The organism is Enterobacter cloacae complex sp. HYC033_NIDB, assembly GCF_056673335.1.
This window is the reverse complement of record NZ_CP115123.1, coordinates 2414215-2471885: the sequence shown is the minus strand read 5'-3', so window position 1 is coordinate 2471885 and position 57671 is coordinate 2414215. Positions and strand designations below refer to the sequence as shown.

Annotated in this window: 45 protein-coding genes and 3 CRISPR repeat arrays (2 of these 48 only partly in view); of the genes, 23 read left to right on the top strand and 22 right to left on the bottom strand. The window is 54.7% G+C overall.

Going from position 1 to position 57671, the window contains the following annotated elements:
* Nucleotides 1-2131: the 3' portion of a formate C-acetyltransferase gene (gene pflB, locus O1721_RS11740; protein WP_015570975.1), read on the top strand. 152 nt of this gene lie to the left of the window's left edge; the window shows 2131 of its 2283 coding nt (coding positions 153-2283); its start codon lies beyond the left edge, outside the window; its stop codon occupies nucleotides 2129-2131.
* A gap of 203 nt (nucleotides 2132-2334) precedes the next feature.
* Nucleotides 2335-3075, top strand: a complete 741-nt coding sequence (gene pflA / locus O1721_RS11735; protein ID WP_003858250.1) for a pyruvate formate lyase 1-activating protein — start codon at nucleotides 2335-2337, stop codon at nucleotides 3073-3075.
* A gap of 36 nt (nucleotides 3076-3111) precedes the next feature.
* On the opposite strand, the gene O1721_RS11730 is transcribed toward pflA, so the two are convergent.
* The 10 genes from O1721_RS11730 to lrp form a co-directional block, all read right to left on the bottom strand.
* A complete protein-coding gene (locus O1721_RS11730; protein ID WP_032647890.1) occupies nucleotides 3112-3633 on the bottom strand; it encodes an anti-virulence regulator CigR family protein in 522 nt (173 codons plus the stop codon).
* Between the two features lie 122 nt (nucleotides 3634-3755).
* A complete protein-coding gene (locus tag O1721_RS11725; protein WP_032647889.1) occupies nucleotides 3756-4904 on the bottom strand; it encodes an MFS transporter in 1149 nt (382 codons plus the stop codon).
* A 274-nt stretch (nucleotides 4905-5178) separates the two neighbouring features.
* A complete protein-coding gene (locus O1721_RS11720) occupies nucleotides 5179-6042 on the bottom strand; it encodes a dimethyl sulfoxide reductase anchor subunit family protein (protein WP_032647888.1) in 864 nt (287 codons plus the stop codon).
* Nucleotide 6043: 1 nt separating this feature from the next.
* Complete coding sequence (locus O1721_RS11715) at nucleotides 6044-6661, bottom strand: DMSO/selenate family reductase complex B subunit (RefSeq protein WP_017384835.1); 618 nt, start codon at nucleotides 6659-6661, stop codon at nucleotides 6044-6046.
* A gap of 10 nt (nucleotides 6662-6671) precedes the next feature.
* Complete coding sequence (gene dmsA / locus O1721_RS11710) at nucleotides 6672-9116, bottom strand: dimethylsulfoxide reductase subunit A (protein WP_032647887.1); 2445 nt, start codon at nucleotides 9114-9116, stop codon at nucleotides 6672-6674.
* A gap of 211 nt (nucleotides 9117-9327) precedes the next feature.
* Nucleotides 9328-10620, bottom strand: coding sequence for a serine--tRNA ligase (serS, locus tag O1721_RS11705; RefSeq protein WP_003858266.1), 1293 nt, complete (start codon nucleotides 10618-10620; stop codon nucleotides 9328-9330).
* 92 nt (nucleotides 10621-10712) lie between these two features.
* Nucleotides 10713-12056: a replication-associated recombination protein RarA gene (gene rarA, locus O1721_RS11700; protein ID WP_023296220.1), complete on the bottom strand. Its 1344-nt coding sequence runs from the start codon at nucleotides 12054-12056 to the stop codon at nucleotides 10713-10715.
* Between the two features lie 9 nt (nucleotides 12057-12065).
* Entirely contained in the window at nucleotides 12066-12680 is a 615-nt protein-coding gene (lolA, locus tag O1721_RS11695) for an outer membrane lipoprotein periplasmic chaperone LolA (protein WP_017384837.1), read from the bottom strand.
* A gap of 127 nt (nucleotides 12681-12807) precedes the next feature.
* The gene (locus tag O1721_RS11690; RefSeq protein WP_032647886.1) at nucleotides 12808-16476 is read right to left on the bottom strand and encodes a DNA translocase FtsK 4TM domain-containing protein; all 3669 of its coding nucleotides are present in this window, start codon (nucleotides 16474-16476) and stop codon (nucleotides 12808-12810) included.
* 135 nt (nucleotides 16477-16611) lie between these two features.
* A complete protein-coding gene (gene lrp, locus O1721_RS11685; protein WP_000228469.1) occupies nucleotides 16612-17106 on the bottom strand; it encodes a leucine-responsive transcriptional regulator Lrp in 495 nt (164 codons plus the stop codon).
* Nucleotides 17107-17649: 543 nt separating this feature from the next.
* Between lrp and trxB the strand changes: the two genes are divergently transcribed.
* From trxB to O1721_RS11650, 7 genes are all read left to right on the top strand, one after another.
* On the top strand, nucleotides 17650-18618 hold the full coding sequence (gene trxB / locus O1721_RS11680; RefSeq protein WP_003858303.1) for a thioredoxin-disulfide reductase: 969 nt from the start codon (nucleotides 17650-17652) through the stop codon (nucleotides 18616-18618).
* Between the two features lie 114 nt (nucleotides 18619-18732).
* Entirely contained in the window at nucleotides 18733-20499 is a 1767-nt protein-coding gene (cydD, locus tag O1721_RS11675; RefSeq protein WP_015570980.1) for a heme ABC transporter permease/ATP-binding protein CydD, read from the top strand.
* On the top strand, nucleotides 20499-22220 hold the full coding sequence (gene cydC / locus O1721_RS11670; RefSeq protein ID WP_032647885.1) for a heme ABC transporter ATP-binding protein/permease CydC: 1722 nt from the start codon (nucleotides 20499-20501) through the stop codon (nucleotides 22218-22220). The genes cydD and cydC overlap by 1 nt, the downstream gene beginning before the upstream one ends.
* Nucleotides 22221-22265: 45 nt before the next feature.
* Complete coding sequence (gene aat, locus O1721_RS11665; RefSeq protein ID WP_032647884.1) at nucleotides 22266-22970, top strand: leucyl/phenylalanyl-tRNA--protein transferase; 705 nt, start codon at nucleotides 22266-22268, stop codon at nucleotides 22968-22970.
* Between the two features lie 284 nt (nucleotides 22971-23254).
* Nucleotides 23255-23473 (top strand): translation initiation factor IF-1, encoded by a 219-nt coding sequence (gene infA, locus O1721_RS11660; RefSeq protein WP_002211347.1) that lies wholly within the window; start codon nucleotides 23255-23257, stop codon nucleotides 23471-23473.
* Between the two features lie 347 nt (nucleotides 23474-23820).
* A CRISPR array of direct repeats spans nucleotides 23821-24331; the repeat unit is 28 nt; unit sequence TTTCTAAGCTGCCTGTACGGCAGTGCAC.
* Nucleotides 24332-24570: 239 nt separating this feature from the next.
* A complete protein-coding gene (gene parS / locus O1721_RS11655) occupies nucleotides 24571-25014 on the top strand; it encodes a type II RES/Xre toxin-antitoxin system antitoxin (protein WP_023296216.1) in 444 nt (147 codons plus the stop codon).
* Entirely contained in the window at nucleotides 25011-25484 is a 474-nt protein-coding gene (locus O1721_RS11650; RefSeq protein ID WP_032647883.1) for an RES family NAD+ phosphorylase, read from the top strand. Before parS ends, O1721_RS11650 begins: the two co-directional genes overlap by 4 nt.
* Nucleotides 25485-25506: 22 nt before the next feature.
* Here O1721_RS11650 and cas6f read toward each other — a convergent pair whose 3' ends face one another.
* The 7 genes from cas6f to O1721_RS11615 all read right to left on the bottom strand — a co-directional run bounded on the left by cas6f (nucleotide 25507) and on the right by O1721_RS11615 (nucleotide 35299).
* On the bottom strand, nucleotides 25507-26061 hold the full coding sequence (gene cas6f / locus O1721_RS11645; RefSeq protein WP_032647882.1) for a type I-F CRISPR-associated endoribonuclease Cas6/Csy4: 555 nt from the start codon (nucleotides 26059-26061) through the stop codon (nucleotides 25507-25509).
* A gap of 9 nt (nucleotides 26062-26070) precedes the next feature.
* Entirely contained in the window at nucleotides 26071-27069 is a 999-nt protein-coding gene (gene csy3 / locus O1721_RS11640; RefSeq protein WP_032647881.1) for a type I-F CRISPR-associated protein Csy3, read from the bottom strand.
* A gap of 13 nt (nucleotides 27070-27082) precedes the next feature.
* Complete coding sequence (gene csy2, locus O1721_RS11635) at nucleotides 27083-28018, bottom strand: type I-F CRISPR-associated protein Csy2 (protein ID WP_032647880.1); 936 nt, start codon at nucleotides 28016-28018, stop codon at nucleotides 27083-27085.
* Nucleotides 28015-29325: a type I-F CRISPR-associated protein Csy1 gene (gene csy1 / locus O1721_RS11630; protein ID WP_032647879.1), complete on the bottom strand. Its 1311-nt coding sequence runs from the start codon at nucleotides 29323-29325 to the stop codon at nucleotides 28015-28017. Before csy1 ends, csy2 begins: the two co-directional genes overlap by 4 nt.
* Nucleotides 29326-29340: 15 nt before the next feature.
* On the bottom strand, nucleotides 29341-32565 hold the full coding sequence (gene cas3f, locus O1721_RS11625; protein ID WP_032647878.1) for a type I-F CRISPR-associated helicase Cas3f: 3225 nt from the start codon (nucleotides 32563-32565) through the stop codon (nucleotides 29341-29343).
* A complete protein-coding gene (cas1f, locus tag O1721_RS11620) occupies nucleotides 32562-33545 on the bottom strand; it encodes a type I-F CRISPR-associated endonuclease Cas1f (protein ID WP_032647877.1) in 984 nt (327 codons plus the stop codon). Before cas1f ends, cas3f begins: the two co-directional genes overlap by 4 nt.
* Before the next feature lie 323 nt (nucleotides 33546-33868).
* Nucleotides 33869-34678: direct repeats of the CRISPR family, unit length 28 nt; unit sequence TTTCTAAGCTGCCTGCACGGCAGTGAAC.
* A 177-nt stretch (nucleotides 34679-34855) separates the two neighbouring features.
* A complete protein-coding gene (locus tag O1721_RS11615) occupies nucleotides 34856-35299 on the bottom strand; it encodes a hypothetical protein (protein ID WP_032647876.1) in 444 nt (147 codons plus the stop codon).
* 818 nt (nucleotides 35300-36117) lie between these two features.
* Between O1721_RS11615 and O1721_RS11610 the strand changes: the two genes are divergently transcribed.
* The 3 genes from O1721_RS11610 to O1721_RS11600 are packed head-to-tail and all read left to right on the top strand — an operon-like array spanning nucleotide 36118 to nucleotide 37523.
* Nucleotides 36118-36819, top strand: coding sequence for a hypothetical protein (locus O1721_RS11610; protein ID WP_032647875.1), 702 nt, complete (start codon nucleotides 36118-36120; stop codon nucleotides 36817-36819).
* 2 nt (nucleotides 36820-36821) lie between these two features.
* The gene (locus O1721_RS11605) at nucleotides 36822-37040 is read left to right on the top strand and encodes a hypothetical protein (protein ID WP_032647873.1); all 219 of its coding nucleotides are present in this window, start codon (nucleotides 36822-36824) and stop codon (nucleotides 37038-37040) included.
* Nucleotides 37041-37043: 3 nt separating this feature from the next.
* Entirely contained in the window at nucleotides 37044-37523 is a 480-nt protein-coding gene (locus O1721_RS11600; protein ID WP_072026006.1) for an Hcp family type VI secretion system effector, read from the top strand.
* 105 nt (nucleotides 37524-37628) lie between these two features.
* On the opposite strand, the gene clpA is transcribed toward O1721_RS11600, so the two are convergent.
* A complete protein-coding gene (gene clpA / locus O1721_RS11595) occupies nucleotides 37629-39908 on the bottom strand; it encodes an ATP-dependent Clp protease ATP-binding subunit ClpA (protein ID WP_006809407.1) in 2280 nt (759 codons plus the stop codon).
* A 27-nt stretch (nucleotides 39909-39935) separates the two neighbouring features.
* On the bottom strand, nucleotides 39936-40256 hold the full coding sequence (gene clpS / locus O1721_RS11590; protein ID WP_006174393.1) for an ATP-dependent Clp protease adapter ClpS: 321 nt from the start codon (nucleotides 40254-40256) through the stop codon (nucleotides 39936-39938).
* Nucleotides 40257-40523: 267 nt separating this feature from the next.
* Here clpS and cspD point away from each other — a divergent pair, with 267 nt between their 5' ends.
* Complete coding sequence (cspD, locus tag O1721_RS11585) at nucleotides 40524-40745, top strand: cold shock-like protein CspD (protein WP_006809408.1); 222 nt, start codon at nucleotides 40524-40526, stop codon at nucleotides 40743-40745.
* 70 nt (nucleotides 40746-40815) lie between these two features.
* On the opposite strand, the gene macB is transcribed toward cspD, so the two are convergent.
* A complete protein-coding gene (gene macB, locus O1721_RS11580) occupies nucleotides 40816-42756 on the bottom strand; it encodes a macrolide ABC transporter ATP-binding protein/permease MacB (RefSeq protein ID WP_032647870.1) in 1941 nt (646 codons plus the stop codon).
* Nucleotides 42753-43868 (bottom strand): macrolide transporter subunit MacA, encoded by a 1116-nt coding sequence (gene macA / locus O1721_RS11575; protein WP_017384842.1) that lies wholly within the window; start codon nucleotides 43866-43868, stop codon nucleotides 42753-42755. Before macA ends, macB begins: the two co-directional genes overlap by 4 nt.
* 159 nt (nucleotides 43869-44027) lie before the next feature.
* On the opposite strand from macA, the gene O1721_RS11570 reads away from it, so the two are divergent.
* Nucleotides 44028-44984: a VirK/YbjX family protein gene (locus tag O1721_RS11570; RefSeq protein WP_017693707.1), complete on the top strand. Its 957-nt coding sequence runs from the start codon at nucleotides 44028-44030 to the stop codon at nucleotides 44982-44984.
* Here O1721_RS11570 and O1721_RS11565 read toward each other — a convergent pair.
* Nucleotides 44981-46639, bottom strand: coding sequence for an ATP-dependent endonuclease (locus tag O1721_RS11565; protein WP_017693708.1), 1659 nt, complete (start codon nucleotides 46637-46639; stop codon nucleotides 44981-44983). The genes O1721_RS11570 and O1721_RS11565 overlap by 4 nt on opposite strands.
* 291 nt (nucleotides 46640-46930) lie before the next feature.
* On the opposite strand from O1721_RS11565, the gene aqpZ reads away from it, so the two are divergent.
* The 9 genes from aqpZ to O1721_RS11520 form a co-directional block, all read left to right on the top strand.
* Complete coding sequence (aqpZ, locus tag O1721_RS11560) at nucleotides 46931-47626, top strand: aquaporin Z (RefSeq protein ID WP_026080729.1); 696 nt, start codon at nucleotides 46931-46933, stop codon at nucleotides 47624-47626.
* A 176-nt stretch (nucleotides 47627-47802) separates the two neighbouring features.
* On the top strand, nucleotides 47803-48702 hold the full coding sequence (locus O1721_RS11555; RefSeq protein WP_015570988.1) for a LysO family transporter: 900 nt from the start codon (nucleotides 47803-47805) through the stop codon (nucleotides 48700-48702).
* Nucleotides 48703-48846: 144 nt separating this feature from the next.
* Complete coding sequence (hcp, locus tag O1721_RS11550; protein ID WP_017384847.1) at nucleotides 48847-50499, top strand: hydroxylamine reductase; 1653 nt, start codon at nucleotides 48847-48849, stop codon at nucleotides 50497-50499.
* 10 nt (nucleotides 50500-50509) lie between these two features.
* The gene (gene hcr, locus O1721_RS11545) at nucleotides 50510-51478 is read left to right on the top strand and encodes an NADH oxidoreductase (protein ID WP_017384848.1); all 969 of its coding nucleotides are present in this window, start codon (nucleotides 50510-50512) and stop codon (nucleotides 51476-51478) included.
* Between the two features lie 348 nt (nucleotides 51479-51826).
* A complete protein-coding gene (locus O1721_RS11540; RefSeq protein WP_154232877.1) occupies nucleotides 51827-51964 on the top strand; it encodes a hypothetical protein in 138 nt (45 codons plus the stop codon).
* 23 nt (nucleotides 51965-51987) lie between these two features.
* Nucleotides 51988-52315: direct repeats of the CRISPR family, unit length 28 nt; unit sequence TTTCTAAGCTGCCTGCCCGGCAGTGAAC.
* A gap of 279 nt (nucleotides 52316-52594) precedes the next feature.
* A complete protein-coding gene (gene poxB, locus O1721_RS11535; protein WP_032647865.1) occupies nucleotides 52595-54313 on the top strand; it encodes a ubiquinone-dependent pyruvate dehydrogenase in 1719 nt (572 codons plus the stop codon).
* Nucleotides 54314-54351: 38 nt separating this feature from the next.
* The gene (ltaE, locus tag O1721_RS11530) at nucleotides 54352-55353 is read left to right on the top strand and encodes a low-specificity L-threonine aldolase (RefSeq protein ID WP_032647863.1); all 1002 of its coding nucleotides are present in this window, start codon (nucleotides 54352-54354) and stop codon (nucleotides 55351-55353) included.
* Nucleotides 55354-55363: 10 nt separating this feature from the next.
* Nucleotides 55364-56800 carry an SDR family oxidoreductase gene (locus O1721_RS11525; RefSeq protein ID WP_032647861.1) on the top strand — a complete coding sequence of 479 codons (1437 nt, stop codon included), beginning with the start codon at nucleotides 55364-55366 and terminating at the stop codon, nucleotides 56798-56800.
* 92 nt (nucleotides 56801-56892) lie between these two features.
* A protein-coding gene (locus O1721_RS11520; protein ID WP_017384852.1) for an NAD-dependent epimerase/dehydratase family protein crosses the window boundary here: on the top strand, nucleotides 56893-57671 show its 5' portion. Its footprint extends 235 nt past the window's final position; the window shows 779 of its 1014 coding nt (coding positions 1-779); it begins with the start codon at nucleotides 56893-56895; its stop codon lies beyond the right edge, outside the window.

The following is a 57671-nucleotide window of genomic DNA, read 5'->3' as shown; positions in this document are numbered from 1 at the left end:
CACCAAGCTGTGGGACAGCGTAATGGAAGGCGTTAAACTGGAAAACCGCACTCACGCGCCAGTTGATTTTGACACCTCCGTTGCTTCTACCATCACTTCTCACGATGCTGGCTACATCAACAAAGCCCTTGAGAAAATCGTTGGTCTGCAAACTGAAGCACCACTGAAACGCGCAATCATCCCGTTCGGTGGTATCAAAATGGTTGAAGGTTCCTGCAAAGCGTATAACCGCGAGCTGGACCCAATGCTGAAAAAAATCTTCACCGAATACCGTAAAACCCATAACCAGGGCGTATTCGATGTTTACACCAAAGACATTCTGAACTGCCGTAAATCTGGCGTTCTGACCGGTCTGCCAGATGCCTATGGCCGTGGCCGTATCATCGGTGACTACCGTCGCGTTGCGCTGTACGGTATCGACTTCCTGATGAAAGACAAATACGCACAGTTCGTCTCTCTCCAGTCTGACCTGGAAAACGGCGTAAACCTGGAAGCGACTATCCGTCTGCGTGAAGAGATCGCTGAACAGCACCGTGCGCTGGGTCAGATCAAAGAGATGGCGGCTAAATACGGCTGCGATATCTCTGGTCCTGCAACCAACGCTCAGGAAGCTATCCAGTGGACCTACTTCGGCTACCTGGCCGCTGTTAAGTCTCAGAACGGTGCAGCAATGTCCTTCGGCCGCGTATCCACCTTCCTGGATGCGTACATCGAACGTGACCTGAAAGCAGGCAAAATCACCGAACAAGACGCTCAGGAAATGATTGACCACCTGGTCATGAAACTGCGTATGGTTCGCTTCCTGCGTACCCCAGAATATGATGAGCTGTTCTCTGGTGACCCAATCTGGGCAACCGAATCTATCGGCGGTATGGGCGTAGACGGCCGTACTCTGGTAACCAAAAACAGCTTCCGCTTCCTGAACACCCTGTACACCATGGGTCCTTCTCCGGAGCCGAACATCACCGTTCTGTGGTCTGAAAAACTGCCTCTGAACTTCAAGAAATTCGCCGCTAAAGTGTCCATCGACACCTCTTCTCTGCAATACGAGAACGATGACCTGATGCGTCCTGACTTCAACAACGATGACTACGCTATCGCTTGCTGCGTAAGTCCAATGGTTGTTGGTAAGCAAATGCAGTTCTTCGGTGCGCGTGCAAACCTGGCGAAAACCATGCTGTACGCAATCAACGGCGGCGTTGATGAAAAACTGAAAATGCAGGTTGGTCCTAAGTCTGAACCGATCAAAGGCGACGTGCTGAACTATGACGAAGTCATGGAGCGCATGGACCACTTCATGGACTGGCTGGCTAAACAGTACGTGACCGCGCTGAACGTTATCCACTACATGCACGACAAGTACAGCTACGAAGCCTCTCTGATGGCGCTGCACGACCGTGACGTCGTTCGCACCATGGCGTGTGGTATCGCAGGTCTGTCCGTTGCTGCTGACTCCCTGTCTGCAATCAAATATGCGAAAGTTAAACCAATTCGTGACGAAGATGGTCTGGCTATCGACTTCGAAATCGAAGGCGAATATCCGCAGTTTGGTAACAACGACGCTCGCGTTGATGACATGGCGGTTGACCTGGTAGAACGTTTCATGAAGAAAATTCAGAAACTCACTACCTATCGTAACGCTATCCCGACTCAGTCTGTTCTGACCATCACCTCTAACGTTGTGTATGGTAAGAAAACCGGTAACACCCCAGACGGTCGTCGTGCTGGCGCGCCATTCGGCCCAGGTGCTAACCCAATGCACGGTCGTGACCAGAAAGGTGCGGTTGCCTCTCTGACCTCCGTTGCTAAACTGCCGTTTGCTTACGCGAAAGATGGTATCTCTTACACCTTCTCTATCGTGCCAAACGCGCTGGGTAAAGACGACGAAGTGCGTAAAACTAACCTCGCGGGTCTGATGGATGGTTACTTCCACCACGAAGCGTCCATCGAAGGTGGTCAGCACCTGAACGTGAACGTGATGAACCGTGAAATGCTGCTCGACGCGATGGAACATCCTGAGAAGTATCCTCAGCTGACCATCCGCGTATCTGGCTACGCAGTACGTTTTAACTCCCTGACGAAAGAACAGCAGCAGGACGTTATTACCCGTACTTTCACTCAGTCCATGTAAGTGGAATTGACTGAAATCACGCGTTAAAAAGCGTACAATAAAGGCTCCACGCAAGTGGGGCCTTTTTAACACCCTCGCTTCATCAGTCTCTTTTGTCCGCTATCTATACTTAATGGATAACAGCCAAAACAGACTCGACATAGCCTTTGAGCTGTGCATCTACATAGGCCCCCGGATGGGCCAAATTCGGAGATATCACCGCAATGTCAATTATTGGTCGCATTCACTCCTTTGAATCCTGTGGCACCGTCGATGGCCCGGGGATCCGCTTTATCACTTTCTTCCAGGGCTGCCTGATGCGCTGCCTGTACTGCCATAACCGTGACACCTGGGACACCCATGGCGGTAAAGAAGTCACCGTTGAAGATCTGATGAAAGAGGTGGTGACCTATCGCCACTTCATGAACGCGTCCGGCGGTGGCGTGACGGCATCCGGCGGTGAAGCCATTCTTCAGGCTGAGTTTGTGCGCGACTGGTTCCGCGCCTGCCACAAAGAAGGCATTCATACCTGCCTCGACACCAACGGCTTTGTGCGCCGTTACGATCCGGTTATTGATGAACTGCTTGAAGTGACCGATCTGGTGATGCTCGATCTCAAGCAGATGAACGATGAGATCCACCAGAATCTGGTTGGCGTTTCAAACCACCGTACGCTGGAATTTGCCAAATACATTGCCAATAAAGGCGTCAAGACCTGGATCCGCTACGTGGTGGTGCCGGGCTGGTCAGATGATGATGACTCTGCACATCGTCTGGGTGAATTTACCCGGGATATGGGTAACGTGGAGAAAATTGAACTCCTGCCCTATCATGAGCTGGGTAAACATAAATGGGTGGCGATGGGTGAAGAGTACAAACTCGATGGCGTGAAGCCGCCGAAAAAAGAGACGATGGAGCGCGTCAAAGGTATTCTTGAGCAGTATGGCCACAAGGTCATGTATTAACGAAAAGGCCCGGTGAAAACCGGGCCTTTTTATATTCTATTTAAAGACGCCGTTAATAACGGAAGTCACAATCGCCGTACTTAGCGCAATTAAGACCAGGTCGTCACCTACCACGCGCCATTCATAGCCCGGATAGGAAGGAAGCTGACCCAGCATATCGGCTGGCACGGTTTTCTTCGCAATGCCCGGAGGCAGTGGCTTACCGCGCGCCAGGTTTTTCGCAATTCCCGGAGGCAGAGAGTCGTAGCCTGTTAAGCCGTAATTCAGTGCCAGATGGCGGGCATGATCGAAGCTCACGCGAGCATCCACATCATTACCGACATCTTTGCTGTTTTTAAAGCTCTTATCCGATTTCCAAGGGTTATCCTGACCGTTATTGTGTTTATTACCATGGTTACCAGCGTTCCCGTTACCATGATTGCCGCTATTACCTTGTCCGCCACCGTTTCCGTGACCACCGCCATTCCCGTTTCCTGGATTAGCCATGGCCGGAGCCGTTGCAAACGTTAAAGCCAACACTACGGCAAGTGCGGTAGTGGAAAAACGACGAGTAGACATGATTGCTGCCTTTTAGTGGTAAACTCATTTGAATTATCGCCAGGCAGTAAAAACTCACAATAAGTAAAAGTCTTATATGTGACAGGGACAAAAAAGCCTGTCATCGACAGGCTTTTAATAAGTCATGCATGGGCCACTGGCGTTGGATGTTCGCCCACTTTGCGCAGCAGCATTAACAGATAAATAAACGACACGCTGGCGATCATAATAAACAGCAGATTGTCAGAATAATTTTGCATGAGCATAGCGGTAAAAGTCGGCCCCAGTAAACTGCCGATGGTGTAACTCAGCAACAAAGCCTGGTTCATTGCAACCAGCTGGTGATGCTCAACTTTCTCACAGGCCCAGGCCATCGCGACCGGATAGAGCGTAAAGCCCGCAGCTCCCAAAATGAACAGCGCAGGCGCCATTGCGGCGTTGCTGAGCATGGCGAGACAGCCCATGATGACCACGAAAACCTGGACGCGCAGCACCAGCAGACGACCAAAGCGGTCCGCCAGGCGGCCAATCGGCCACTGCCCGACAATCCCCGCGCTGACCATCACCGCCATCCAGAAACCGATCCCGGAATCACTGACGCCCTGATGGTTAAGATAGAGCGGCATCAGGCCATAGAGCGAGCCCAGCACAATCCCGGAAATAATGCAGCCGTTAACCCCCAGACGCGCCTGGCGCAGTCTCAGCATCGGCCAGACGTGGGTAGCTTCCTGATGCTCGCTGTTTTGATTCACAATGCGGGTAAAGAGCAGCGGCAGGATCGCCGCCAGAACCATGCCCGTCACCCACGGCAGCACGCTCATCATGTCGGTTGGCAGTTTGCTGACCATCAGCTGTCCCAGAACGGTACCGACGTAGTAAACCATCATATAGGCCGCCAGCAGACGCCCTCGATTACGGGACGTTCCGCTGCACATTAGCGCACTTTCAACCACCACCCAGATCATGGCGCAGCCGACGCCCGCAATAAAGCGCCAGACCATCCAGCTCCAGAAGCCGACCATGAGGCCTAAACCGGCGCAGCCGACGGCAAAGATCAGCGACGCCAGATAATAACTGCGGTTAAAACCAAAGCGCTTAATAAGGCTGCCCGTTAATAAGGTGCCCAGCAGATTGCCCGTAAAAAAGGACGAGCTAACCATACCGACCTGCCAGGTCGGTAAGTTTTCATGGGCGAGCCATAGCGGGACGAGTGTGTTTAACACCGCGATCGCCAGGGTCAGCAAAAGCAGGCCACAGAGCAACAAAAGCACCGGGCGGGTATAGGTGGTCATGGATTAAAAACCGTGAGGAAGTTCAGATTTCGTGCGCATCATGCCACTGGCAAAAACAAAGTCAATCCACCGATTCAGGCGTCACGCACGTTATGCGCCTTGTCGATTTAAAAAACTCATCCTGCTAATGCAAAGCCTGCTACTGATATTAATTATCTATTTGTTTTTATTTATTTCCGGGAATTTTTACAACGAAACATCAGTCGAAAAATTTCATGAATGAAAAAAGAAAAGCCGGGCGCTATGTCCCGGCTTTTTATAACAAAATCTAAAATTAGCTGGCGATAGCCATACCGACCGTCATATGCAGACCGTAAAATACGCCGCGACCAATTAACTCCCCTGCCAGCACCAGCACAAAGGCCAGGGACAGTAACGGCAGCGCAGGCGAGTAACCTTTAAGCTGAGGGGCAATCCAGCACACCAGCGCCGCCGTCAGCAGCACCACACGCCAGGCCATCAGCGAACCGTAATCCGGCACCAGCGCCGAAGCCTGCTGGATAGAGCTGTGAATGGTCGCCAGCTCCGCTCCCTGCATGAGCGCGACAACGGTACTGATTACCAGCGCCAGCAGCGAGACCGCGGGCAGCAGGCGCATCGCCCAACCATTAATGCCAGCCACACGCAGCAGCAGATAACCCAGCAGCGGCCCGCCAATAAACATGGTCAGGAAGAAGCTCATCGGCGTCCAGACGCTGTACCAGGTCGGAACGGTATCGATGGTGTTGTACACCCGGACCATCATCCAGACGAAGACAACGCCCAGTACCATGGTGACGATGAGCCACAACGCGCGTAACCCTGACGGCAGCTTTTTCACCGCTGCCAGTAACCACCCCAGCCCGCCAACGGCAAAGAAGATTGCCCCGCTGGCAATCTCGTTACTCAGCGAAGAGGCACCTACGCGGTTCAGGGAGTTGAACGCGCGCATCGGTGAGCCCAGGTGCAGCGTAGAGGCGATAAACCCAATGCCCATCAACACCCACAGGCCAAACATGCTTAACACCAAACGCTGCTGCTGTTCAGCATTGAGGTTCCCTTTTAACAGCGCCAGCGCAAGGACGATAAACCCGCCCGCCACGCACTGCCCAAAGACCGTGAAGATCATCAGCGGCCATTCATGCCATCCATTTCCCATCTCACACCTCCTTCGGGTTTGCCAGGTAGCCGGTGGTGTCACCCGTCGGACGGCTGTTGGCGTTAGGTTTAATCACAATACTCGGCTTCGTGAAGTGCGCAGACGGCAGCGGCGCGACGGCAGCAAGCTGACCGTGTTTTTTGCGCAGCTCTTCAATCGGGCCAAAGTCCAGCGCGCGCAGCGGGCAGGACTCGACGCAGATGGGCTTTTTGCCGTCCGCCACGCGGCTGTGGCAGCCGTCGCACTTGGTCATGTGGCCTTTGGCGGCATTGTACTGCGGCGCGCCGTACGGGCAGGCCATGTGGCAGTAGCGACAGCCGATGCAGACATCCTCGTCCACCACCACAAAACCGTCGTCGCGCTTGTGCATTGCCCCGCTCGGGCAGACCTTGGTGCAGGCCGGATCTTCGCAGTGGTTGCAGGCAATCGACAGGTAATAGGCGAAGACATCCTGATGCCAGACGCCGTTGTCCTCCTGCCAGTCGCCGCCCGCGTATTCATAAATACGACGGAAGCTAACGTCCGGGGTCAGATCTTTGTAATCCTTGCAGGCCAGCTCGCAGGTTTTGCACCCGGTGCAGCGGCTGGAATCAATAAAAAATCCATACTGGGTTGTCATCGGTTACTCCTTACGCCTTTTCAACCTGAACGAGGTTTGTGTGGGATGGGTTGCCCTTCGCCAGCGGCGACGGACGCTGCGTAGTGAGAACGTTGATGCAGCCCGCCTGATCGATACGGTTCGCATCCGGGTTATACCAGGCCCCTTCCCCCAGCGCGACAACGCCAGGCATCATACGCGGAGTCACTTTAGCTTCGATATGCACTTCGCCACGTCCGTTGAAGATACGTACGCGATCGCCATTACTGATGCCGCGCGCTTTCGCATCCATCGGGTTGATCCACATCTCCTGTCGGCAGGCCGCTTTCAGTACGTCAACGTTGCCGTAGGTGGAGTGAACACGCGCTTTGTAGTGGAAACCGGTCAACTGAAGCGGGAATTTCGCCGTCAGCGGATCGTTGTAGTTTTCGAAGCCTGGCGTATAAATCGGCAGCGGATCGATTACGTCCCCTTCCGGCAATTCCCACGTTGCGGCAATTTTTGCCAGCTCTTCGGAGTAGATCTCGATTTTGCCCGACGGCGTGGTCAGCGGATTGGCCTGCGGATCGTCGCGGAAGGCTTTATACGCCACGTGATGCCCTTCGGGATCGCGCTGCTTGTACATGCCCTGCTTGCGGAAGGTATCGAAGTCCGGCAGGTCAGGAATGGCTTTGCGTGAGAGCGCGTGCAGATGGCGCATCCACCCTTCCTGAGTACGTCCTTCAGTGAACTGCTGCTCAACGCCAAGACGTTTCGCCAGCTCGGAAGTCATCTCATAGATGGTTTTGCACTCGAAGCGCGGTTTGATGGCCTGGTCAGTGAAGATCACATAGGACATGTTGCCGCAGGAGGCGTCCAGCGCGAAATCCATCTGCTCAGACGCAGTGCAGTCTGGAAGCAGAATATCGGCATACTTCGCCGATGAGGTCATGTGGCAGTCGATCACCACAATCATTTCGCACTTCTTGTCGTCCTGCAAAATTTCATGGGTGCGGTTGATTTCAGAGTGCTGGTTGATCAGGCAGTTACCGGCGTAGTTCCAGATCATTTTGATCGGCACGTCCAGCTTATCTTTGCCCCGAACACCGTCACGCAGCGCGGTCATTTCCGGGCCGCGCTCGATCGCGTCCGTCCACATAAACATGGAGATGCTGGTCTGAACCGGATTATCCAGCGTTGGCATACGTTCAAACGGGACTTCATACGAGCCTTCACGCGCCCCGCTATTACCGCCGTGAATACCAACGTTGCCAGTCAGAATCGAGAGCATAGAAATAGCGCGGGTGGCAATTTCGCCGTTCGCGTGGCGCTGTGGTCCCCATCCCTGGCTGATATAAGCCGGTTTGGCTGAACCAATTTCACGGGCCAGCTGAACAATACGCTCGACTGGAATGCCGGTAATGGTGGATGCCCACTCAGGGGTTTTCGCTACCCCGTCGCTGCCCTGACCAAGAATGTACGCTTTGTAATGCCCGTTAGCCGGTGCGCTGGCTGGCAGGGTCTTCTCGTCATAACCAACGCAGTATTTATCAAGGAACGGCTGATCGACGAGGTTTTCAGTGATCATCACATACGCCAGCGCATTGACCAGCGCCGCATCGGTACCAGGGCGAATAGGGATCCACTCGTCTTCACGTCCCGCGCCGGTATCGGTATAGCGCGGATCGACGATGATCATACGTGCGTTGGATTTGGCGCGCGCCTGCTCAAGATAATAGGTTACCCCACCGCCGCTCATGCGCGTTTCGCCTGGGTTGTTGCCGAACAACACCACCAGTTTACTGTTTTCGATATCCGACGGGCTATTACCGTCTGCCCAGCCGCCGTAGGTGTAGTTCAGCCCCGCAGCAATCTGTGCGGAAGAGTAGTCACCGTAATGATTGAGATAGCCGCCGCAGCAGTTCATCAGGCGCGCCACCAGCGTTTTACCCGGCGGCCAGGAGCGGGTCATGGTACCGCCCAGCGTCCCGGTGCCGTAGTTGAGGTAGATGGATTCGTTGCCGTACTCTTTGATCAGGCGCTGCATATTTGTCGCGATAATATCGTAGGCTTCGTCCCAGCTGATGCGCTCGAACTTCCCTTCCCCACGCTTACCGACGCGCTTCATTGGGTATTTCAGACGATCCGGGTTATAAACGCGACGGCGCATTGAACGGCCACGCAGACAGGCACGAACCTGATGTAACCCTTCGTAGTTATCATCGCCGGTATTGTCTGTTTCGACATATTTGATTTCACCGTCCACCACGTGCATACGCAGGGGACAACGGCTACCACAGTTAACGGTACAGGCACTCCACACCACTTTTTCCGGGGCTGAAGCGGGAGACAGAGCCTCCGCCGCCGACGCCAGACGGGTAAAAGGGAGCGTAAAGGCGCTGCTGGCAACCGCCAGACCGCCTATTGCCGTGGTTTTCATCAACCCACGGCGAGTGACCTCGGCAGCCATTAACGCTTCAGGCGCTTTGATTTTCATAAAGACTCACTTTGGTTGCTCACAAAGAAATAAAGGGCGGCATACACCGCTATATAGTTTTATGTATAACGATATTTTTGGTTATCAGTGTTTTATGCTGACTTTCGTTCGGAGGAGTATTACTACTTTAGAGGGAGGGGTTATTGCTTCGTATCAAATCAGAGGCATAAAAAAAGCGCCCTGAGGCGCTTTTTTGTCTTAGAGCAAATAATTAGCCGATGAACTGCTGGCCTTTCATGTAAGGGCGCAGCACTTCAGGGATCTCAATGCGTCCGTCAGCCTGCTGGTAGTTTTCCAGCACAGCAACCAGCGTACGGCCTACTGCCAGACCAGAACCGTTCAGGGTATGAACCAGACGGGTTTTCTTGTCAGATTTGCTGCGGCAACGCGCCTGCATACGACGCGCCTGGAAATCCCAGACGTTGGAGCAGGAGGAGATTTCACGGTAGGTGTTCTGCGCAGGCACCCAGACTTCAAGGTCGAAGGTTTTGCAGGCACCGAAGCCCATGTCGCCGGTGCACAGCGCCATACGGCGGTACGGCAGGCCCAGCAGCTCCAGCACTTTCTCAGCATGACCGGTCATCTCTTCCAGCGCGTCCATAGACTCTTCCGGACGAACGATCTGCACCATCTCAACTTTATCGAACTGGTGCATACGGATCAGACCGCGCGTATCGCGACCGTAAGAACCGGCTTCAGAACGGAAACATGGAGAGTGCGCGGTCAGTTTGATTGGCAGATCGTCTTCGTCGATGATCTCATCACGCACGAGGTTGGTCAGCGGCACTTCCGCGGTTGGGATCAGCGCGTAGTTGCTGCTGTCTGCTTCCTCGTCCAGCGGACGGGTGTGGAACAGATCGCCGGCAAATTTCGGCAACTGGCCGGTACCGTACAGCGTATCGTGGTTAACCAGATACGGAACGTAGGTTTCGCTGTAGCCGTGCTGCTCGGTGTGCAGATCCAGCATGAACTGCGCCAGAGCGCGGTGCAGATGGGCAATTTGACCTTTCATGACCACAAAGCGAGAACCCGTCAGCTTAACCGCAGCCGCAAAGTCCAGGCCCGCATGCATTTCGCCCAGCGTCACGTGATCGCGCACCTCGAAGTCAAACTCGCGAGGCGTGCCCCAGCGTTTCACTTCAACGTTGTCGTTTTCGTCTTTGCCGACAGGCACGCTGTCGTCAGGAATGTTCGGGATCGCCAGAGCGATATCACGAATTTCAGCCTGAAGAACATCCAGTTCAGCTTTCGCCTGATCCAGCTCTTCACCCAGTTTGTTCACTTCCAGGCGTAATGGCTCAATATCTTCCCCGCGCGCTTTCGCCTGGCCAATGGATTTCGATCGAGAATTACGCTCTGCTTGCAGATTTTCAGTTTGTACCTGCAAAACTTTACGACGCTCTTCAAGAGCGCGCAGCTTATCTACATCCAGCTTAAAGCCCCGGCGTGCCAGTTTTTCAGCGACTGCGTCTGGCTCATTACGCAGCAGATTGGGATCGAGCATGCTTATCCTGTGCTTATCGAATTAAAAAAGGAAAAAGTGACCACAGCCTGCGGCCACAGAGATATATTGCCAACATTACCGCAACGATTGAACTAACGGTAGCGTTTTATAGGGCTATTTTGATCCTGTCCGGCAAGCCAGGCGAGCTTTTCGCCAATCTTACCCTCAAGACCTCTGTTTGTGGGATGATAATAGCGGGTTTGTGCCATCTCCTGCGGGAAATACTCTTCCCCGGCGGCGTAGGCGTTGGGTTCATCATGGGCGTAGCGATACTCCTGCCCATACCCCATCTCTTTCATCAATTTGGTTGGCGCATTGCGCAGATGAACCGGCACATCGTAGTCCGGACGTTCACGCGCATCCGACATCGCCGCTTTGAAGGCGGTATACACCGCGTTACTTTTCGGCGCGCAGGCCAGATAGACAATTGCCTGCGCAATGGCACGCTCACCTTCCGCGGGTCCGACGCGGGTAAAGCAGTCCCAGGCGGAAATAGCGACCTGCATGGCGCGTGGATCGGCATTACCGACATCTTCTGACGCGATGGCAAGACAGCGACGCGCGACATATAACGGATCGCCACCGGCGGTAATGATACGCGCGTACCAGTAGAGCGCCGCATCCGGGGCGCTGCCGCGCACGGACTTATGTAACGCAGAGATCAGGTCGTAAAAACGATCGCCTTTATTATCGAAGCGCGCGCTGCGTTCACCGGCTATTTCGGTGAGCAATTCAGGTTTCAGTACGCGCTTGCCGGCATCATCCACTTCGGCCATATCGGCCATCATTTCCAGCGTATTCAGTGCACGACGCGCATCGCCGTTGACCAGTTCAGCGATCGCACGACGCGTATCGTCCGGCAGAACGATATCCTGTCCGCCGTAACCCCGCGCTTTGTCCTCCATCGCCTGGGTCAGAACCTTTTCGATATCCTCTGTAGTCAGGGATTTAAGCAGGTAAACGCGGGCGCGGGAAAGGAGCGCAGAGTTCAGCTCAAACGACGGGTTTTCCGTGGTTGCGCCGATGAAGAAAATCGTGCCGTCTTCAATGTGCGGCAGAAACGCATCCTGTTGGCTCTTGTTGAAGCGGTGGACTTCATCGACAAACAGAATGGTGCGGCGCCCGGCATTACGGTTTTGCCGCGCGCGCTCGATCGCCTCACGAATCTCCTTCACGCCGGAGGTAACCGCCGAGATGCGCTCAACGTCCGCGTTAGCATAGCGGGCGATCACTTCAGCGAGGGTTGTTTTGCCGGTGCCGGGTGGCCCCCAGAGGATCATGGAGTGCAGATGCCCGGCCTCTATGGCGCGCGGCAAGGGTTTCCCCGCAGCCAGAAGGTGTTGCTGGCCGATGTACTGCGCTAAATTTTCTGGCCGCATACGGGCGGCCAGAGGTTGAAACGCATTATCTGAAAAATCGAGCGAAAGGTTGCTCACTCATGCCTCTTACTTATTACGTTGGTCGTCCACCGTTACGCCCTGCGGCGGGGTAAAGGTGAATTTCGAAGCATCTACGGCGCCGTTTTGCTGAGACTTAAGCTGATAGCTACTGCGCTGATCGTCCTGCTCAACCGCACCGAACTGATTAATGGTACCGTTGCTGCTCACGTTAATGGTGAACTGCTTCAGGTTACCGTTGCTGCCTTTTGGCGTCAGGACGAACTCATCACCGTTTTGTTTAATGTTGTACTGCTGCCAGTCGCTGGACTGGTTACGGGCAATGAGCATAAACGGCGTATTGCTGGTCGCGTCTTTCAACCAGGTGGCGGTCGCCTGCTCAACAAACGGGTTGTAGAACCATAAGGTTTTCCCGTCGGACACCAGCACGCTTTCATCCGGCTGGGTCATGTGCCAGTTGAAGAGATTCGGGCGTTTCACCCACAAATCCCCCTGACCTTCCTGCACCGCGTTGCCACTGCCGTCAGTCACTTTTTGCGTGAAGCTGGCGTGGAAGCTGCTCACTTTATCCAGTCGGCTTTTAAGGTCGCTGGCTGCATCAGCCCAGACGCTGCTGGCAACAAAACTGGAGAGTAATGCACAGACGATGGCGATTTTTTTCATTGTTATTCCTTAAAATACGTCTTCCCGATATGGGGGTTCCGTTTCTATTCTGGACCTGCCCGAAGGCAGGCGACAGAAGAATATGCTTAATTTTTGCTGATTTACCCTTCTTTGCAATCGCTGAAGGTTAATCAAACGGCGGTGGCGCCAGCACCTCACGGTTACCGTTATGCCCCTGTTCGCTCACAATACCCTGGGCTTCCATCTGCTCGATAATACGCGCCGCGCGGTTGTAGCCAATACGGAACTGGCGCTGGACGCCGGAGATGGACGCCTTACGTTTTTCGGTAACGAAATTAACCGCCTGGTCAAATAACGGATCCAGCTCTTCGCCGCCGTCAAAACCACCGCCGCCACCTTCGCTTTCACTGTCGGAGGTGATGCCGTCAACGTATTGCGGCCGACCGCGCGCTTTCCAGTCCTGCACCACCGCGTGCACTTCCTGGTCGCGAACAAATGCACCGTGGACACGCACCGGCGAGGTGGAGTTCGGGCCGGAATAGAGCATATCACCCATCCCCAGCAGCGACTCTGCACCACCCTGGTCCAGGATAGTACGCGAGTCAATTTTACTCGACACGGTAAACGCGATACGGGTCGGGATGTTTGCCTTAATAAGTCCGGTGATAACGTCTACGGACGGACGCTGCGTTGCAAGCACCAGGTGGATGCCCGCCGCACGCGCTTTCTGTGCCAGACGCGCAATCAGCTCTTCCACTTTCTTGCCAACGGTCATCATCAGGTCGGCGAATTCATCCACCAGCACCACGATGTAAGGCAGTTTTTCCAGCACCGGATGCTGGGCATCCATGCTGTCACCCGGCTTCCAGTATGGGTCCGGAATCGGACGGCCCATACGTGCAGCCTCAGCGATTTTCTCGTTATAACCGGCCAGGTTACGCACGCCCAGCGCAGACATCAGCTTGTAGCGACGCTCCATTTCATTGACGCTCCAGCGCAATGCGTTGGCGGCGTCCTTCATGTCGGTCACTACTTCCGTTAACAGGTGCGGAATGCCTTCGTAGACGGATAGTTCAAGCATTTTCGGGTCGATCATGATGAAACGCACATCTTCAGGCTGCGCTTTGTAGAGCATACTGAGGATCATGGCGTTCACCCCGACCGATTTACCGGAGCCGGTGGTACCCGCAACCAGCAGGTGCGGCATCTTCGCGAGATCGGCAACCACCGGATCGCCAGCGATATCTTTACCCAGCACCACGGTCAGCGGGGACGGGTTGTCGCGGAATTTGGTGTTATCCAGAACTTCACGCAGATAAACGGTCTGGCGTTTCTTGTTTGGCAGCTCAAGGCCAACGTAAGGCTTACCTGGGATCACTTCCACCACGCGTACCGCCACGGTCGACAGAGAACGCGCCAGGTCACGGGACAGGTTAGAAATACGCGCCGCTTTTACGCCTGGCGCCAGGTTCAGTTCGAAACGGGTGATCACCGGGCCAGGGGAGTAGTTCACCACGTCCGCTTTAATACGGAAGTCAGCCAGACGCGCTTCCACCAGACGGGCCATCTGCTCAAGAGCAAAAGTATCCACCGGTTCGACTTCCGCTGGCGGCGGCGTTAACAGATCCAGCGACGGCAACGGCGTACTTGGTCGTTGCAGCGGACGGCTGTCTCCGTTACGCATCAGCAGCGGGTGAATCAGGCTTTCCTGCGGCTGTGGTGCTGGCTGCTGGAACTGCGGCTGCGGCGGTTGGGCCGGCGGTGTATGCGGCTGCGCATAAGCCTGCGGCACTGGCTGTTGTGGTTGCGCATTAACCTGCGGCGCTGGCGCCTGACGCACCGGTTCCGCTTCTGGCATCACGCTCGGCGTGAACAGCGGTTCGCTCGGACCGTCATCCACCAGATCTTTCATCGGTGAAAATTCAAAATCCGAGAGCGAGAACGGGTTTGCCCCCGAAGGCTGCTCACCGGAATAACGTTGCTGCTGCGTGGCCGCAAACTGACGCGCTAATTCCGCTTCGGCAGCATCATCTTCATCCTGCTGAGAATGAACATCGTGTTGGTACTCATTCCCGTAGCGTTGAGTCTGCTGGGCGGCAAACTGACGCGCCAGCTCATCCTGATGCAGTTCGTCGGCATCATCTTCGTAGTCGGACTCACGGGCTTTTTCTTCCGCCATACGCTGGGAAGGCAGTTTAATGCCATAAGAGGCCAGCTCCCGGCGCGTCGGTACGCGCACGCGATTAGGACGCGGCAATTGTGGACCAATGCCCTCTTTTACCTGAGGACGCGGCGCACCATCGGTTGCCGGGCTGAATAGCGGAGCGGACGCGGCAGCGGCTGCCGTTGCCTGCTTCACGGTTTCCGCTCCTGACGCAACGGCTGGCGCTGGATCTACAGGTGCAACGCTTGCAGAAGGCGCTTTTACAACAGGCTCCTGCACCGGCTCAGGCACGGGCTGATACCAGGCGGCAAGCTGCTCGCGCTCTCGGGCACGGCGCTCTTCCACCTCTTCAAAATAGTACAATGGCGGACGGGATGGCTTCGCTTCCTCCACCACTTCGGGTTCAGACACCGGCGCAACGTATGGCTGTTCAGGTTCAGCAGGTTCGGGCGTATAAGCCTGATACGGCTGTTGCGGCTCGCTGGCAGGCTCAGGCGGCTGATACGGTTGCTGCCACTGTTCCTGCTGCACAGGAATATAGCTTTCAGGCTCCGGCGCAATGGTCGGTTCAGGCGTATGGACACCTGGCGCAGTCTGCCAGTCCACCTGCGGTTGCTGGATCGCGGACTCCGGTGCCGGAACAGGCGAGGACGGCATCACGGCTTCAACAGGCGCAACATGGGCCTGCGCAGCCGTCGTTGCGGCAGCAGCAGCGGCTACCGGTTCAGTCACGGAATGACCATGCAACAGCGGATCGTATTCATCATACTCACCCGGCGTAGCTCGATGACCAGAGAACAACACATCATCAGGATCGACGGCCGCGCCGCGATACTCAATCTGCTCCTCTTCATCCATACGTTTGCCGGAGAAAAGCGCGGCATCCGTTTTACGGCCTAACGGGTTAGCAAATTTTTCAGCAACGCGCTGGCGGCGTGCCAGAGCACCGCGCAGAATACGGGCACGGCGGGATTCACGACGCTGCACGGGTGCCTCGTCTTCCTCTTCGTACTCATCTTCATATTCGTCTTCATCGACCCACGTATCATCACGACGGGTGCGATTGCTGGCAAACGTCAGCAGAGTCAGAATAAAGCTGCCGATTTTTTCGGCAATGCTCACCCAGGACCAGCCGGTAAACAGCGTCAGGCCCGCTGCCCAGATACAAAGCAGCGCCAGCGTGCCGCCGCTGCTGTGAAGCATCGGTTGCAGCGCGGAGCTCAACAGGCTGCCAATCACCCCGCCGGAGGCGAAGTACCAGATGTCATCGGCGTTGATCGCCGCCAGTCCGCAGGAGGTGAGGATCAGCGCCAGGGCGCCAATCAGGCGCAGCGAAACGGCAAAATAATCGATGTAGTCGTCGTTCTGTCGATGACGCCAGGCAAACCAGCATCCGCCAATAATGATGACGGGAAGGGTATAGGCCATCACACCGAAAATGAAGAAGAGCGTGTCCGCAAGCCAGGCGCCGGGAACGCCACCTAAATTATGGATAGGCTCATGCCATGCGGTTTGCGACCAGCTGGGGTCTGAGGGGTTGAAACTGAGTAAGGCAGCCATCAGCCAGACGGCAAAAAGGGCAATAACAATCAGTAACGCCTCAAGGAGACGACGTCCGCTGCTTAGCTTAGATAATGTGACTTCTTTGTCTTCAGTGTATTCCTGGCTCAAGAAAGGCTCTCCAGGTATCAGGCATGTCCTGCCTGTGTGCTAAAACGGACAACAGCGCCGGGACTCCCCGGCACTGTTGCTGTATGGATTAACAGGAGTGTAATCAAACTACACTGATTTTGCACCTGTTCCGTGTTAGCGCGTCTTAATAACCAGACGATTGCTCTGTTTGACCTCTTCCATCACCACATAAGTACGGGTGTCGTTCACGCCTGGCAGACGCAGCAGGGTTTCACCCAGCAGCTTACGGTAGGCGGACATATCAGGCACACGGGTTTTCAACAGGTAGTCAAAATCACCGGAAACCAGATGACACTCTTGAATTTCTTCAAGTTTTTGTACAGCGGCGTTAAATTGCTCAAACACATCTGGTGCACCACGATTCAGAGTAATCTCAACAAATACCAGAAGTGAGGCATCCAGATAATGCGGGTTCAGCAGAGCCGTATAGCCCTGAATAAAACCCTGTCTTTCCAGTCGACGCACACGCTCAAGGCACGGCGTCGGGGAAAGTCCCACACGTTTTGAAAGCTCGACGTTGGAAATACGCCCATCCTTTTGCAATTCATTAAGAATGTTACGATCGATACGGTCGAGATCTTTGCCAGGGCGCTTCTTGCTATCTACCATTATTATTGTCTCTCTGTATTCCTTCCCTACTCCTGCCTGGACCCTGTGCACATCACTGTTCAGAGCCTGGACCCGTTATTCATCACATCGCCTGGTTATGTATTAGACGCGATGTAGATTCGGGTTCTGCGGTAAGAAGACCGTTGCCCGAAAGCAGTCACAGACATCACGTATGGCGTCTGTCCACACCATGCGTAGATTTCACTGACCCGGTAAAAATGGCATTTCCGTGCATGTCTATGCGGCATGCAGTTCGTGCGTCTTTTTTTCTTCCTTGAATGTTTTCGCAAAAGCGCAGGGGATTGTCAAAGCAAAACATCGATTTTTAGTACAACATGCCGGATATTCATTACGGAGGGGTATTAATCCTCATTTTATTGCCTTATAAACGCGCGGTTTTCAGTAGCAGAAGTGATGTGACCGCCTCTGACCTATAGGGCGCGTCTATTGCATATATCGGAAGCAAAACTCTCCTGCTCTTTTTTTACGGCAACAAATTCCCTACAATCCAGCCCATTGCCTGCCAACAACAATGGGGATCTCATGGGCACGACCAAACACAGTAAGCTGCTAATCCTTGGTTCTGGACCTGCGGGATATACCGCAGCGGTCTATGCTGCACGCGCTAACCTGCAACCGGTACTGATCACCGGGATGGAAAAAGGCGGTCAGCTGACCACCACCACGGAAGTGGAAAACTGGCCTGGCGACCCGAACGACCTGACCGGGCCGCTGCTGATGGAGCGCATGCACGAGCATGCCGCCAAATTCGAAACCGAAATCCTGTTCGACCACATCAATAAAGTGGATTTGCAGAACCGTCCGTTCCGCCTGACGGGTGACAGCGGCGAATACACCTGCGATGCGCTGATCATCGCCACCGGCGCCTCTGCCCGCTATCTCGGCCTGCCGTCTGAAGAAGCGTTCAAAGGCCGCGGCGTGTCAGCCTGCGCGACCTGCGACGGTTTCTTCTATCGCAACCAGAAAGTTGCGGTTATCGGCGGCGGCAACACCGCTGTGGAAGAAGCGCTCTACCTGGCAAACATCGCCTCAGAAGTACACCTGATTCACCGTCGCGACACCTTCCGCGCGGAGAAGATCCTGATTAAACGCCTGATGGACAAAGTGGCGAGCGGCAACATTGTGCTGCATACCAACCGTACGCTGGAAGAAGTGACTGGCGATCAGATGGGCGTGGCGGGACTGCGTATCCGTGATACCCAGAACACCGATAACGTCGAAACGCTGGAAGTGGCAGGCCTGTTTGTGGCAATCGGTCACAGCCCGAACACGGCTATCTTTGAAGGCCAGCTGGAGCTGGAGAACGGCTACATCAAAGTGCAGTCTGGCATTCACGGCAACGCCACCCAGACCAGCGTTCCGGGTGTCTTCGCAGCTGGCGACGTGATGGACCATATTTATCGTCAGGCGATCACTTCTGCGGGCACCGGTTGTATGGCCGCGCTGGACGCAGAACGCTACCTGGACGGGCTGGCTGAACAAGGCAAATAATCTTTACAAGTCAGTAACAAACGTAAATAAAGGCGGCCACTGGTCGCCTTTATTTTTGCTCGCGTGTAACATGCAGAGGTCTAATTTCTTATAACGTCACCTGCAAAGTACGCAATGGAAAAAACCCGTCAACAAGAGTTAACCCGCTGGCTGAAACAGCAAAGCGTTCTGTCCCGCCGCTGGCTTATGATTTCCCGCGTTCTGGGATTCATCAGCGGTCTGTTGATTGTTGCCCAGGCATGGCTGCTGGCCCGCATTCTCAACCATATGATCATGGAGAACATCCCGCGCGAAGCGCTGCTGTTGCCGTTTATCGTTCTGGTGCTGGTTTTCGTTCTGCGTGCGTGGGTGGTCTGGCTGCGCGAGCGGGTTGGATTCCATGCCGGGCAGCACATCCGCTATGAGATCCGCCGCAAGGTGCTCGACCGGCTTTCGGAAGCCGGGCCTGCGTGGATCCAGGGCAAACCGGCTGGTAGCTGGGCGACGCTGATCCTTGAGCAAATCGACGATATGCACGATTACTACGCGCGTTATCTTCCCCAGATGGCGCTGGCGGTGTTTGTGCCCCTGATGATTGTTATCGCCATCTTCCCTGTTAACTGGGTGGCGGCGTTGATCCTGCTGGGCACCGCCCCGCTCATCCCGCTGTTTATGGCGATGGTCGGCATGGGTGCGGCAGATGCTAACCGTCGTAACTTCCTGGCGTTGGGTCGGTTGAGCGGTCATTTCCTGGACCGTCTGCGCGGAATGGAAACCCTGCGGATCTTCGGTCGTGGTGAAGCGGAAACCGAAAACATTCGCCTGGCGTCGCAGGATTTCCGTCAGCGCACCATGGAAGTGTTGCGCATGGCCTTTCTCTCATCTGGTGTGCTCGAATTTTTCACCTCCCTGTCGATTGCGCTGGTGGCGGTTTACTTTGGCTTCTCCTACCTCGGCGCGCTGGACTTTGGCCACTACGGTACGGCGGTCACGCTTTCCGCCGGGTTCCTGGCGCTGATCCTGGCCCCGGAATTTTTCCAGCCGCTTCGCGATCTCGGCACCTTTTACCATGCCAAAGCGCAGGCGGTGGGTGCTGCCGACAGCCTGAAAACCTTCATGGAAACGCCGCTGGCGAATCCGGAGCGTGGTGAGGTAACGCTGAATACGAACGATCCGGTGACCATTGAAGCACAGGATTTTTCTGTTCTGTCGCCTGAAGGCAAAGTGCTGGCCGGTCCGCTGAACTTTACCCTGCCTGCCGGGCAACGTGTGGTGCTGGTGGGTACCAGCGGCTCAGGTAAAAGCTCATTGTTGAATGCGCTGTCAGGTTTTATGGCGTACACCGGATCGCTGCGTATCAACAAAACGGAGCTGCGCGAGCTCGATCCTGATGCCTGGCGTAAACAGCTGAGTTGGGTGGGGCAAAACCCTCAGCTGCCAGCTCCGACGCTGCGCGAGAATGTGCTGCTGGCACGCCCGGATGCGCGTGAAGATGAGCTGCAATCGGTCCTCGACCGCGCCTGGGTCAGCGAGTTTCTGCCGCTGCTTGCGCAGGGTGTCGATACCGTCATTGGCGATCAGTCTGCCGGGCTGTCAGTTGGCCAGGCACAGCGCGTCGCGGTCGCCCGTGCGCTGCTGAATCCCTCTTCGCTAATGCTGCTGGACGAACCTGCGGCCAGCCTGGACGCTCACAGCGAGCAGCGCGTGATGGATGCGCTTAACGCAGCCTCACGCCAGCAAACCACCCTGATGGTGACTCACCAGCTGGAAGGTATTGCCGACTGGGATCAGATCTGGGTGATGGAAAACGGACACATTGTTGAACAAGGCGATTACGCCGCGCTTGTTGCCGCGCAGGGGCCGTTTGCGACCCTGCTGGCGAACCGTCAGGAGGATATCTGATGCGCGCCCTGCTTCCGTATCTTGCACTGTATAAACGCCACAAATGGATGCTGACGCTCGGGATCGTGCTGGCGATCGTTACTCTGCTGGCCAGCATCGGTCTGCTTACGCTTTCCGGCTGGTTCCTCTCCGCGTCTGCGGCCGCAGGCTTTGCCGGGCTGTACAGCTTTAACTACATGCTGCCTGCCGCCGGGGTGCGCGGCACGGCGATTACGCGAACTGCCGGACGCTACTTCGAACGTCTGGTCAGCCACGACGCGACCTTCCGCGTGCTGCAACACCTGCGTATTTACACCTTCAGCAAACTGCTGCCCCTCTCCCCTGCCGGGCTGGCACGTTTTCGACAGGGCGAATTACTCAACCGCGTGGTCGCAGATGTGGATACGCTGGATCACCTCTATCTGCGCGTCATTTCACCTATGGTGGGCGCGTTTGTAGTGATTGTCGTGGTCACGCTGGGGTTGAGTTTCCTGGATGTTCCCATCGCACTGACGCTCGGCGGCATCATGCTGATGACGCTGATTATTCTGCCGCCCCTGTTTTATCGTGCAGGTAAAACCACCGGGGAAAACCTGACGCGCCTGCGAGGGGAATATCGCCAGCAGCTCACCGCCTGGTTGCAGGGACAGGCCGAGCTCACCCTTTTTGGTGCCAGCAAACGGTACCGCGCCCGCATGGAAAATACGGAGCTGAACTGGCATGAAGCCCAGCGGCGCCAGTCTGAACTGACCGCGTTCTCCCAGGCGCTGATGATGTTAATTGGTGGGATTGCCGTTATCGCCATGCTCTGGATGGCCTCCGGTGGCGTGGGCGGTAACGCGCAGCCTGGCCCGCTGATTGCGCTGTTTGTTTTCTGTGCCCTGGCAGCCTTTGAAGCCTTAGCCCCGGTCACGGGCGCTTTTCAGCATCTCGGCCAGGTGATTGCCTCTGCGCTGCGCATTACGGATATTGCCGAGCAGGAGCCGGAAGTGAAGTTCAGCGCGGGTCAAACCGCTGTGCCAGAGCAGGTCGCGCTGACGCTCAGCAATGTCACTTTCGTCTACGACAAGCAGGCGCAAAACGCGCTGGAAGACATCACCCTTTCTGTTGATGCCGGGCAGCGCATTGCGATCCTTGGCCGTACGGGATGTGGGAAATCGACACTTCTGCAACTTCTCACGCGCGCGTGGGACCCACAGCAGGGCGAGATTCGGTTTAACGACGTTCCGCTGTCTGGTTTTAGCGAAGCGGCCTTGCGTAAAACGGTCAGCGTCGTGCCCCAGCGGGTGCATCTGTTCAGCGCTACGCTGCGCGATAATCTTCTTCTGGCGGCACCAGACGCCTCCGACGATACGCTGCGGGCAATGCTGGAGCAGGTTGGGCTGCACAAGCTGCTTGAAGACGACGGGTTGAACAGCTGGCTGGGTGAAGGGGGTCGACAGCTTTCCGGCGGCGAACTGCGTCGTCTGGCCATTGCGCGTGCGCTGCTGCACGATGCGCCGCTGATGCTGCTGGATGAACCGACAGAAGGACTGGATGCCACGACAGAGAGCCAAATCCTTGATTTACTGGCGAATGTGATGAAAGGTAAAACCGTGCTGATGGTCACGCACCGTCTGCGAGGGCTGGTGAATTTCGATCAGATAATTGTGATGGACAACGGACACATAATTGAGCAAGGTAGTCACGCAGAGCTGCTGGCAAAACAAGGTCGCTACTACCAGTTTAAACAGCGCCTGTAGACTATATTTGTAGCGTCCTCTCTCGCGTACTGGAGTTCTGTTGTCATGCGCCTGGTGCAGCTTTCTCGCCATAATATTGCGTTCCCTTCTCCGGAGGGGGCGCTGCGTGAACCTAACGGCTTGCTGGCTCTGGGCGGCGATCTCAGCCCGGCACGGCTCTTAATGGCTTACCAGCGCGGCATCTTTCCGTGGTTTTCTCCTGGCGACCCGATCTTATGGTGGTCTCCTGACCCGCGAGCCGTACTGTGGCCTGGGCAGTTTCACCTGAGCCGCAGCATGAAGCGTTTTCATGCAAAATCACCCTTTCGCGTCACGCTTAATCACGCCTTCGGCCAGGTTATCGAAGGCTGCGCTGAAGATCGTCTAGAAGGCACCTGGATAACCCGCGATATCATTATCGCCTATCACCAGCTTCATGAGCTGGGTTACGCGCATTCGATCGAAGTGTGGAGCGGCGACGACCTCGTCGGTGGCATGTACGGCGTGGCGCAGGGTACGCTGTTCTGCGGCGAGTCGATGTTCTCCCGCTCCACGAATGCGTCGAAAACCGCGCTGCTGGTTTTTAGCCAGGAATTTGCCCGACGTGGAGGACAGTTAATGGATTGTCAGGTGCTGAATGAGCATACCGCCTCGCTCGGCGCCGTTGAAATCCCCCGCCGACACTATATCGAACACCTGGAACAGTGCCGAAAGGAGACCCTACCACGCGATTTTTGGGTTCCCAGAACGCTCTTTATACCCAATGCCTAAATGTTTTCCGCATATTTTTTATGAGGGTGTTATAATTACGCCGCAGAGTAGCTTCTGCCTGTTGCCCCGCCGCCGTTTGGGACCCTCGCTTCAGATAACGTCCTTACGTTTATCCTGTCGTCTCCCCTTTACGAATGCGCTTTCCGTTCGGTTGTACCGTGACGCTTGGGCAATACGCTGAGACTGTTTTGCTGCGTTTTAAACGCGCAATTCTTTACTTAATTGAGGAATTTCGGCATTATCTTGCCGGTTCAAAACTTGGTAGTGATACCCCAGAGGATTAGATGGCCAAAGAAGACAATATTGAAATGCAGGGTACCGTACTTGATACGTTGCCTAATACCATGTTTCGCGTAGAACTGGAAAACGGTCACGTGGTAACTGCGCACATCTCCGGTAAAATGCGCAAAAACTATATCCGCATTTTGACGGGCGACAAAGTGACTGTTGAGCTGACCCCGTACGACCTGAGCAAAGGCCGCATTGTCTTCCGTAGTCGCTAATTGTTTTCGCCTGTAATGGCAGATGAATATTAAATAAGGCCGGGATATTCCCGGCCTTATTTTTTTGTTAGTACAGTCGATTATTTGAACGAGTGGTTGGGTTTCGGATTTTGTGTTGGTTGTGCGGTGGTGCACGGATGCGGTGGGAAGTACTGCTGCATTGGATGTTATAAAACTGCCTGTTCGGCAGTGCACTCACTCGTCGCGCCATAGAGCAATCGCAGGAATTTCTAAGCTGCCTGTACGGCAGTGCACATTAACTCATTTGTGCAAATGGGCATTGAGTGTTTCTAAGCTGCCTGTACGACAAGTGCACAAATAAGCGTCACGCAGCTTGAAACGATAATCTTTCTAAGCTGCCTGTACGGCAGTGCACTCCTGATAGAAGAACGGCGTAATCGCTTTTTTTTTCTAAGCTGCCTGTACGGCAGTGCACCGCACCGTAATGCATCAAACGCTGGGTGACTATTTCTAAGCTGCCTGTACGGCAGTGCACACACCCGCAGAGTGAACGGACACTATTTGTCTTTTCTAAGCTGCCTGTACGGCAGTGCACAGCCGCCGCAGCAGCGATGCGCCGTTCCGACGTTTCTAAGCTGCCTGTACGGCAGTGCACATATTGAACAGTCCCGCATTTTCGATTTGCAATTTCTAAGCTGCCTGTACGGCAGTGCACCCGACAATGCCGAAGATGTATTGCCAGCCTGATTTCTAAGCTGCCTGTACGGCAGTGCACGATGCGCACCGGTGAGATGAATGCATATGTGGTTTCTAAGCTGCCTGTACGGCAGTGCACGTGCAGTAACCGGAATGGATATCCAGTCATGCAGTTTCTAAGCTGCCTGTACGGCAGTGCACTTAAATCATATCTCTCCACCATCATGATTTTCATACAAAAAAAGCTAAAATCCCTGCTCAAACCCTTTTTTTGCGCTCCAGGATATTTAACCGAAAAATCAATATATTACATTCTGGGCAAAAATTAGGGTCAACTCCCATCCTTCTTTTACCCCACCCTGAACAAAAAACACCCGTTCCATACCCCCTGACAAATGGCTATACTTACTCATGACAAATGACATCACTCAGGAGGTATCATGAGAACATGGGTTCCTGCGCAAAGGCCGGCTGATAACACGCTGTGGCGCTACGCCGGTTTACCTGCAAGCAGAGGCATGCGGCTGATTGAATATCTCAATCAAGGATTACCCGTCAGCGTCCTCGACAATATTCACGAGTGGACGGACATGTCGAAAGCGGAGATTTTACGCGTCACGGGAATTAACGAGCGTAACGTTGCCCGCCGCAAAAGTACGGGCCGGACGCTGACGCCCGACGAGAGCGAACGTGTGGCGCGTTTCGTTCGGGTACTGGATGCGGCCGTCGATTATTTCGGCAGTAAAGAAGAGGCATGGAACTGGTTGCAGTTACCGGTACGTGGGCTTGGCAATGTTGCGCCTGTCGATCTGATTGCCACGGAAACCGGTGCGCTGGAAGTTACCGATTTGATTGGTCGGCTGGAGCACGGAGTGTTCGCATGATTTTTTATCGTCTGGTGACAGGACGTTTTGCCAGCGAAGCGTGGAGTGGCAGTGGTGCAAACCAGTATGGCGGACGCTGGAATCATAAAGGCCATCCTGCCGTGTATGTCTCCACCTCCATCTCGCTGGCTTCACTGGAAATTCTGGTGCATGTCAGAAAAGACACCGTGCTGAACCAGTACCAGCTTTTCAGCATTAATATCCCGGATGATCAGATTGATTACCTGGATAAAGCGTGGCTGCCCGAGGACTGGCAGGAAAATCCGGCGCCGGTATCAACGATGGATCTGGGTACCGGTTGGTTGCAGGCTAACAGCGCTCTCGCACTCATCTTACCCTCCTGCATCATTCCCTATGAAAACAACGCCATACTTAATCCATTGCATCCGGCATTCCGCAAAGCACTTAATTCTGTTGAGTTACTGCCTTTTAATTTTGATACCCGTCTCGCAGAAAAAACCGCACCCTGAAAGCTGATGCGGCTGTGATTTATCAGAACCAGGGAACTGTCGCTGTCGCGCTGAGTCCGTAGGTTGAAAACATGCCAACCACAGGTGCGGAAAGCAACTCACCATGACGGATAAAAAGCCTGAAAGACTGGCCCGTCGAGAGGCTACGTAAATTGAGCCAGGGTAAATCGGTCCTCGCTTCCTCCATTGTGCGTATCCTTTGCTGCGCCTCTTCTTCGGTTATCCAACCTTTTTTTACCGAACGACGCATAAGCCGCGGCGCGCTGCTTTTCACCTGGACACGGGATACGCATCGCCAGTGATATACCTCTGGCACGGCTTTAATTGCCGTGCACAGACAGTAATCGCTCAGACCTTTTCTCCATGCCAGCGATTCGAGTTCGCTTAACGCCAGGTGTTCGCCGTGCAGGCGTAACACCGCGCCGGGCTTAATACCGTGCGCAGGGAAGCTAACGCCAATATCCCCTTTCCCTCGCTGACCCAGCGCACGATGAAGTTTGGCCATCAGCGCGGCCATTAGCATCTCCTCGCTAAACTCCGGGTCGGGCAACACGCGGATCTCAATGTAGTGATCCATAATCACTCCTTACTCGCCCTTCTCGCCGAAGACACCGCCACGGATCAGTACGGCCATCACATAATGCTGCTGCGCAACGTCGGGTTTCTGCCCTTTCGTCACCCAGTTATCAAGAAGCGTGTAGAAGTCCATTTTCTCTTTTGGCTGACGGCAGGCCACGCCGCGGCTGGTGACCGATCCATACGGTTCAACGGCTATCGCGCCAAGTTCATCCACCTTTGGATGCCAGGTATCGATCGTCCGAATCGCATTGCCGATTTTCTGCGAGTGCATGCCAGCCACATTATCAACCTGATACAGCAGGCGACTCTTACTGCTGTTGCTGTCAAGAACCAGCTCCTGCGACGGGAAGACCTCCTGTCCGGCACCGAGCAGCACCTGCGCCTCTACGTTCAGCAGCACAAATCCCTCACCGCTAAGCCCTTTTTCAATTTCCTGCGCCAGAGCTTCAAGATTCTTATCGCTTGCAGAAAAATCTCGCAGTGCGTAGCAATAAGCATCAAACGTCCACGTTTTACTGCCCGTAACGTTTACCGTAATTTTTTCAGCGCCGACGCGGTTACGCCATAAAAAACGTCCGTTCGCCAGGTTAGTTGCATAGCGGCGCGCCAGTTCTGCAAAGCCGTGTTCACTGATATAGCCGTCAATAACCTGCTGAAGCGCATCCTGATAGGCGCGGTCATTACACACGGAAGGCGTGGACAGGTTGCCCAGCACGCGTAGGGTAAACTTCACCTGTAAGGTGTCGGCGTCTGCGGGCAGCGCAGCCACATCCACCCGCTGGAGGTTAGCTTTCTGGATCTCGGCATCCAGTTTTGCCGGATCGTTAGTAAGCGCGTTCTTCAGGCGGTTGGAAATCGTGCCACGCACCGCTTTTTCCTGAATGCGGATCGGTTGCCAGGTTTCACCCTGCCAGCTTCCGGAATACATCACCGCATCCGTCGTCGCCAGTTTACGTTCAAATGCCAGAACAGATGCCGTTTTAACGGCAGTTGGAGCCTTTGCCATAGCTAAATCCTTTTTATTTTGAATGTGCAGATGTCACCGGCGCGCCCGCGCCCTGACAGTAGTAGCCCGTTTCTGTCGTATGAAAACGCCAGAAAATTTCATTAAGGGACTGAATCCGGTGCAGACCGCACCACTCGCCCACGCCATACACCGCCTCCGTAAACGCAAAGGGTGTTTCTGCATCACGTGCGTTACTTACCATGCCGGGGGAATAGAGCGCAGAAATCCGCTGATAGCCAGTCATTAAGGGCACCAGATAACCGGAGTTAGGTTTAGGAACATAGTGCCAGTTTGCCGGTTCGCCCTCACGGATGTCGCCCTCCTCCGGCGTTTCAGCCTGAAACTTCATCGCAGCGAAATCGAGCCAGGCATCAAGCAGCGAGGTATTGGGGTCGCTCTCAAGAAGCGTTTGATAATGTTCCCCCAGCCAGTTGCTGCGATCGCGTAAGGCAAAACCGGGCATCAGCTGCCACTGCAACCGACACAGGTCACGACTGTCGGACGGCATCGCCATGACGGTAATAGCCTGAATATCGACGATGATGCCACCCGCCAGCCTGAGCGTAGGGCAAACCTGGCTGAGATGCTCTGCCAGATCGCGCTGCCCGTATTCGCCATTAGGAATTTCCCCATGGCATTCCAGCAGCAACGAAACCGTCATATGCATCCGGCCCTCTTCATTAAAGGAGGCTGTTTTCGCGTCCCGGGTGAGCGGATTGCGCGTCAGGGCAAACTGATAATCACGACCGGACGTATGCGCGTGGATCTGGTGCTCGTGGCTGACGACAGCACAGCCATCGATTTTTAGCCCGTGGGTTTCCGTCAGCTTGCGAGATAACGCATGGGAAAATCCCAGAAAATGGGTGATGGCGGGAAAACCATACGTCAGGCCAGCAATGGCGTTGGCGTTTTCAACTCTGATGCGGTGAAGCAGGATCAGTGAGCTCATTTCAGCGCCTCCTGAATGATTTTTTCCATTTCGCGGAGGTTAGAGCGTAAACGTTCGCGAGTTTCCCATTCACGTTTTTCCACGGCACCTAAATCCGGCATCGCCTTGCGCAGACGTGCGTTCAGCCACAGGGCAAAATCTTCTGCCACAGCGCCCTGCCAGTCGCCCTTTTCTCTCTCAAGTCTGAAGGCTTCGTCTGTTTTTGTGCGCCAGGGATCGAGCCAAAGCTGTTGATGTGGTTTCAGATTGGGACAGTTAAGCGTCCAGTTTTGCCAGGCTTCGCGTTGAAGTTCAGATGCAATTTCGAACAACAGATCGATAAGCATATTGATATAGCCATCACGAGCCTCGCGAATACGAAAACTGGTGTAACTGCCCGTTTTCGTGAGCAAGGAAACCAGCAACTGAATTTGACTCCTGGCACGACGGTCAAACTGCCCACCCGAGGCGAAAACAGAACGTAGATTTGTTGGCGCCTTTTCTGCTCTTTTCCCCTGCGGAGGCTGACAGGAAAGTAGCCAGCACCGCCCACCGCGCACGCTGTTGAGATAGGAAATATTTTGCGGTTTAGTACCGCCGAAGTGTATTTCCGCCGCATCCGGGAATAGCGTCAGCGGAGTGGGATGCCATGTTTTCTCACGACGTGCTTTCCAGATGGCTTTAACTTCATCGCCAAAACGGAAGGCAATCATTTTCTGATGCATGGCGTGTACAAGCGAGGTGGCGAATAGCGGGCTCAAGAGGTGATAACCTTCCCCTACCGGAAAATACCCCTGTTTCGCCAGCTTGTGCGAAGCTGGTTCTCCGGGGGTTAACGCACGGGAAAACCCCGCAATCCACTCCCTCAGTTGATTCTCGCCATCGGCAAAAGCGGCCAGCGCAGCGTGATCGCCCCGTTTCAGGCTTGCCAGAAGGGAGTCGCCACCGTCTACCCGCGTTTGCAGCAGCTTTGCAACATCCAGCGCCGCAGCGTTTCCCACCGCATCCGGTTCCAGACCTGACAACGCAGCGGTGCTGAGATACCCTTCCTGCGCCACTGCCTCGCTGTAAATACTGCAACTTTTTGAATCCCCGTGGGTAAATTTCGCCGCATGGGTCACGAGGTTAATTTGTCCGGCCCGCTTCGCGGCATCCGTCAGCCATGCTTTCGGTTCATAGCGAAGCTCCAGCTCCCGGCGTTCTGCCGCAATCGTTGCGCTATCTGCATCGCTGCGCTTTGCGGCCTCTTTATCAAATGCTTCCAGCTTTGTTTGCCGTCGCCCGGCAATGTATTCAGCTATGAAGGCGCTTAATGCTTCAACTGACATACTTACTCCTGACTCTTAGAGATATTCCCTGAATACACCCAATACCTGGTGATACAGCCATTCCTCTGCCTTTTCTTTTCTTTCGTCCCTCAGCGTGATTTCGCCATACCGTCGCGACACCACAGCCAACTCCATCTGCTTCTCATCCGCCAGCGCCTGTAATACCTCGGCATAATCAATTGCAATCCACGGCTCAACGCCATCAGCCATGAATAACGGCTGTATGCAAAATCGTCCCGCAGGTTTTAACACCCCGTCTTCCTGCATCAGGCAAAATTCAGGTTCATCACCCTCCTCTTCCATACTCAAAAAGAACGAGGCCTGAGCTGAAGCGCGTCGAAATGGTGTCCGTTTCTGAAGCTCACCGTTCCAGGTCAGCGGCAACCGCCACCACAATGCGGCGACCGCATCTGATTTATCGCCGCCTTCCAGCAGTGCGGCACGCAACCGGGTGTGCTCCAGCGCCGCAAGGGCATTGCCGGGAACATCCTCAGCGATGCGCGGGATCGCATTCAGGGTGCGATAGCCTTCTTCATCGATCAGTGCATGGAGGTCATGATGAAGCAGCAGATGCTGCCCGGTTTCAAAACCGGGTCGGCAGTAGGCAACCTTTTCCCCGTGAAGGGCGCGGACGTTGCGATCCAGAATTACCAGGTTTTCGCTCTCAGGAGCGATCTGACGATGGCGCTGAATACGTCCCGCAAACTGAATAAGTGAACGCATTGAGCTCGGCTCAATAATCCCCCAGTCGGCATCAAAATCGCGCCCGACCTCCAGAACGGATGTTCCGAGCACGACAAAAAGATGATGTTGTTCCTGCGATGCCAGCGCCTGCTTAACTTCAGGCAACTGCCAGATCCGCTCCGGCGCGTGCCGCGTAAATGCACAATCGAGTCGTTTTTCAATCGCCGCCCGCACCGCCAGCGGATGCTGGCTGTGATAAACGCAGTAATGGATGCTGTAATTATCCGGGGAGGGTAATGCCATCAGCGTTTGCGCGACGGCAACCAGCGGATTGATATTGGCCATCCGCACCAGACCAAACGACACGGTTTTGCCAGCGTTATGCGTGCTGTGATGAAGGCCGTGCAGCGCGATCATTTGCTGGCGTAGCGTCTGCGCCAGCGCGGAGACAACATCTGTCTTGCTGGAAGATTGCGGCTCCACGGCAGCCAGTTTCCCCAGACGAAGCCGCGGCTGGTCAGGCAGACGTTTGATCCGCTGGCGAACAAAATCGCCATGCGCCCGGTGAAAATGCGCGTCGTCGGCCACGTCCTGCGACTGCGCGCAATACTCATCAAACCAGGCGCAGCAGATATTCATCGGTCTGTCAGACTGACCGCATGCGGCCTGCCAGGCTTTGCGCCCTTCCCGATAGGCTTCAAACAGCGCTTCCGTTAGCGCGGGCGGCAGCGTCGCGGAGGAAAGCAGCACCCGGGAACCGAGCATTCCGGCCCAGTTCACCAGTCGACAAAGGGCGTGCAAATCATCAATGTCGAAATCGTCAGGCTCATCAAGCACCAGATCGCTGGTCAGCAGACGCAGCATGGCAGGGATCTGCCTGCCGCCACGCACGCCTTCCGTTGCCGGCATCAGGTGATCGATCGTTGTCACCAGCACCGGCGCGCTGACCAGGCGATTAAGCGCGGGTTCTTTCGACAGCCACTGCTGCGCCGTGCCGCCGCTCGTCGCGCCTTCATAATGGACATAATGATGGCTGGCGAAAAACGCTTCATCGCTGGCGCTGTTGTTATCTTCCGTATCGTTCCCCTGGTAAAGCTCCTTCACCGCTGCCGCACCGGTCACGACGGCCAGTGTGTCATCGTCCAGCCCCAGGCGAGACTGCAACGCATGTCCCGTCTGTAGCGTTAAGGTCCGCAACCCCAGCGCGACGCTAAAGCGGCATCCCTCCTGCTCGTCTGCCAGAGCGTACATAATCCGGGCGTTGGCAAAGGTTTTACCGCATCCGGTCGAGGCCATATTGATGCCAAAAAAGCCCTGCTCAGCACTTTTATCCCGTAGCGAAGAGGCGACATCCCAGGCCTTGTTTTGCCAGAAAAAACGCGGATCTTTCGCCCTTTCCCTGAACGCTTTATGTCGGGCGATGGCGGGTAATGCGCGCCGTAATGTGGGAAGGGAACGACCCATCAGCAGAGCATGATGCGCCACGCCCACGTTATGTTCATCCAGCTTTTGGTTAGGCTCGGGATTACTGTTGGCCCAGATCTGGACAGCGTCGTCCTGCCAACCTGAATACGCAGGCTGCGACGAGTAGAAATGATCTGCCAGCATCAGCGACAGACGCGCAAGGTGGAGAGTAAACAGGTTATCAAGCGACCCAAAGTCAAGTAACGCGGGGGTATTCCTGATACGTTTGCCAATCTGTCGGGCTTTCTCGCGCCAGGTTTTACTTCTTAGCGGCGTGCCGTGAGGGAATTTCCAGACATTTTTTAAATCACGCTCTTTCCACTGATGTTTTTCGGTGGATTTATGATTAAGCGAGTTCCAGTCTGCGTTCAGCTGTCGCTCAAGCCAGCCATCGCAGTACAGTAATTGTGGCTCTGCCGAATGGGACTGCGGTAAACGATGGTGCGACAGCATCAGCCAGGCCACCACTCGCGCCAGAGGGGGCAGGTGACCCAGCGGACTGCCGCTTTTTTCCGGCGTATCCATCGTCAGGGCTTTCAGCATGGCTTTTTCGTCAGTTGCCTTGAGATGTTCCAGCGAGGCTAGCCACTGCGCATCGGTTTGTTGCCCGACAAAAGCCTGAAACAGACGCACCGAAATCCATTCGTGTCGGTATGGCTGAAAACGGTGCTTACTCTCTTTCAGCAGCGTTTGCTGGAAGCACATCCCCGCTTTGCCAAAATCGTGAAACAGCCCAGCGATGGCCGCCAGCAAGGCGATGCTTTCTGCACTTTGCCAGCGGTGTTCGCTGTCATTGCGGATAATTTGCAGCGTCGTACGATTTGTTGGCACGCGCCCTTGCGCGTTAAAGCGACGCAAATTCCCGACTATCCACAGCAGTTCGGTTTGACCGTTTTTTTTCAGCCAGTGGCAGGCCACGGCGGTATTACGTCGCGCAGTTTTACGCAGCAGCTTGCGCAGTGTTATGGCACCTTCCATCGTAATCGTCGTCTGCCACGCCGCGTCTCCAGTGCGCTCAGCAAACTGATCGATAATCTGACAGCTTTGCTCGCGCGCACGTTTGGTACACCGAGAGATAATCAGCACATTCATTTTGTGCTCCCCGCCAGCGACTGCGAGGTTTCCTGCAACGTGGTAATCATCACATCCAGCGCATCGGCCTGCTGAAAGGCATTAATACAGCGCTGGCGAAACTGTTGATTATCTTCACCCTCCATAGCCGCAATAAATGCCTGCGGCATAACGAGGGCGTCTTTGATTAAATCGGCAATATCAAAAACCAGCCCGCCGCGTCGGGTTTTGCCATGCATCACCGCCAGACCGTGCGGAATGCCCGTCACCCAGGCCGCGACCGCCGCCAGCCCGTAGGCCAGATAATTACCCTGATCGAGAAAACGGTTTGCCATATCCGCCCCGCCACCCCGTTTGGCTCGGGTAAAATTGCCGTAACCTGTCGTCTGGCTGGTTAGTTTATAGAGCGATTTCGTGAGCTGGGCTTCCTGGAGCATCAGAGAGGTGTGGTCCTGAGCCTTTTCCATACCCTGTCTGGCACGTTCGAGGAGAGTATTCAGAGCATCTTTATCTGGCTGAAAGGCCATTTCGCGCTGCATCCGCAACCCTGACCACTGTTTTTCAATTTGTTGTAATCGAATAAACTGAAAGTGTTTTGCCGCCTGCAAGCGCTTTTCTTCATTAAACCAGAAGGAGACCCAGTTCTGTAAATATTCCGTCGGGCGATATTCACTCTGCGGGCATAGCCAGGAGACATCAATATCCACTTCATTCGCGGAATAGAGTGGCGTGCCATCCGTGCCACAAAAACCGACCATCACGCCCGCTCGCGCGAACTCCCGCATCGCCATTTGCGTCACGGATGTTCCCATTCCCAACATTACTGCCGTCGTATTAGCGATGGGAATATTCCAGTAAAAAGACTCTTTACCTTCCTGAGTGACATATTCAACGCGTCCACCATTTACCTGAATACGGCATTTTTCCAGGTAATAGATATTGGCACGTTTTGAATGAAGAATGGTTTTTAAGTCGGATGGGGTAATGCTGTTCGCTGGCATAGCAAGTGCTTTTTATTTCAATATGTTGAATGCGAGGTATGTTAGCGGAGATTAGATGAAGACAAATGTGACGCGTATCAAATGAATAATAATTGTCGGAATATCGAGATAAAAAACCTCTGACGTATTTAATGCATTATTTTTGTGAATAATATATATGAGGAAATATGGTTGTGGGGTGAATGAGTATTGAGTTTATTTAAAATACAAAGAGGATTGTGGTGATGATTATGGGTTTTAAAATAGCTGGAGTGAATGTTTGGGGAGTATGCTGCCTGTACGGTGGTGAACAACATGGTGATAAGCAGGGCCAATGCGGTTGCTTTCTAAGCTGCCTGCACGGCAGTGAACGGTTATCTGTTTACCTTGACTGGGAAAATAGATTTCTAAGCTGCCTGCACGGCAGTGAACTGAGCTCTTCAGTCGTCTGGGGGATCGTTATCTTTCTAAGCTGCCTGCACGGCAGTGAACAATGGGCTGAGTCAATCATCAGCAAGGCTATGTTTCTAAGCTGCCTGCACGGCAGTGAACAAGGGATATCACGTTAGTTACTCCGCGGCATGTTTCTAAGCTGCCTGCACGGCAGTGAACATGCGGGTGCTCGGAATCCCGCCACCCCGCAATTTCTAAGCTGCCTGCACGGCAGTGAACATCATCGTTATGGACGGCCAGCGCTTTGGCGAATTTCTAAGCTGCCTGCACGGCAGTGAACAAGCCCTCAGAAGCGCCTGATGATGCTGACGATTTCTAAGCTGCCTGCACGGCAGTGAACAAGTCACTGAACCGGTACCGACAATTACCGCATTTCTAAGCTGCCTGCACGGCAGTGAACGCTCCATCTGGAAGTTTCTTTGTGCGATCAATGTTTCTAAGCTGCCTGCACGGCAGTGAACAACGCTACAGGCCGTTGATCATTAAACAGTGCTTTCTAAGCTGCCTGCACGGCAGTGAACGAAAAGGGAAATAATCACCGCCCGCGGTATAGTTTCTAAGCTGCCTGCACGGCAGTGAAATTTGACGTACTAGGCCCAATGCGTATAATGGATTTCTAAGCTGCCTGCACGGCAGTGAACCATCGTCATAGTGGCGGTGTTATCTTGCATCATTTCTAAGCTGCCTGCACGGCAGTGAACTGGAAGAAATCTTCGCCATCTTATTGTTCGAAAAGAAAATAATCAACATATCTACCTCAAACCCTTTTTTCTGCGGCCTTTATTCGCACAATAAAAATCAATAACTTAAAGAACCGCTCGAAAAAAGGGTTTCGCCATACCGCGCCGGAGCCCCTCCCCCGACGCACGACACTAAACCTAATTAATGATATGAATTACAGGCTTTCCACATTCAGGTGCAACCACATCTGCCGCCATCGAATGTGTAATGTCATGCAGCAATCCTGTCAGATGGGGCAGCATCTCGCGGTCAAAATGCGACACCAGCAGCACGTGGTTTAATGCCCGGCAGTAATCGCACTTAATTTCAGTATCTTCCAGCAGCCACTCATTGCCCTTCGGCCGTTCCGCCTCGTCGTCAAATTCAACCACCCGGAAATCACTCATTGATTCTGCGAGTTCAGTTTTGACTACGTCCAGATAAGCACCAAGACAACGGCAAACGGGCTGCGTTTGCGGGAGCGAATGGCAGTCCAGCAGGATTTCAGTGAGCAAATTACAGCGCTCGACGAGGGCTGGGAAATCGGGATTGAGGGAGAGTTCACTATAAAGTTGGGAGATAGACTGGTTTTCCATATTCATAATTTCCATATTAAGAGCTGAAAACTACCACCAGAAACGCCAACTTCGGGTGGCAGACTGAACCGGTTTGGCGTACCGACCATATGGAAAATCGGCGCTTCAAAAGAAGCTCCGGTTCAGCCCACCATATTTGAAGATACGGATTATACCGCAGCTAAAAAAAGAGTGAACAAAACCAGTGACGTTGCATTAGCAACACCTTTCCATATGTGTGTAATCAGGACGCCAATCCCGGCACCTGATTTTGCAGGTGCGCCGCCATTCTATTACTGTGGTTTTATCCAGCAACAAACGTCGAACGAAACTGGAAAGCGCCTCGCAAAATTTCTCAACAGCCTCAAGCCCTTACCCTCTCCCACAAGGAAGGACATCAAAAAATTGATCAAACAATAATGAAATTTCATTTACTCCTTGTCCTGGAGTAAACAAAGCCACAGAAATAAGCAGCACGCTTACCTGTTTGTTTTATGCTCATAAAGCGAATTTTATAGCGTCCGGACAGTTATCGTATCATCACTACAAAACACTGCGCTCTACAGTTGCCTATAGCGACCTTCTACCCGAAAGAACAATTGCAAATGAAATCAAATCAAAAGATATAAGAACTATTCCTAATGAGGCACTTTTAAAATGGAAAATTAAGCTGATAGAAACAGCCAATAACTTATACATTCAGCGCATTAATTATTTAAGGCTATTCATCTACTAAGTTAATATCAAGACTGCCTTTTCTCTTATTTAACAGAATTGAGAGCACGATCACTTGTTCAAAGCGTTCCATATAAGATGATGTACGCATTAAAGAAAAGGAATGCATTATGTATTACAGTGAAGATATTATTAATAAAATAGGAACTGATAAAGAATTAGCCATAAGATTAGACAAGGCTATGAGCGGGGTCAAAGAGGAAGTTATTGATTATTTAAATAACCTCGGTGATGCAGCAACGCGCCTGTTATACTATTCATCATGTTTAACGAAAAATTATCATGATGTTTGCACCCGATTAAAGGATGAAGATGTCAGATTCGTGCAGGGGTTAGGCGAGTTAGTTATACATCGGAATTTAATTTTCAGGATGATTAAAATTTATATAGAAACAGTTCTCAAAAGCAAAAATGAAGTAGAAAAGAAAAGCATCCTTGAAAGATTAACACTATTCACTAAAAACATTTCCATAAAAACCTTCTCAAAATCCGCCTTAATTTATTCCATTGTATCTTACATTTGTTATGGTAATAAAATGAATGCCTCCGTTGAAGCTGCTTTTGTTAAAAAAATAGGAGCGCGCGCTGGCATTCCAATTACTGCATTGAACCTTTATAGCATTGTTAACAAGGCTTCTGAAAGTGCAAATAGATTAAAAATTTTTATGCCACAATTTTATCATGCACTTTATGTTGAAAAACTTGAGATGATGTATTTTCTTATTGAGCCAATTATTATGAAGGCTGGATACTTAAATATAAACACAGCATCTAACATTGAAATTACTAACGCGCTAAAAAGAATGATGTAATCATGTTAAAGCCAATCATGAAATTTTTAAAAAAATTCTTTAATAGTGTTATACAGGATTGTTTCAATGATATTTACTGGTACGGTGTATTTATCTTTTCCGCTTTTCTTTCAGGTATAGTAGCAGCCAATATAGATGATATTAAAATAGCTCACAACATTATTCTGGGAATTTTTATTATCGTATTTGTAATTGCTTTCCGCTTCAGAGACAAAGGATAAAAAATGACAATACCGGCACATATGTGGCTTACTGATGAAAATAACTCACCTATAACAGGTGAATGTTTAATGCCTACACGATTGGGTTCTACAGAGCTTAAATCGTTCAATCATTCTGTATGGATTCCTACAGATTATAACACTGGAAAACTTACTGGAACACGCCTACATGTTCCAATTACATTTGAAAAAGAGATAGATCGCCTCACTCCCTATTTATTCAGGGCGGTATGTCAGGGTAGAACATTTGGAAAAGCTTTAATTAAAATGTACAGAATTAATGAAGCAGGAATAGAAGTAGAATATTTTAATATAAAATTGGAAAACGTAAAGATTACAAGAATTTCTCCAATTTTATTTCCAATAGGAGTCGCAAGTAAGCATATGGAAGAAATTGAAATTCGTTATGAATCAATAGAATGGATTTACTGTGATGGGAACATAATGTTCAAAGACTCATGGAATGAAAGAGCAGTAGCATAAAAAAGGAACGCCGAAGAGTCCTTTTTCTGATGTGCCCATACGTCTCTTTACTTGTAAACATTAAAAACGGCAACCGAAGCTGCCGTTTTGCTTTTACCTTACAACTCAGTGAGCCGCTTCCGGCTTGTGCTTCGCCGCACTCTGGAAATCGTACGTCAGTTCGTTCTTCGCCTGATCCAGCCCCACCGTTACCTGACCGCCGTCCACCAGCGAGCCAAACAGCAGCTCGTTCGCCAGCGGTTTCTTCAGGTTGTCCTGAATCACGCGCGCCATCGGACGGGCGCCCATCGCACGGTCGTAGCCTTTCTCAGCCAGCCAGTTGCGGGCCTCCTGGCTCACTTCCAGCGACACGCCTTTCTGATCCAGCTGAACCTGCAACTCGACGATGAACTTGTCCACCACCTGATGAATCACCTCGGTAGACAGATGATCGAACCAGATAATGTTGTCCAGACGGTTACGGAACTCCGGCGTGAAGATCTTCTTGATCTCTTCCATCGCATCGGTGCTGTTATCCTGGTGGATCAGGCCGATGGATTTACGCTCGGTTTCCCGCACCCCGGCGTTGGTGGTCATCACCAGCACCACGTTGCGGAAATCGGCCTTGCGCCCGTTGTTATCGGTCAGCGTCCCGTTGTCCATCACCTGCAACAGGATGTTGAATACGTCCGGGTGCGCTTTCTCGATTTCATCGAGCAGCAGTACCGCGTGCGGGTGCTTGATAACCGCGTCCGTAAGCAGGCCGCCCTGGTCAAAGCCCACGTATCCCGGAGGCGCACCAATCAAACGGCTGACGGTATGACGCTCCATATACTCGGACATATCAAAGCGCAGCAGCTCAATGCCCAGCGCTTTGGAGAGCTGAACCGTCACCTCGGTTTTACCCACCCCGGTCGGGCCGGCGAACAGGAAGGAACCGACAGGCTTGTGGTCATGCCCAAGGCCAGCACGGGCCATCTTGATCGCTTCGGTTAAGGCCTCAATGGCTTTATCCTGACCAAAGACCAGCATTTTCAGGCGATTGCCGAGGGTGCGCAGCGTATCACGGTCGCTCTGAGAAACGCTCTTCTCAGGAATACGCGCGATGCGGGCCACCACGGACTCGATATCCGCCACATTCACGGTTTTCTTACGCTTGCTGGCTGGCATCAGGCGCGCACGCGCACCCGCCTCATCAATCACGTCGATCGCTTTATCCGGCAGATGACGATCGTTGATGTATTTCACCGCCAGTTCCACCGCCGCACGTACCGCTTTCGCGGTGTAACGCACGTCGTGGTGTGCTTCGTACTTGGTTTTCAGGCCATTGATGATCTGCACCGTTTCGTCAACCGACGGCTCGGTCACGTCGATTTTCTGGAAACGACGCGCCAGCGCACGATCCTTCTCAAAGATGTTGCTGAACTCCTGGTACGTCGTGGAGCCCATCACGCGGATCTTGCCGCTGGAGAGCAGCGGTTTGATCAGGTTAGCGGCATCCACCTGGCCACCGGAGGCCGCACCTGCGCCGATGATGGTGTGGATCTCATCGATAAACAGAATGCTATTGGTGTCCTGCTCCAGCTGTTTTAACAGCGCTTTGAAACGTTTTTCGAAATCACCGCGGTATTTGGTGCCCGCCAGCAGCGAGCCAATATCCAGCGAGTAGATGGTGCAGTCGGCAATCACTTCCGGCACGTCGCCCTGCACAATGCGCCAGGCCAGCCCTTCGGCAATCGCGGTTTTACCCACGCCAGATTCCCCCACCAGCAGCGGGTTGTTCTTACGGCGGCGGCACAGCACCTGGATGGCACGCTCCAGCTCTTTGTCGCGACCAATCAGCGGGTCGATACCGCCAACGCGAGCAAGCTGGTTAAGGTTGGTGGTGAAGTTTTCCATACGATCCTCCCCGCCTGCTTGCTCTTCATTGCTGTTGATCTGTCCGCTGGGATCCGATGCCTGGTTAGGCTCGTCTTTTCGCGTTCCGTGAGAGATGAAGTTGACCACGTCGAGCCGGCTGACTTCGTGTTTACGCAGCAGGTAGGCCGCCTGGGACTCCTGCTCGCTGAAGATGGCGACCAGGACATTGGCGCCAGTCACTTCGCTACGTCCGGAAGACTGGACGTGGAAAACCGCGCGCTGCAACACGCGCTGGAAGCTGAGCGTCGGCTGCGTGTCGCGCTCTTCTTCACTGGCTGGCAGCACTGGTGTAGTTTGTTCGATGAAGGCTTCGAGTTCCTGACGTAGCGCCACCAGATCCACGGAGCAGGCTTCCAGCGCTTCGCGGGCAGATGGGTTGCTAAGCAGTGCGAGCAGCAGGTGCTCGACGGTCATAAACTCATGTCGGTGCTCACGCGCTCTGGCGAAAGCCATGTTTAAACTGAGTTCCAGTTCTTGATTGAGCATAGGCACCTCCCCCAATTTTATGCCTTATCAGGCCTTTTCCAGCGTACACAGCAACGGATGCTCGTTCTCCCTTGCATAGTCGTTCACCATCGCTACTTTGGTTTCCGCAACCTCGGCAGTAAAGATGCCGCAGATCGCTTTGCCACGATAATGAACGGTAAGCATCAGTTGCGTTGCACGTTCAACATCATAAGAAAAGAACTTTTGTAGCACGTCAATAACAAATTCCATCGGCGTGTAATCATCGTTCATTAACATAACTTTATACATAGATGGCGGTTTTAGCGCGTCGCGCACTTTATCTTCCGCCAGCTGGTCAAAATCCAGCCAATCGTTGGTCTTACCCATTATGCATAACCACTTTGAATCTACCTCAGATGTTAGATAACAATCATCTATTACTGTCATCCGCGATGTCTGTCACAAACTGTTGCAATAGCGTTAACTGCCTCAAATTTTGGTTGATTATTGTCCCAACTCCAGCGCCAAACGCTTGACGGCTTCTTCCGTTTCTCTAAATTGTACAAGCGTGAGTTGGCGAGGTTTTGAACAGCCCCCACTCCACCACCGGTTCATTCCATCTTAATTTATAAGATTTACGAAGGATGTCGAAGCATGGAAATGGGTACTGTTAAGTGGTTCAACAACGCCAAGGGGTTTGGCTTCATTTGCCCCGAAGGCGGCGGCGAGGATATCTTCGCTCACTATTCCACCATTCAGATGGATGGTTACAGGACGCTCAAAGCCGGGCAGTCCGTCCGGTTCGATGTACACCAGGGGCCAAAAGGCAATCACGCCAGTCTTATCGTGCCCGTTGAAGCAGAAACGGTTGCATAGCTCTCTGATTCATTGTGTACACCCCGCAGGCAAAATGCCAGCCCGATCGGCTGGCATTTTTATTTTCGGGTTATTCCCGCGCCAGCGCATCCACCGGATCCAGCCGCGCCGCGTTTCGTGCCGGCAGCCAGCCAAACAAAATGCCGGTAAAGGTGGAGCACAAAAACGCGGTGAGGATCGCCATCGGTGAGAAGCCAATCTCCCACCCCGGTAAAAAGAGCTGGAGCGCGAAGGCGATCATCATCGAGAGCGCAATCCCCATCGCGCCTCCCACCAGACACACCAGCACCGCTTCAATCAAAAATTGCTGGAGCACATCGCTGGCTCTGGCCCCGACCGCCATGCGAATGCCGATCTCCCGCGTACGTTCGGTCACCGACACCAGCATAATGTTCATCACCCCTATCCCGCCGACGACCAGCGAAATCACCGCCACCAGCGTCAGGAACAGCTGAAGAGTACGTGTGGTCTTTTCGGCCGTTTTCAAGAGGCCGTCCATGTTCCAGGTGAAGAAATCCTTTTTCCCGTGGCGCAACGTTAACAGCCGCTCGAGCTGCTGTTCCGCCAGCGCGCTGTCGTAGCCCTCTTTCACTCGCACGGTAATGGAGTTGAGCCAGGACTGTCCCATAATGCGCCCGGAAATGGTGCTGTACGGCAGCCAGACGCGCAGGATCTTGCTGCTGCCAAACATGGACTGTTTCTCTTCCGCCACACCAATCACCGTGGCGGGCATGTTACCCACCAGGATCACTTCCCCCACCACACGGGTTTTATTGGGGAAAAGCTGTCTGCGCGAGTTAGCGTCTAACACCACCACCTGCGCCCTGCCCGCCAGCTGTTCCGCGTTGAAGGTCGCCCCTTCGCTGAAGGTCATGCCGTAGACGTTGAAGTAATCTCCGCTGACGCCGTTAGCGCTGGCCGCCACGTCGATGTTGCCGTAGCGCAGACGCAGGTTTTGCGACACGGCAGGCGTGGCGGAGTTCACCCACGGCTGCTTCTGAATAGCCGCCAGATCGTCGTATTTCAGCGCCTGCTGATACTGCGGCTCGTCGTCGCCAAAATCTTTGCCGGGGTAAACGTCGATGGTGTTAGTCCCGATGGCGCGAATATCCGCCAGCACCAGCTGTTTCGCCGCATCGCCCACCACCACAATCGACACCACCGAGGCAATACCGATAATGATGCCGAGCATGGTCAGCAGGGTGCGCATTTTGTTGGCCGCCATCGCCAGCCAGGCCATGGTCAGCGCTTCACGAAAGCCGCTGGAGAACTGTCCCCAGCCGGTGGACGCAGGTAAGGCTTCTTTCGGCGCCGCCGCTCTGGACTGACGTGGCGGCGGGTTGCTGACCAGCTCGCCGTCGTGGATCTCAATGATGCGTTCCGCCTGCGCTGCCACCTGCGGATCGTGGGTGACAATAATCACCGTATGCCCCTGATCGAGCAGCTGATGCAGGATCGCCATCACCTCTTCACCGGAATGGCTGTCGAGCGCACCGGTTGGCTCATCAGCGAGGATCACCTGTCCGCCGTTCATCAGCGCACGGGCAATACTCACGCGCTGCTGCTGACCGCCGGAAAGCTGCGAAGGCTGATAATCAACACGCTCCTCCAGCCCAAGACGCGTTAACAGCGCCTTCGCGCGTTCAAGGCGTTTTTTGCGCTCGACGCCCGCATACACCGCCGGCACCTCCACGTTCTGCGCCGCGCTCAGGTGTGAAAGCAGATGGTAACGCTGAAAAATAAAGCCAAAATGCTCGCGACGCAGCTTCGCCAGCGCGTCGCCGTCCAGGGTGGAAACATCCGTCCCGGCCACGCGATAGGTGCCGCTGGTGGGCTTATCCAGACAGCCAAGAATGTTCATCAGCGTTGATTTACCCGAGCCCGACGCCCCGACAATCGCCACCATCTCACCGGCTTCAACGCGCAGGGAGATGCCCTTCAGCACCTCCACCGGCCCGTCGCCGGACGGATAGCTGCGACGAATGTCATTCAGCTCAAGCAGCGCCGTCATTGCGCGGCTCCGGGCAGGGTTTCGCTGGTGACCACTTCCTCACCCTCTTCCAGCCCTTTTACCACCACCACATCGGTGTCGTTACGTGCGCCAATCACCACTTCCCGCTCGCGGGTTTCGCCGTTGCGCAGCACTTTCACCTTGTAGCGATTGTCCCCGGCGGATTCACCCAGCGCGGAGAGCGGAACCGTCAGCACGTTTTTCACGCCGGTCAGCTGAATATGCACCTGGGCGGTCATGTCCAGACGCAGCACGCCCTGCGGGTTTGGCACCTCAAAACGCGCATAGTAGAAGATGGCGTCGTTAACCTTCTCCGGCGTCGGCAGGATATCTTTCAGCACCCCTTCATAGCGGGTTTGCGGATCGCCCAGCACCGTAAACCAGGCTTTTTGCCCCGGTTTAAGGTGAATGACGTCCGCTTCGGATACCTGGGCTTTCACCAGCATGGTGCTCATATCCGCCAGGGTCAGGATGTTCGGCGCCTGCTGCGCGGCGATGACCGTCTGGCCTTGCAGGGTGGTGATCTGCGTCACTTCCCCGGCCATTGGCGCAACGATTTGCGTGTAATCGAGGTTGGTTTTCGCCGTATCCAGCGAGGCCTGATTCCGCTTGATTTGCGCATCGATGGTGCCAATCTGCGCCTGCTTCACCGCCAGCTCCGTGGCGGCGGTGTCCAGATCCTGTTTCGAGATGGCCTGCGTTTTCGCCAGCGCCTGCTGGCGCGTCAGGGTGACCTGAGCGAGATTACGCTCCGCCTGAGCCTGAGCGCGCTGCGCGCGCAGCTCCATCAGCGTCGCTTCCACTTCGCGGATCTGGTTTTGCGCCTGCTCAGGATCGATCACGCCCAGCAGCTGGCCTTTTTTAACCTTATCGCCAATCTCAACTGACAGGGTTTTAAGCTGACCGCTGACCTGCGCGCCCACGTCAACCTTACGCAGGGCATCCAGTTTCCCCGTCGCCAGCACGTTTTGTTGCAGCTCGCCAGGACGAACAATCAGCGTTTGATACTGTGGTACCGGCGCGTTCAGTACCTTCCATAACCAGAATCCGCCCGCTAACACCACTACCGCCAGCAGCAGAAACAGCTTTCTGCGTTTTCCCTTCAGGTTCATAAATATTCCAAATAATTGTTCTGGCTATCATCACCGTTGATTTTATCTAAACCACTCCTCAACGAAACCCTCGATCCCCGTAATCGTCGGGAATTGTTTACCCGATGTTGATAAAGCGCCTGCTGAAATAGCAATATTCCACCAGAAGCAGGATCTAACATGTCTTCCATCGTCGATACACCTTATTCAACGCTGCCCCAGCCTAAATCGGGCTGGCAACTGTTTAAAAGCCTGGCATCGGGTTCCCTCACGCCGGGGCTGGCGTGGCAAAATCCGGCCTATCGACGTAAGTTTATGTTGCGCTCGCTGGCAACGCCGTTCACCACTGCGCGCCTGCTTGGAAACCTTGCAAAACAGCCCCGTCTGATGCAGATCCTGCGCGTGCAGCCCGGCCTGCCGTGCCGCCTGCACCGGCCATGGCTGACCGTCAATATGGGCCGCCAGACTACGCTGGACGCATTGAACGATCACTATGAGATGATGAGCCGCCATCTTCCGGCGTCGCTGCTGAATGGCTACCTCTCCAGCCAGGGCATCACGCTGGTGACGTTAACGGGCAAAGAGGAGCAGCAGTTTAGCGTTCGCCTGAGCGCGGATGCGTTTCTGGACAAAGAAGGGGAAGCGACCCTCACTTTTTGCGACCACCAGAACACGGTGCTGGCCGAGCTGACCTTTACGCTGTGCACATACCAGGGCAAGCCAACGCTCTTCATCGGCGGAATGCAGGGGGCGAAAGCGCATGTCCCGCACGAGCACATTCAGCTGGCGACCAAAGCCTGTCACGGACTGTTCCCAAAACGTCTGCTGGTTGAAGCGGTCATGACGCTGGCAGGCGCCTTCCCGGTCGAGCAGATCCTCGCGGTGAGTAACGCCACCCACATCTACCGCAGCTGGCGCTATCGCAAGAAAAAAGAGGGAAAATTGCTGGCTGACTATGACAGCTTCTGGCGCTCCCTTGGCGGACAGCAGCAGGATAACGGCAACTTTGCCCTGCCACTGACTATGCCACGCAAACCGATGGAAGAGATTGCGAGTAAAAAACGGTCCGAATACCGCCGCCGCTATGCCCTGCTTGATAGCCTGATCCAACAGGTTTCGCAGGCGACTGCCCGTTAATCGGCCCTCCCGCGAGCCAGCCAGAGGACGCGGGAGAACATTTTACGCAGCAGCGTGGGCACCGACTCCACGCCTCGCCTGCCCGCTTCCGTCGCAACTTCAATGGCCAAATCCGGTTTTGACGACCGATGGATAGCTTTGGCAATCACCCGGCGCATATTCATGGGCACATCTACCGGGATCATCGCCACGCGGTGAAAGACGTCGTCAAATCCCTGGCGGTACATAAAGTGCTCCATGTCCATCGCAGGCAGCGCGGTCAGATGTTCCCGCTCCTCTTCACGATCGTTATTGAGCAGGCTGCGCACGGTCGCCGCATATTTTTTACCCGCCTCATCGCCATCCACCAGTACGTGCCACTCTATCCCCATCCGGCGCGCAAATTTGATCAGCGGTTTTAAGCCAGACTGAGCAAATTCGATCACTTTGATCCCTTCGGCATCAAAGTGGTGTCCGCACTGGCGAGCCAGCTCGTTTATCACCCAGGTTTCCGTTTCCCCTTCCACCAGCAACCAGCAGCGGGCAAACAGGGAAGAGGCACGGTTAAAACGGATATGAAACGCAATTCGTCGGCCATCTTCGGCATTTAACCCGCCGGGTCCGAGCCGGTAAGCGGTGACCCGCGACGATTCACGCACCAGGCGGCAGACATACTCTACCGGCGTCAGAGAGAGCAGCTCTCCGGAATTCGTGGTGGTGACTCGCTGCAACGGCAGCAAATTAAGAAGATGCCATGCCACGGAAAGCATAATCGGGTGCAGCCGCGTTTCCGGATCTTCCACCAGCAGCAGCGGGCGCGCGTCCCGATCCAGGCGCACCGTCCCTTTCGCCTGTAAAAGCGTGGAGAATAATCCCAGCAGGATCACCCGATGCGTGCGCCCGCCGGGGCGGTCGATCATGCGGTTGATAATATCGAGATAGCGCCAGCTTCGTTGTTCATCGTGCGAGCGGCGACGCATCAGACGGTGGCGCGCCTGCCCCGTTCCCTGCTCGGAGAAATAGTGCTCCAGCAGTTGCACCATGGCAGACAGTCCCTGACGGATCTGGCCGTCGGTGAGGTTCTGCGGCCGTGAGACCAGTTCACGGGCGAGGAAATCCAGTTCGCGGGCGGTCACCTCCACCTCGGGCATATTCGGCACGGTGCCGTTACGGATCCGCCGCATAAAGCGCGCGTCTCGTAAGCGCAGCACGGGGGAGAGGCGGATAAGATGGCGGGCAAGCTCGTCAATATTATCGAGCGGGATCGGATTTCCCTTCTCATCAAGAAATTCACGCAGGGTTAACACCCCGTCGTTTTGCGCCATTTCGCCCTCAAGGCGATAGAAAATACGCTGGAAACCATCTTCACAGGGCACCCAGCAGGGCGACATAGGGCGAAAACGACGCACGCGATGGCGACCGGGCTCGGATTCGCGGAAGGTCAGAATGATATGCAGGTGTTTCTCGCGTCCGTTGACATCCCCTGGCGGAAACCAGAAGTCATCATGAACGAAGTGGTACAAGTTCTCTTCGGGCGAAAGTAGCAGCGTCAGGGCATCCAGCAGGCTGGATTTACCCCAGGCATTTTCGCCTATCAGGACGTTGTTCTGTTCCAGTTGCAGCGACAGGCGGTTAATCCCGCGAAACCCGACAATCTCCACACGTTCGAGTAGCATACATCCCCCGCAATTCGGCCACTTTTTCCTTCAAGTTATCAGCATTATAGCGGCAGGCTGTGGGTCACGACAGCAGAATATACGCCCCCTTAATTATTGGGCTATGCTCTTATTACCTCCGATCTGAACAAGGATTGACATCACATTGCCTTAAATCAAATTTAGTGAATTTATTTGAGTGGCGAAGGGATGTTGATGGTTTCAAAATACTGGCTCTTTGAGTCGTCATCCCTTTATGGCGATATAACCCGCGCGCAGGAATGGGCGCGGACGTTTATTATTGAGGTGGTTATGTTCAGAAAATTAGCGGCAGAATGCTTTGGTACATTCTGGCTGGTGTTTGGTGGTTGCGGTAGCGCAGTACTGGCAGCCGCATTTCCGGAATTAGGTATTGGCTTTGTCGGCGTCGCGCTGGCATTCGGTTTAACTGTATTAACCATGGCATTCGCCGTGGGGCATATTTCCGGCGGTCATTTCAACCCGGCCGTCACATTAGGATTATGGGCGGGCGGACGTTTCCCGGCGAAAGATATTATTGGCTATATTATTGCCCAGGTTATTGGCGGTATTATTGCCGCGGCGGTGCTGTACGTAATTGCCAGCGGAAAAGCCGGGTTTGACGCCGCGGCCAGCGGTTTTGCGTCGAACGGCTTCGGCGAACACTCTCCAGGCGGCTACTCGATGCTGTCTGCCATCGTGATTGAAATTGTGCTCACCGCAGGCTTCCTGTTGGTGATCCACGGCGCAACGGACAAATACGCGCCTGCGGGCTTTGCCCCCATCGCTATTGGTCTGGCGTTGACGCTGATCCACCTCATTTCCATTCCGGTGACCAACACCTCCGTTAACCCGGCGCGCAGCACCGCGGTGGCTATTTTCCAGGGCGGCTGGGCGCTTGAACAGCTGTGGCTGTTCTGGGTGATGCCTATTATCGGCGGTATTCTGGGCGGCGTGCTGTATCGCACCCTGCTGGAAAAACGCGATTAATTAAGTGCGGTCTGTAATGTCGGGTGGCGCTAAAGCTTACCCGACCTACGTTAGTGTGCACTTTGTAGGCCGGGTAAGGCGCAGCCGCCACCCGGCTTTTTTTGTAGCTTTACCTCACAGCCTTTATTGGGTAGTGTCTCTGGCGCTTAACTGATACTCAAAAGGACCGGCTGTTCATGTTCTCAGGACTCCTCATCATTCTTCTGCCCCTGATTGTGGGCTACCTTATTCCGCTGCGTCATGAATCGGCCTTAAAGCTTATTAATCGTTTTCTCAGCTGGATTGTTTACGTCATTCTGTTCTTTATGGGGATCAGCCTGGCCTTCCTGGATAATCTGGCGACGAACTTGCTTTCCATCCTGCATTATTCTGCGGTTACGGTAGTGGTTATTCTGCTGTGCAATATTGCTGCGCTGTTCTGGCTGGAACGCACTATTCCCTGGAAAAATCACCACCATCAGGAAAAGCTTCCCTCCCGTATTGCGATGGCGCTGGAATCATTAAAACTATGCGGCGTGGTGGTTCTCGGTTTTTTACTGGGGCTGACCGGCTGGGCATTTTTACAGCACGCAACGGAAGCCAGCGAATATACGCTTATTTTCCTGCTCTTCCTGATTGGTATTCAGCTGCGAAATAATGGCATGACGCTGAAACAGATTGTCCTTAACCGCCGGGGCATGATGGTTGCCGTTATCGTTGTGGCCAGCTCACTGGCGGGGGGAGTGATTAACGCCTTTATTCTCGATCTGCCGCTGAAAACCAGCCTGGCGATGGCGTCCGGTTTCGGCTGGTATTCGCTCTCCGGTATTCTGCTGACCGAATCGTTTGGTCCGGTGATTGGCAGCGCCGCCTTCTTTAACGATCTGGCGCGCGAGCTGATAGCCATCATGCTGATCCCCGGCCTGGTACGCCGCAGCCGCTCTACCGCGCTGGGCCTGTGCGGGGCCACCTCAATGGACTTTACCCTGCCGGTGTTACAGCGCTCAGGAGGACTGGAGATGGTTCCTGCCGCCATCGTACACGGCTTTATTCTGAGCCTGCTGGTCCCCATTCTGATGGCGTTCTTCTCAGCCTGATACTGCTTTGGCGGTAGTGAACCTGCCGCCAAAATTGCGCTAAATCAATAACCCTCCACTTAGTATAAGAAAGCACTTTTCTCTGCTGTGGCACAGGCATAACCTTAAACATGTATCTCAAATATAACTTTAACAGGTGTGATTATGTTTTGTGTGCAATGTGAACAAACCATCCGTACCCCGGCAGGCAACGGCTGCTCTTACGCGCAGGGTATGTGCGGCAAAACCGCAGAAACATCCGATCTCCAGGATCTGCTGATTGCGGCGCTGCAAGGCTTGTCCGCCTGGGCCTTCAAAGCCCGTGAATATGGCATTGTTGATCACTATGTCGACAGCTTTGCGCCGCGCGCATTTTTCTCCACGCTGACTAACGTTAACTTCGATTCTCCACGCATTGTGGGCTATGCCCGCGAAGCGATTGCCCTGCGTGAAGCCCTGAAAGCGCAGTGCCTGAATGCCGACGCCAGCGCCCGCGTGGACAACCCGATGGCGGAGCTACAGCTGGTGAGCGACGACCTGGGCGAGCTACAGCGTCAGGCCGCAGAATTTACTCCCAATAAAGACAAAGCGGCGATTGGCGAAAACATCCTCGGCCTGCGCCTGCTGTGCCTGTACGGTCTGAAAGGTGCTGCGGCCTATATGGAACACGCGCACGTACTCGGCCAGTACGACAACGCTATTTACGCCCAGTACCACAAAATCATGGCCTGGCTGGGCACCTGGCCTTCCGATATGAACGCCCTGCTGGAATGCTCGATGGAAATCGGCCAGATGAACTTCAAAGTGATGAGCATTCTGGATGCCGGTGAAACCAGCACCTACGGCCACCCAACGCCAACGCAGGTCAACGTCAAAGCGACCGAAGGCAAATGCATCCTGATCTCCGGTCATGACCTGAAAGATCTCTACAACCTGCTGAAGCAGACCGAAGGCACCGGCGTTAACGTTTATACCCACGGCGAAATGCTGCCCGCGCACGGTTACCCGGAGCTGCGTAAATTTAAGCATCTGATCGGTAACTACGGCAGCGGCTGGCAGAACCAGCAGGTGGAGTTTGCCCGCTTCCCTGGCCCAATCGTCATGACCTCTAACTGCATCATCGACCCGACCGTCGGCGCGTATGACGACCGTATCTGGACCCGCAGCATCGTCGGCTGGCCGGGCGTGAGCCACCTTGAAGGCGACGATTTCGGTCCGGTTATCGCTCAGGCGCAGCAGATGGCAGGCTTCCCGTACAGCGAAATTCCGCACCTCATCACCGTCGGTTTTGGTCGTGAAACCCTGCTGGGTGCGGCGGATTCCCTGATTGACCTCGTCAGCCGTGAAAAACTGCGTCACATCTTCCTGATCGGCGGCTGTGACGGCGCGCGCGGGGAACGTAACTACTTCACCGATTTCGCCACCCGCGTACCGGAAGACTGTCTGATCCTGACCCTGGCCTGCGGTAAGTACCGTTTCAACAAGCTGGACTTCGGCAACATCGAAGGCCTGCCGCGCCTGGTGGATGCGGGTCAGTGTAACGATGCGTACTCTGCCATTATTCTGGCGGTCACGCTGGCGGAGAAACTGGGCTGCGGCGTGAACGATCTGCCGCTGTCGCTGGTGCTCTCCTGGTTTGAACAGAAAGCGATTGTCATCCTGCTGACCCTGCTCTCTCTCGGCGTCACTAATATCGTGACCGGCCCGACCGCGCCAGGCTTCCTGACGCCAGACCTGCTGGCCATCCTGAACGAGAAATTTGGTCTGCGTTCTGTGACCAACGTTGAAGATGATATGAAGCAACTGCTGAGCGCGTAAGGAGTAACTCATGACCATGCCAACCTCACAATGTCCGTGGCGGATGCAGGTTCATCACATCCATCAGGAGACGCCGGATGTGTGGACGCTGTCGCTGCTGTGCCATGACTATTATCCGTACCGCGCGGGCCAGTATGCGCTGGTGAGCGTGCGTAATTCGGCGGATACTCTGCGCGCCTACACGATCTCCTCCACGCCGGGCGTGAGCGAGTACATTACGCTCACCGTTCGTCGTATTGATGACGGCGCAGGATCCGAGTGGCTGACCCGGGACGTGAAGCGCGGGGATTACATCTGGCTGTCTGACGCGCAGGGCGAGTTTACCTGTGACGACAAGACGGAAGATAAATTCCTGCTGCTGGCGGCGGGCTGTGGCGTGACGCCGATTATGTCGATGCGTCGCTGGCTGGCGAAATACCGACCTCAGGCCGACGTGCAGGTGATTTTCAGCGTTCGTTCCCCGGAAGATGTGATTTTTGCCGAAGAATGGCGCAACTATCCGGTGACGCTGGTGGCTGAGCACAACGCGACGCACGGTTTTGTCGCGGGGCGCCTGAGCCGCGAGCTGCTGCAAAGCGTGCCGGATATTGCGAACCGCATCGTGATGACCTGCGGCCCGGCGCCGTACATGGAGATCGTGGAGAAAGAAGTGAAAGCGCTCGGCGTGACCCGCTTCTTCAAAGAGCAGTTCTTCACGCCTGTAGCTGAAGCGGCGACCAGCGGGATGAAGTTCACGAAGCTGCAACCGGCGCAGACCTTCTTTGGCCGCGTGGGCACCACGCTGCTTGAAGCGCTGGAAAGCAACAACGTACCGGTGGCAGCGGCCTGTCGCGCCGGGGTGTGCGGTTGCTGTAAGACCAAAGTGGTTTCCGGTGAGTACACGGTCACCAGCACCATGACGCTGACCGACGCGGAAATCGCGGAGGGCTATGTGCTGGCATGTTCGTGCCATCCGCAAGGCGATCTTGTGCTCGCATAATCTTTCGCGGTTCACCTGTAGGCCCGGTAAGCATCAACGCCACCGGGCTTTTTGCCCATGCAGGCCAGCGCATTTGCCTTTGGAACCCTGTAGGCCCGGTAAGCGTCAGCGCCACCGGGCTTTTTGCCCATGCAGGCCAGCGCATATGCCTTTGTAACCCCTGTAGGCCCGGTAAGCGTCAGCGCCACCGGGCTTTTTGCCCATGCAGGCCAGCGCATTTGCCTTTGGAACCTCTGTAAGCCCGGCAAGCGTCAGCGCCACCGGGCTTTTTGCCCATGCAGGCCAGCGCATTTGCCTTTGGAACCTCTGTAGGCCCGGTAAGCGTCAGCGCCACCGGGCTTTTTGCCCATGCAGGCCAGCGCATTTGCCTTTGGAACCTCTGTAGGCCCGGTAAGCGTCAGCGCCACCGGGCTTTTTGCCGGGTGGCACTACGTTTACCCGGCCTACATTGTGCCTACGGCCTGTACGGCAGTGAACCGTGACTAAAGGCATGAGCAAATCAGGCAAGATTTCTAAGCTGCCTGCCCGGCAGTGAACAAAACACGCTGGCGCGTGTCGGTGTCGCCGTATTTCTAAGCTGCCTGCCCGGCAGTGAACGAGGGAGAAAGCCAGGAAGTCTGGCAGTTAGATTTCTAAGCTGCCTGCCCGGCAGTGAACGTTAATGGTCTGGCAGGATTCAAGAACACGCTTTTCTAAGCTGCCTGCCCGGCAGTGAACTCTGTCTTTGGCTGAGTGCTTTGGTAGCGGGTTTTCTAAGCTGCCTGCCCGGCAGTGAACCCATCTCCCTTATCCTTTGGTGGCTTCTGTAATTTCTAAGCTGCCTGCCCGGCAGTGAACTGAAGCAATCTACATCTATCCCTTTGTCTGATAAACCAATACCTCAAAAACTCCCTCCAACCCCTTTTTTATTCCCCTTCAGCCTAACCATATAAAATCAACAACTTATGCACCATCAGGAAAAAAGGGTCTGCAAACCCGCTTCCTCCCGCCCCAACCTCAGCCCGCTGGCGGCGCGTCGCGCAGAAAAACCACCTGTACTTAAGGAATACTGAGCAGGCAATACAGCGACTTTCTTCTAAGCTTGTAAGCGATATCACAAAAAGGAGACGGACAACCATGAAACAAACTGTGGCTGCATACATAGCGAAAACCCTTGAGCAGGCTGGCGTAAAGCGTATCTGGGGCGTCACTGGCGATTCTCTGAACGGACTCAGCGATAGCCTTAACAAGATGAAAACTATTGAGTGGATGCCCACCCGCCATGAAGAAGTCGCCGCCTTTGCCGCCGGTGCCGAAGCGCAGCTTACGGGTGAACTCGCCGTCTGTGCAGGTTCCTGCGGACCGGGAAACCTGCACCTCATCAACGGTCTGTTCGACTGTCACCGCAACCATGTTCCGGTGCTGGCGATTGCGGCTCACATTCCGTCATCTGAAATCGGTAGCGGCTATTTTCAGGAGACGCATCCGCAGGAGCTGTTCCGTGAATGCAGCCACTATTGCGAGCTGGTCTCATCGCCGGAGCAGATCCCACAGGTGCTGGCGATAGCCATGCGTAAGGCGATCCTGAATCGCGGGGTTTCGGTGGTTGTGCTGCCGGGGGACGTGGCGCTGAAGGCCGCACCTGAAACCGCCACCACCCACTGGTACTCTGCGCCCCAGCCAACCATTACCCCTGCCGAAGAAGAGCTGAAAAAGCTGGCACAGCTGCTGCGATACTCCAGCAATATCGCCCTGATGTGCGGCAGCGGCTGCGCCGGCGCGCATAAAGAGCTGGTGGAATTTGCCGGTAAGCTGAAGGCGCCAGTTGTGCACGCCCTGCGCGGGAAAGAGCACGTTGAATACGATAACCCGTACGATGTCGGCATGACCGGGCTGATCGGTTTTTCCAGCGGCTTCCACACCATGATGAACGCCGACACGCTGATCCTGCTCGGCACCCAGTTCCCGTACCGCGCGTTCTACCCGACGGATGCCAAAATTATCCAGATCGACATTAATCCCGGCAGCATCGGCGCGCACAGCAAGGTGGATATGGCGCTTATCGGCGATATCAAATCCACCCTCGCCGCCCTGCTGCCGCTACTGGAAGAAAAAACGGACCGCAAATTCCTCGATAAAGCCCTGAGCGATTATAGCGATGCGCGCAAGGGGCTGGACGATCTCGCCAAACCGAGCGAAAAAGCGATCCACCCGCAGTATCTGGCGCAGCAGATCAGCCACTTCGCCGACGACGATGCCATCTTCACCTGCGACGTAGGAACGCCCACCGTCTGGGCCGCGCGCTATCTGAAAATGAACGGCAAACGTCGCCTGCTTGGGTCGTTCAACCATGGCTCAATGGCCAACGCCATGCCGCAGGCGCTGGGTGCAAAGGCGACGGCACCGGAACGTCAGGTGGTGGCGATGTGCGGCGACGGCGGGTTCAGTATGCTGATGGGGGATTTCCTGTCGGTGGCGCAGATGAAGCTTCCGCTCAAAATCGTGGTCTTTAACAACAGCGTTCTGGGCTTCGTGGCAATGGAGATGAAGGCCGGAGGCTACCTCACGGACGGCACCGAACTGCACGACACCAACTTCGCCCGCATCGCCGAAGCCTGCGGTATCACCGGTATTCGGGTGGAGAAAGCCTCAGAGGTGGACGACGCCCTGCAACGCGCCTTCGCCATCGACGGCCCGGTGCTGGTGGATGTGGTGGTCGCCAAAGAAGAGCTGGCGATCCCGCCTCAGATCAAGCTGGAACAGGCCAAAGGTTTTAGCCTCTACATGCTGCGCGCCATCATCAGCGGGCGCGGTGACGAAGTGATCGAACTGGCAAAAACCAATTGGCTCAGGTAAAACATTTCACAAGACCTCTTAAATTAAAGGGATGTGAAATGATTGATTTACGTAGTGATACCGTTACCCGTCCGGGCCGCGCCATGCTCGAAGAGATGATGGCCGCCCCGGTCGGGGACGACGTCTACGGCGATGACCCGACGGTCAACGAACTCCAGCGCTATGCGGCAGAGCTGAGCGGTAAAGAGGCTGCCCTGTTCCTGCCCACCGGCACGCAGGCTAACCTGGTGGCGCTGCTCAGCCACTGCGAGCGCGGCGAGGAGTATATCGTCGGCCAGGGGGCGCATAACTACCTGTACGAAGCCGGCGGTGCGGCGGTGCTTGGCAGCATCCAGCCGCAGCCGATCGATGCCGCACCGGACGGTACGCTGCCGCTGGACAAAGTCGCGGCGAAAATCAAAGCCGATGATATTCACTTCGCCCGCACTAAACTGCTGAGCCTCGAAAACACCCATAACGGTAAAGTCCTGCCGCGCGAATACCTGAAAGCGGCATGGGACTTTACCCGCGAGCGTAAGCTCGGCCTGCACGTTGATGGCGCACGTATCTTCAACGCCGTGGTGGAGTACGGCTGCGAGCTGAAAGAGATCACCCAATATTGCGACTCGTTCACCATTTGCCTCTCTAAAGGGCTGGGTACGCCGGTAGGTTCCCTGCTGGTTGGCAACGCGGACTACATCAGGCGCGCCAACCGCTGGCGCAAAATGACCGGCGGCGGGATGCGTCAGGCGGGTATTCTGGCGGCAGCCGGACTGTACGCCCTGAAAAATAACGTGTCACGCCTGAAAGACGATCACGACAATGCGGCGTGGATGGCAGCGCAGCTGCGTGAAATCGGCGCTGATGTCATACGTCACGACACCAACATGCTGTTTGTCCGCGTCGGCGATGAGCATGCTGCCGCGCTGGGCGACTTTATGAAAGCCCGTGGCGTGCTGATTAACGCCTCCCCGGTCGTGCGGCTGGTGATGCACCTTGACGTTAACCGCGAGCAGTTGACCGAGGTGGTGAAACACTGGCAGGCGTTTTTACAGCGTTAAGGAGCATACCGTGCCGCAACGTATTCTGGTGCTTGGCGCCAGCGGGTATATCGGTCAGCATCTGACCACTGCGTTAAGCCAGCAGGGGCACCAGGTGCTGGCAGCGGCACGCAACACGGAACGCCTGCAAAAGCTACATTTGCCTGGCGTGACGTGTCACAACGTTGACCTTAACTGGCCGAAAGCGCTTCCTGCGCTGCTGGAAGGGGTCGATACGCTTTACTACCTTGTCCACAGCATGGGCGAAGGCGGCGATTTTATCGCCCACGAGCGTCAGGTGGCGATGAACGTTCGTGATGCGCTGCGGCAAACGCCGGTGAAGCAGGTGATTTTTTTAAGCTCGCTCCAGGCGCCTGAGCACGAGCAGTCAGACCATCTGCGCGCCCGGCAGCTGACGGCAGAAACGCTGCGAAGCGCCCATATCCCCGTCACCGAACTGCGGGCGGGGATCATCGTCGGCGCGGGTTCCGCCGCGTTCGAAGTGATGCGCGATATGGTCTACAACCTGCCGGTGCTGACGCCGCCGCGCTGGGTACGCTCGCGCACCACGCCCATTGCGCTGGAGAATTTACTCCACTATCTGGTGGCATTGCTGGATCACCCGGCGGAGCAGCATCGCGTGCTGGAGGCGGCAGGCCCGGAAGTGCTGAGCTATCAGGCGCAGTTCGAACATTTTATGCGGGTGAGCGGCCGCCGCCGCTGGCTGATCCCCATCCCCTTCCCGACCCGCTGGATATCGGTGTGGTTTTTGAATGTGATCACCTCCGTGCCGCCGACGACCGCCAAAGCGCTGATCCAGGGGCTGAAGCACGATCTGCTGGCGGACGATCGCGCGCTGCGCGCCTTAATCCCTCAGGAATTGATCCGCTTTGACGACGCGGTGCGCAATACGCTGAAAGAGGAAGAGAAGCTGGTGAACTCCAGCGACTGGGGCTACGACGCGCAGGCGTTTGCCCGCTGGCGGCCCGAGTACGGCTATTATCCGAAACAGGCGGGCTGCACGGTAAAAACCTCTGCCAGCCTGGCAGCGCTGTGGGAAGTGGTGAACCAGATCGGCGGCAAAGAGCGCTATTTCTTCGGCAATATTCTCTGGCAAACGCGCGGCGCGCTGGATCTGCTGGTCGGTCACCGGCTGGCAAAAGGCCGCCCTGCCCATCCCTGGCTGAAGGTGGGCGATACCGTCGACAGCTGGAAGGTGATTATCGTTGAGCCGGAAAAACAGCTGGCGCTGCTGTTTGGCATGAAGGCGCCGGGGCTGGGGCGGCTCTGCTTCACCCTGAAGGACAACGGCGACCATCGTGAACTGGACGTTCGGGCATGGTGGCATCCGCACGGAATGCCGGGTCTGTTTTACTGGTTGCTGATGATCCCGGCACACCTGTTTATCTTTCGCGGAATGGCGAAACGGATAGCGCAACTGGCAGAACAAAAGCAGGAAGGTAACTAAATAAAACGCTTTTTCTTTCACCTTTCCCATTGCAACACATCGTAATTCACGAAAGAATGCGCACGAAATTCTTTTCAACACAGTGGATTGTTATGAAGGTACTGGTTACCGGGGCGACCAGCGGCTTAGGCCGAAATGCGGTCGAGTTTCTGCGCAACAAAGGCATCAGCGTGAGGGCCACCGGTCGCAATGAGGCGATGGGTAAGCTCCTGCAAAAAATGGGCGCTGAATTTGTCCATGCCGATCTGACGGAGCTGGTCTCCTCTCAGGCCAAGGTGATGCTCGCCGGTATCGATACGCTGTGGCACTGCTCCAGTTTTACCTCTCCGTGGGGTACCCAGGAAGCCTTTGATCTCGCTAACGTGCGCGCCACGCGTCGTCTGGGCGAATGGGCCGTCGCCTGGGGCGTGCGTAACTTTATTCATATCTCCTCCCCGTCGCTCTATTTCGACTATCACCACCATCGTGATATTCAGGAAGATTTCCGCCCGGCGCGCTTCGCCTGTGAGTTTGCCCGCAGTAAAGCGGCGGGCGAAGAGGTGATCGACCTGCTGGCCCAGTCAAACCCGCACACCCGCTTTACCGTGCTGCGTCCGCAGAGCCTGTTTGGGCCGCACGACAAAGTCTTTATCCCGCGACTGGCCCAGATGATGCACCACTACGGCAGCGTGCTGTTACCGCGCGGCGGCGATGCGCTGGTGGACATGACCTATTACGAAAATGCCGTTCACGCCATGTGGCTGGCGAGCCAGCCGGAATGCGATAAGCTGGTGTCGGGGCGCGCTTATAACATCACCAACGGCGAGCCCTGTACCCTGCGCAGCATTGTGCAAAGGCTGATTGACGAGTTAAAGATCGACTGCCGGATCCG

Coding starts and splice junctions, on each gene's coding strand:
- pflA (WP_003858250.1), top strand. CDS start 2,335: ATGTCAATTATTGGTCGCATTCACTCCTTTGAATCCTGTGGCACCGTC.
- O1721_RS11730 (WP_032647890.1), bottom strand. CDS start 3,633: ATGTCTACTCGTCGTTTTTCCACTACCGCACTTGCCGTAGTGTTGGCT.
- O1721_RS11725 (WP_032647889.1), bottom strand. CDS start 4,904: ATGACCACCTATACCCGCCCGGTGCTTTTGTTGCTCTGTGGCCTGCTT.
- O1721_RS11720 (WP_032647888.1), bottom strand. CDS start 6,042: ATGGGAAATGGATGGCATGAATGGCCGCTGATGATCTTCACGGTCTTT.
- O1721_RS11715 (WP_017384835.1), bottom strand. CDS start 6,661: ATGACAACCCAGTATGGATTTTTTATTGATTCCAGCCGCTGCACCGGG.
- dmsA (WP_032647887.1), bottom strand. CDS start 9,116: ATGAAAATCAAAGCGCCTGAAGCGTTAATGGCTGCCGAGGTCACTCGC.
- serS (WP_003858266.1), bottom strand. CDS start 10,620: ATGCTCGATCCCAATCTGCTGCGTAATGAGCCAGACGCAGTCGCTGAA.
- lolA (WP_017384837.1), bottom strand. CDS start 12,680: ATGAAAAAAATCGCCATCGTCTGTGCATTACTCTCCAGTTTTGTTGCC.
- lrp (WP_000228469.1), bottom strand. CDS start 17,106: ATGGTAGATAGCAAGAAGCGCCCTGGCAAAGATCTCGACCGTATCGAT.
- trxB (WP_003858303.1), top strand. CDS start 17,650: ATGGGCACGACCAAACACAGTAAGCTGCTAATCCTTGGTTCTGGACCT.
- cydD (WP_015570980.1), top strand. CDS start 18,733: ATGGAAAAAACCCGTCAACAAGAGTTAACCCGCTGGCTGAAACAGCAA.
- cydC (WP_032647885.1), top strand. CDS start 20,499: ATGCGCGCCCTGCTTCCGTATCTTGCACTGTATAAACGCCACAAATGG.
- aat (WP_032647884.1), top strand. CDS start 22,266: ATGCGCCTGGTGCAGCTTTCTCGCCATAATATTGCGTTCCCTTCTCCG.
- infA (WP_002211347.1), top strand. CDS start 23,255: ATGGCCAAAGAAGACAATATTGAAATGCAGGGTACCGTACTTGATACG.
- parS (WP_023296216.1), top strand. CDS start 24,571: ATGAGAACATGGGTTCCTGCGCAAAGGCCGGCTGATAACACGCTGTGG.
- O1721_RS11650 (WP_032647883.1), top strand. CDS start 25,011: ATGATTTTTTATCGTCTGGTGACAGGACGTTTTGCCAGCGAAGCGTGG.
- cas6f (WP_032647882.1), bottom strand. CDS start 26,061: ATGGATCACTACATTGAGATCCGCGTGTTGCCCGACCCGGAGTTTAGC.
- csy3 (WP_032647881.1), bottom strand. CDS start 27,069: ATGGCAAAGGCTCCAACTGCCGTTAAAACGGCATCTGTTCTGGCATTT.
- csy2 (WP_032647880.1), bottom strand. CDS start 28,018: ATGAGCTCACTGATCCTGCTTCACCGCATCAGAGTTGAAAACGCCAAC.
- csy1 (WP_032647879.1), bottom strand. CDS start 29,325: ATGTCAGTTGAAGCATTAAGCGCCTTCATAGCTGAATACATTGCCGGG.
- cas3f (WP_032647878.1), bottom strand. CDS start 32,565: ATGAATGTGCTGATTATCTCTCGGTGTACCAAACGTGCGCGCGAGCAA.
- cas1f (WP_032647877.1), bottom strand. CDS start 33,545: ATGCCAGCGAACAGCATTACCCCATCCGACTTAAAAACCATTCTTCAT.
- O1721_RS11615 (WP_032647876.1), bottom strand. CDS start 35,299: ATGAATATGGAAAACCAGTCTATCTCCCAACTTTATAGTGAACTCTCC.
- O1721_RS11610 (WP_032647875.1), top strand. CDS start 36,118: ATGTATTACAGTGAAGATATTATTAATAAAATAGGAACTGATAAAGAA.
- O1721_RS11605 (WP_032647873.1), top strand. CDS start 36,822: ATGTTAAAGCCAATCATGAAATTTTTAAAAAAATTCTTTAATAGTGTT.
- O1721_RS11600 (WP_072026006.1), top strand. CDS start 37,044: ATGACAATACCGGCACATATGTGGCTTACTGATGAAAATAACTCACCT.
- clpA (WP_006809407.1), bottom strand. CDS start 39,908: ATGCTCAATCAAGAACTGGAACTCAGTTTAAACATGGCTTTCGCCAGA.
- clpS (WP_006174393.1), bottom strand. CDS start 40,256: ATGGGTAAGACCAACGATTGGCTGGATTTTGACCAGCTGGCGGAAGAT.
- cspD (WP_006809408.1), top strand. CDS start 40,524: ATGGAAATGGGTACTGTTAAGTGGTTCAACAACGCCAAGGGGTTTGGC.
- macB (WP_032647870.1), bottom strand. CDS start 42,756: ATGACGGCGCTGCTTGAGCTGAATGACATTCGTCGCAGCTATCCGTCC.
- macA (WP_017384842.1), bottom strand. CDS start 43,868: ATGAACCTGAAGGGAAAACGCAGAAAGCTGTTTCTGCTGCTGGCGGTA.
- O1721_RS11570 (WP_017693707.1), top strand. CDS start 44,028: ATGTCTTCCATCGTCGATACACCTTATTCAACGCTGCCCCAGCCTAAA.
- O1721_RS11565 (WP_017693708.1), bottom strand. CDS start 46,639: ATGCTACTCGAACGTGTGGAGATTGTCGGGTTTCGCGGGATTAACCGC.
- aqpZ (WP_026080729.1), top strand. CDS start 46,931: ATGTTCAGAAAATTAGCGGCAGAATGCTTTGGTACATTCTGGCTGGTG.
- O1721_RS11555 (WP_015570988.1), top strand. CDS start 47,803: ATGTTCTCAGGACTCCTCATCATTCTTCTGCCCCTGATTGTGGGCTAC.
- hcp (WP_017384847.1), top strand. CDS start 48,847: ATGTTTTGTGTGCAATGTGAACAAACCATCCGTACCCCGGCAGGCAAC.
- hcr (WP_017384848.1), top strand. CDS start 50,510: ATGACCATGCCAACCTCACAATGTCCGTGGCGGATGCAGGTTCATCAC.
- O1721_RS11540 (WP_154232877.1), top strand. CDS start 51,827: ATGCAGGCCAGCGCATTTGCCTTTGGAACCTCTGTAGGCCCGGTAAGC.
- poxB (WP_032647865.1), top strand. CDS start 52,595: ATGAAACAAACTGTGGCTGCATACATAGCGAAAACCCTTGAGCAGGCT.
- ltaE (WP_032647863.1), top strand. CDS start 54,352: ATGATTGATTTACGTAGTGATACCGTTACCCGTCCGGGCCGCGCCATG.